Source organism: Alphaproteobacteria bacterium (assembly GCA_040905865.1).
Lineage (GTDB): Bacteria > Pseudomonadota > Alphaproteobacteria > UBA8366.
Map to the genome: position 1 here is coordinate 17,592 of JBBDQU010000006.1, position 41,710 is coordinate 59,301.

41 protein-coding genes and 1 pseudogene are annotated in these 41,710 nt (G+C 63.7%); 15 read left to right on the forward strand and 27 right to left on the reverse strand.

Annotated elements, in window-relative coordinates:
- Positions 1–377: Zn-dependent hydrolase (locus WD767_02035; GenBank protein MEX2614852.1), on the reverse strand; the 377-nt coding region annotated here is incomplete at its 3' end.
- Between the two features lie 193 nt (positions 378–570).
- Here WD767_02035 and speB point away from each other — a divergent pair.
- Together speB and WD767_02045 are read left to right on the forward strand one after the other, a co-directional pair.
- Complete coding sequence (gene speB, locus WD767_02040; GenBank protein ID MEX2614853.1) at positions 571–1,548, forward strand: agmatinase; 978 nt, start codon at positions 571–573, stop codon at positions 1,546–1,548.
- A gap of 27 nt (positions 1,549–1,575) precedes the next feature.
- On the forward strand, positions 1,576–2,319 hold the full coding sequence (locus WD767_02045; protein MEX2614854.1) for an SDR family oxidoreductase: 744 nt from the start codon (positions 1,576–1,578) through the stop codon (positions 2,317–2,319).
- On the opposite strand, the gene WD767_02050 is transcribed toward WD767_02045, so the two are convergent.
- Together WD767_02050 and WD767_02055 are read right to left on the reverse strand one after the other, a co-directional pair.
- Positions 2,316–2,783, reverse strand: coding sequence for a DUF6306 domain-containing protein (locus tag WD767_02050; GenBank protein MEX2614855.1), 468 nt, complete (start codon positions 2,781–2,783; stop codon positions 2,316–2,318). The two genes, WD767_02045 and WD767_02050, sit on opposite strands and share 4 nt — an antisense overlap.
- Before the next feature lie 3 nt (positions 2,784–2,786).
- Positions 2,787–3,410, reverse strand: a complete 624-nt coding sequence (locus tag WD767_02055) for a 5-formyltetrahydrofolate cyclo-ligase (protein MEX2614856.1) — start codon at positions 3,408–3,410, stop codon at positions 2,787–2,789.
- Between the two features lie 130 nt (positions 3,411–3,540).
- Between WD767_02055 and WD767_02060 the strand changes: the two genes are divergently transcribed.
- The 3 genes from WD767_02060 to WD767_02070 are packed head-to-tail and all read left to right on the forward strand — an operon-like array spanning position 3,541 to position 4,832.
- Positions 3,541–4,428 (forward strand): LysR family transcriptional regulator, encoded by an 888-nt coding sequence (locus WD767_02060; GenBank protein MEX2614857.1) that lies wholly within the window; start codon positions 3,541–3,543, stop codon positions 4,426–4,428.
- Between the two features lie 50 nt (positions 4,429–4,478).
- Positions 4,479–4,676 (forward strand): (2Fe-2S)-binding protein, encoded by a 198-nt coding sequence (locus WD767_02065; GenBank protein MEX2614858.1) that lies wholly within the window; start codon positions 4,479–4,481, stop codon positions 4,674–4,676.
- A gap of 6 nt (positions 4,677–4,682) precedes the next feature.
- Positions 4,683–4,832: a hypothetical protein gene (locus WD767_02070; protein ID MEX2614859.1), complete on the forward strand. Its 150-nt coding sequence runs from the start codon at positions 4,683–4,685 to the stop codon at positions 4,830–4,832.
- Between the two features lie 15 nt (positions 4,833–4,847).
- Here WD767_02070 and bfr read toward each other — a convergent pair whose 3' ends face one another.
- A complete protein-coding gene (bfr, locus tag WD767_02075; GenBank protein MEX2614860.1) occupies positions 4,848–5,327 on the reverse strand; it encodes a bacterioferritin in 480 nt (159 codons plus the stop codon).
- 169 nt (positions 5,328–5,496) lie between these two features.
- Between bfr and WD767_02080 the strand changes: the two genes are divergently transcribed.
- Complete coding sequence (locus WD767_02080; GenBank protein ID MEX2614861.1) at positions 5,497–6,288, forward strand: fumarylacetoacetate hydrolase family protein; 792 nt, start codon at positions 5,497–5,499, stop codon at positions 6,286–6,288.
- Here WD767_02080 and WD767_02085 read toward each other — a convergent pair.
- From WD767_02085 to WD767_02100, 4 genes are all read right to left on the reverse strand, one after another.
- Positions 6,285–7,505 carry a CaiB/BaiF CoA-transferase family protein gene (locus WD767_02085; protein ID MEX2614862.1) on the reverse strand — a complete coding sequence of 407 codons (1,221 nt, stop codon included), beginning with the start codon at positions 7,503–7,505 and terminating at the stop codon, positions 6,285–6,287. The genes WD767_02080 and WD767_02085 overlap by 4 nt on opposite strands.
- Positions 7,506–7,707: 202 nt before the next feature.
- Positions 7,708–8,496, reverse strand: a complete 789-nt coding sequence (locus tag WD767_02090; protein ID MEX2614863.1) for an endonuclease — start codon at positions 8,494–8,496, stop codon at positions 7,708–7,710.
- Entirely contained in the window at positions 8,489–9,856 is a 1,368-nt protein-coding gene (locus WD767_02095; protein ID MEX2614864.1) for a DNA cytosine methyltransferase, read from the reverse strand. Before WD767_02095 ends, WD767_02090 begins: the two co-directional genes overlap by 8 nt.
- 42 nt (positions 9,857–9,898) lie before the next feature.
- The gene (locus tag WD767_02100; GenBank protein MEX2614865.1) at positions 9,899–10,360 is read right to left on the reverse strand and encodes a very short patch repair endonuclease; all 462 of its coding nucleotides are present in this window, start codon (positions 10,358–10,360) and stop codon (positions 9,899–9,901) included.
- A gap of 627 nt (positions 10,361–10,987) precedes the next feature.
- Between WD767_02100 and WD767_02105 the strand changes: the two genes are divergently transcribed.
- On the forward strand, positions 10,988–12,160 hold the full coding sequence (locus WD767_02105; protein MEX2614866.1) for a GNAT family N-acetyltransferase: 1,173 nt from the start codon (positions 10,988–10,990) through the stop codon (positions 12,158–12,160).
- Between the two features lie 250 nt (positions 12,161–12,410).
- The gene (locus WD767_02110; protein MEX2614867.1) at positions 12,411–12,545 is read left to right on the forward strand and encodes a hypothetical protein; all 135 of its coding nucleotides are present in this window, start codon (positions 12,411–12,413) and stop codon (positions 12,543–12,545) included.
- Between the two features lie 18 nt (positions 12,546–12,563).
- Here the strand turns inward: WD767_02110 and WD767_02115 are convergent, their stop codons facing one another.
- The 4 genes from WD767_02115 to WD767_02130 form a co-directional block, all read right to left on the reverse strand.
- Positions 12,564–13,670, reverse strand: a complete 1,107-nt coding sequence (locus WD767_02115) for a GNAT family N-acetyltransferase (GenBank protein ID MEX2614868.1) — start codon at positions 13,668–13,670, stop codon at positions 12,564–12,566.
- 31 nt (positions 13,671–13,701) lie between these two features.
- Positions 13,702–16,050, reverse strand: a complete 2,349-nt coding sequence (gene clpA / locus WD767_02120) for an ATP-dependent Clp protease ATP-binding subunit ClpA (protein MEX2614869.1) — start codon at positions 16,048–16,050, stop codon at positions 13,702–13,704.
- A 7-nt stretch (positions 16,051–16,057) separates the two neighbouring features.
- Complete coding sequence (gene clpS / locus WD767_02125) at positions 16,058–16,384, reverse strand: ATP-dependent Clp protease adapter ClpS (GenBank protein MEX2614870.1); 327 nt, start codon at positions 16,382–16,384, stop codon at positions 16,058–16,060.
- A gap of 203 nt (positions 16,385–16,587) precedes the next feature.
- Positions 16,588–17,109, reverse strand: coding sequence for a phasin family protein (locus WD767_02130; GenBank protein MEX2614871.1), 522 nt, complete (start codon positions 17,107–17,109; stop codon positions 16,588–16,590).
- A gap of 395 nt (positions 17,110–17,504) precedes the next feature.
- Between WD767_02130 and WD767_02135 the strand changes: the two genes are divergently transcribed.
- On the forward strand, positions 17,505–18,776 hold the full coding sequence (locus WD767_02135; protein MEX2614872.1) for a D-alanyl-D-alanine carboxypeptidase family protein: 1,272 nt from the start codon (positions 17,505–17,507) through the stop codon (positions 18,774–18,776).
- A 12-nt stretch (positions 18,777–18,788) separates the two neighbouring features.
- On the opposite strand, the gene WD767_02140 is transcribed toward WD767_02135, so the two are convergent.
- The 7 genes from WD767_02140 to WD767_02170 form a co-directional block, all read right to left on the reverse strand.
- The gene (locus tag WD767_02140; GenBank protein ID MEX2614873.1) at positions 18,789–20,168 is read right to left on the reverse strand and encodes a phosphomannomutase/phosphoglucomutase; all 1,380 of its coding nucleotides are present in this window, start codon (positions 20,166–20,168) and stop codon (positions 18,789–18,791) included.
- Positions 20,165–21,514 carry a UDP-glucose/GDP-mannose dehydrogenase family protein gene (locus WD767_02145; protein ID MEX2614874.1) on the reverse strand — a complete coding sequence of 450 codons (1,350 nt, stop codon included), beginning with the start codon at positions 21,512–21,514 and terminating at the stop codon, positions 20,165–20,167. Before WD767_02145 ends, WD767_02140 begins: the two co-directional genes overlap by 4 nt.
- Positions 21,515–21,559: 45 nt before the next feature.
- Positions 21,560–22,435, reverse strand: coding sequence for a UTP--glucose-1-phosphate uridylyltransferase GalU (gene galU / locus WD767_02150; protein MEX2614875.1), 876 nt, complete (start codon positions 22,433–22,435; stop codon positions 21,560–21,562).
- 87 nt (positions 22,436–22,522) lie between these two features.
- Positions 22,523–23,251, reverse strand: a complete 729-nt coding sequence (locus WD767_02155; protein MEX2614876.1) for a DnaJ domain-containing protein — start codon at positions 23,249–23,251, stop codon at positions 22,523–22,525.
- A 5-nt stretch (positions 23,252–23,256) separates the two neighbouring features.
- Positions 23,257–23,862: a VWA domain-containing protein gene (locus WD767_02160; protein MEX2614877.1), complete on the reverse strand. Its 606-nt coding sequence runs from the start codon at positions 23,860–23,862 to the stop codon at positions 23,257–23,259.
- A gap of 161 nt (positions 23,863–24,023) precedes the next feature.
- Complete coding sequence (locus WD767_02165; protein MEX2614878.1) at positions 24,024–24,863, reverse strand: division plane positioning ATPase MipZ; 840 nt, start codon at positions 24,861–24,863, stop codon at positions 24,024–24,026.
- On the reverse strand, positions 24,845–26,905 hold the full coding sequence (locus tag WD767_02170) for a molybdopterin oxidoreductase family protein (GenBank protein MEX2614879.1): 2,061 nt from the start codon (positions 26,903–26,905) through the stop codon (positions 24,845–24,847). The genes WD767_02165 and WD767_02170 overlap by 19 nt, the downstream gene beginning before the upstream one ends.
- A 76-nt stretch (positions 26,906–26,981) precedes the next feature.
- Between WD767_02170 and WD767_02175 the strand changes: the two genes are divergently transcribed.
- Together WD767_02175 and WD767_02180 are read left to right on the forward strand one after the other, a co-directional pair.
- Positions 26,982–27,545, forward strand: a complete 564-nt coding sequence (locus tag WD767_02175) for a hypothetical protein (GenBank protein MEX2614880.1) — start codon at positions 26,982–26,984, stop codon at positions 27,543–27,545.
- A gap of 29 nt (positions 27,546–27,574) precedes the next feature.
- The gene (locus WD767_02180; GenBank protein MEX2614881.1) at positions 27,575–28,357 is read left to right on the forward strand and encodes an SDR family oxidoreductase; all 783 of its coding nucleotides are present in this window, start codon (positions 27,575–27,577) and stop codon (positions 28,355–28,357) included.
- Between the two features lie 43 nt (positions 28,358–28,400).
- Here the strand turns inward: WD767_02180 and WD767_02185 are convergent, their stop codons facing one another.
- A complete protein-coding gene (locus WD767_02185; GenBank protein MEX2614882.1) occupies positions 28,401–29,390 on the reverse strand; it encodes a hypothetical protein in 990 nt (329 codons plus the stop codon).
- 142 nt (positions 29,391–29,532) lie between these two features.
- On the opposite strand from WD767_02185, the gene WD767_02190 reads away from it, so the two are divergent.
- Entirely contained in the window at positions 29,533–29,748 is a 216-nt protein-coding gene (locus tag WD767_02190) for an SDR family oxidoreductase (protein ID MEX2614883.1), read from the forward strand.
- Between the two features lie 43 nt (positions 29,749–29,791).
- On the opposite strand, the gene WD767_02195 is transcribed toward WD767_02190, so the two are convergent.
- From WD767_02195 to WD767_02220, 6 genes are all read right to left on the reverse strand, one after another.
- Positions 29,792–30,469 carry a CatB-related O-acetyltransferase gene (locus WD767_02195; protein MEX2614884.1) on the reverse strand — a complete coding sequence of 226 codons (678 nt, stop codon included), beginning with the start codon at positions 30,467–30,469 and terminating at the stop codon, positions 29,792–29,794.
- A gap of 86 nt (positions 30,470–30,555) precedes the next feature.
- The gene (locus WD767_02200) at positions 30,556–31,659 is read right to left on the reverse strand and encodes an FAD-dependent oxidoreductase (GenBank protein ID MEX2614885.1); all 1,104 of its coding nucleotides are present in this window, start codon (positions 31,657–31,659) and stop codon (positions 30,556–30,558) included.
- A 278-nt stretch (positions 31,660–31,937) separates the two neighbouring features.
- Positions 31,938–32,933 (reverse strand): MDR family oxidoreductase, encoded by a 996-nt coding sequence (locus tag WD767_02205; protein MEX2614886.1) that lies wholly within the window; start codon positions 32,931–32,933, stop codon positions 31,938–31,940.
- 14 nt (positions 32,934–32,947) lie between these two features.
- Positions 32,948–34,114 (reverse strand): acetyl-CoA acetyltransferase, encoded by a 1,167-nt coding sequence (locus tag WD767_02210; protein MEX2614887.1) that lies wholly within the window; start codon positions 34,112–34,114, stop codon positions 32,948–32,950.
- Between the two features lie 85 nt (positions 34,115–34,199).
- Entirely contained in the window at positions 34,200–36,008 is a 1,809-nt protein-coding gene (locus tag WD767_02215) for an adenylate/guanylate cyclase domain-containing protein (protein ID MEX2614888.1), read from the reverse strand.
- Positions 36,009–36,291: 283 nt separating this feature from the next.
- Positions 36,292–37,185, reverse strand: a complete 894-nt coding sequence (locus WD767_02220) for a folate-binding protein (GenBank protein MEX2614889.1) — start codon at positions 37,183–37,185, stop codon at positions 36,292–36,294.
- Between the two features lie 125 nt (positions 37,186–37,310).
- Here WD767_02220 and WD767_02225 point away from each other — a divergent pair.
- From WD767_02225 to asnB, 3 genes and pseudogenes are all read left to right on the forward strand, one after another.
- Positions 37,311–37,436: pseudogene (locus WD767_02225) on the forward strand (glycosyltransferase family 9 protein).
- Complete coding sequence (locus WD767_02230) at positions 37,436–38,476, forward strand: glycosyltransferase (protein MEX2614890.1); 1,041 nt, start codon at positions 37,436–37,438, stop codon at positions 38,474–38,476. Before WD767_02225 ends, WD767_02230 begins: the two are co-directional and overlap by 1 nt.
- Positions 38,476–40,239: an asparagine synthase (glutamine-hydrolyzing) gene (gene asnB / locus WD767_02235; protein ID MEX2614891.1), complete on the forward strand. Its 1,764-nt coding sequence runs from the start codon at positions 38,476–38,478 to the stop codon at positions 40,237–40,239. Before WD767_02230 ends, asnB begins: the two co-directional genes overlap by 1 nt.
- A 648-nt stretch (positions 40,240–40,887) precedes the next feature.
- Here the strand turns inward: asnB and WD767_02240 are convergent.
- Positions 40,888–41,532, reverse strand: a complete 645-nt coding sequence (locus WD767_02240) for a terminase small subunit (GenBank protein MEX2614892.1) — start codon at positions 41,530–41,532, stop codon at positions 40,888–40,890.
- Positions 41,533–41,710: the final 178 nt, after the last annotated feature.

Below are 41,710 nucleotides of genomic sequence, written 5' to 3' on the forward strand. Positions count from 1 at the left end.
CGCGGCGCGCCGGCGTCGCGCGCCGCGATCAGCGCCAGCAGCCCGGCGACCACGCCGGCCGCCCCGTCGAAATTGCCGCCCACGGGCACCGAGTCGAGATGGGAACCGGTCGCCACGACCGGCGCGTCGTGTTCCCGCCCCTCCAGCCGGACGACCAGGTTGCGGGCGGCGTCCCAGGAAACCGTGAAACCGTTCTCTGTCGCGGTCCGGGCCAGCAGTTCCATCGCGCCGGTTTCGCCGGGGCCGTATGTCTCGCGGCTGACGCCGACGCCATCGAACGACATGTCGCGCAAGGCATCGAATATCCCGCGCGCCAGTGCCTGCGCCGCCGGGCCGGGCATTGCCCCGCCGGCGGCAGCCGCTTCCGAATCGGGCATCAGCTCCTCCATAATGCCGCCGCCACACGCGAACCACTTGCTTGCGGTTCAGCAGAAGCGATTGATACTACGATCAAAACAGGTCCCGGCCAAGCGGGGGTTTTCGTCCCTGCGGAGACCGGTTGATGCATGCCGCGCTTTCGCGGACAATGCGGCGGCAGACACTCCACGCCCGCACGGACGGAACAAATCGATGTCACACGACGAACAGGGCGACCAGGCCTTCCTGAAGCCGGAAAACCGGGGTCGATGGCCGGAAATGACCTATGGCGGCGCGCTGAGTTTCATGCGGCGGCGCTATACGCGCGACCTGTCCGGCGTCGATGTCGCGGTGAGCGGCATTCCCTATGACGGCGCGGTCACCTATCGGCCGGGCGCGCGGCTGGGACCGCGGGCGATCCGCGCCGCCGCCGTCCAAATGGCGGAACTGAAAGCCTTTCCCTATGGCTTCGACCCGTTCGACACGCTGTCGGTGGTGGATTACGGCGACTGCTTCCTCGACCCGCATCATCCTGAAACGATCGTCGCGACCATTGAATTCCATATTGCCTCGATCCTCGCCGCCGGCGCGATCCCGCTCAGCCTCGGCGGCGACCATTTCGTGACCTATCCCATCCTGCGCGCCATAGCGAAGGCCCATGGCGCGGTCTCGCTGCTGCATTTCGACGCCCATTGCGACACCTGGGACGATGACGGGAAGCGCTTCGACCACGGCTCGATGTTCCTGCGCGCCGCCAATGAAGGGCTGATCGACCCGGCGCGCTCCTGCCAGATCGGCATCCGCACCCATAACGACACGGACCACGGCTTCGAAATCCTCACCGCGCCCTGGATCCACCGGCACGGTATCGACGCCACGGTGGCGGCGATCCGCGAACGGATCGGCGATGGCAGGGTCTACCTGACTTTCGATATCGACTGTCTGGACCCGGCCTTCGCGCCGGGCACGGGCACGCCGGTCGCCGGCGGGCTCAGTTCGGCGCAGGCGCTGGGCATCCTGCACGGGCTGCAGGGCCTCGAAATCGTCGGGGCGGATGTGGTGGAGGTCGCGCCCGCCTATGACCACGCGGAAATCACGGCCATCGCGGGGGCCACCATCGCGCATGACATCATCTGCCTGCTCGCCGCGAACAGGGGCGCCACGGAGAACCCGGTGGGCAGGCTGCGCTAGCCACTATCAGAGACAAGGGGGAGCATCATGAATCTCAAGGGCAAGGTCGCGCTGGTTTCCGGCGGGCATCGGGGGATCGGCGAAGCCACGGTCCGGCGGCTGGCCGCCGAAGGCGCGCATGTGGGGCTGGGCGATATCGCCATCGACGCGGGCGAAAAGCTGGCCGCCGAACTGACGGCGCAGGGACAGTCCGTGACCTTCCTGAAGCTCGACGTCACCAGCGCCGCCGACTGGGACGCGGCGGTAAAGGCGCTGACCGACGCGCATGGCCGGCTGGATATCCTGGTCAACAATGCGGGGGTCTACCAGCGCAAGCCGATGCATGAGATCAGCGAGGACGAATGGGACCTGATCATGGATGTGAACGGCAAGGGCGTCTTCCTGGGCTGCAAGGCGGTGCTGTCGGCGATGCGCGCCGGCGGCGGCGGCTCCATCGTCAATATTTCCTCCACCGCCGGCATCCGCGCCTCGCTATCGTCGCATTACGGCGCGTCGAAGGGCGCGGTGCGGCTGATGAGCAAATCCGTGGCGGTGACCTATGCGAAGGACGGCATCCGTTGCAATTCGGTCCATCCCGGCCCGGTGGAAACCCTGATGGGCTACGAGGCGGTGCCCGAAACCCTCCGCGCCGCACGCTTCGCCGGCATCCCGCTCGGCCGCTTCGCCCAGCCGGAGGAAGTCGCCAGCGCCATCGTGTTCCTGGCGTCGGACGAATCCTCCTTCATCACGGGCACGGAACTGATCGTCGACGGCGGCGCGACCGCCGGCTAATCACCCCCTTTTTTTCCGCCGGCATCCGGCGCGATTGCATTGCAGGATGCGATATTGCGCTGATGCACCTCGATCATTTCCCGCAGGTCCGCGCGGAGCGCCGCGTCGTCGATCCGGGGCAGCGAGTCCTCCAGCTTGCGGACGACCCAGCCCTGCCCCCGGTCCAGCAGCCCGATCCGCGCGGCGAACCCGTCCGTCCCCATCAGCTTGCCGTAAAAGGCGCCGGTCCTGCGGGTCGCCCGCCCGCCCAGGCGCCGGATATGGCCGGTCAGCATGGCGCAGTAGCGCGCCTCGTCGCGGGCGACCGCCGACAGCAGCGGCCGGTGTTCCGGATTCGCGGACCGGCTGAGTTCGCCCACCCCGCGCGCCCCGGCGCGTTCGCATTCCAGCAGCAGGTTCAGCAGGTCCAGCAACGCCTCGCGGCTTTCCACGGCGCGGTCATGCTTCCGGCCATATGTCGTCATCGGTCAGTCTCCCGTTGCAACCGCCGGCGCGGCGCGCGCCGGGATGGATTTCTCCGAAAAACGCCTGATACCGGACTCGGTGACGATGGCGTCCATGGGAATGTCATGCGGTTGCGGATGGATCGTCGGCAGACGCGCGAAATCGAACCCGAGGCCGATGGCGAGCGGCCGTGGCGACATGGCGGCGAGCGTCCGGTCGTAATAGCCGCCGCCATAGCCGAGCCGGTAACCGGCATCGTCGAAACCAAGCAGCGGCGCCAGCAACAGGGTCGGCGTCACGACCTTCCGATCCACCGGTATCGGGATATCCCACACGCCGCGCCGCAGCGCCATGTCCGGCCGCCAGGACCAGAATTCCAGCGGCTGGCCGCGCCGGACCACGACGGGCAGCGCCACCGGGATGCCTTCATTGGCGATGTGGCGGATATCGATTTCCGCCTTGAACGGCCAGTACACGCCGACACAGCCATCGCCGCGCGCCGCGAGGAATTCCGCGATCCCCGCGCAGACGGCCGCGCGCGCCCCGGCCCGCTCGCGCTGCGCCAGCGAAAGCCGCCGCGCCCGCAGCCTCGCCCGCTGCATCCGCCGCCATCGCTTGATGGTCTTCCACCGCGCGTCCGCTACCATCCTGTCACCCCGCTGCCTGCCACATTATCCAATCTGGCTACCGGCAACAGTTTTTCAAAACGATAAATATTCGCTGTTTATATCGATTATTTCGATATAATAATCCCCTTTCAGTTCCGGAGCGGCATCCATGGAAACCGAACTGGCCCGCACGTTTCTGACCGTGATCGCGGCGGGAAACTTCATCAGGGCGTCGGAGCGCCTGCACCTGACCCAGTCGACGGTCAGCGCCCGCATCCGGCTGCTGGAAGACCAGCTCGGATGCCGGCTGTTCGTCCGCAACAAGGCCGGCGCCGCGCTGACCCCGGCGGGCCGCGAATTCCGGAAGCACGCCTCGACCCTGGTGCGCACGGTGGAACAGGCGCGGCAGGATGTGGGCATCCCGCACGGTTTCCGCGCCGCGCTGACCATCGGCGCCCGGATCGGGCTGTGGGAGGACCTGCTGCTGGACTGGCTGCCGGTCATGCGCGCGGACGCGCCGGATGTTTCGATCCGCGCCGAGATCGGTTTCGAGCCGGACCTGATGCAGGGGCTGGTCGAGGGGCGGCTCGATATCGGCGTCATGTACACCCCGGAAAGCCGGCCGGGCCTGCGCGTCGAACCGCTGCTGGAGGAACGGCTGGTCATGGTGACGACCGCGGCGGCGGATCCGCTGGTATCCGCGCCGCCGGGCGGCCCTGGGCCGGACTACGTTCTGATCGACTGGGGACCTGAATTTCTCGCCCGGCACAATACCAGCTTTCCCGATTTCGCCGCACCCGCCATCACCTCGAATATCGGCTGGATCGGCCTGCGGCATATCCTCGCCGCCGGCGGCACGGGATATTTCCCCGAACGGCTGGTCCGGCCGCACCTGGCTTCCGGGCGCCTGACGCGGCGCGCCGATGCGCCCGATTTCACCCTGCCGGCCTATGTCGTCTGGTCGCCGGAAGGCGACGCCGCGCTGACGGGGTTTGCGCTGGAACGGTTACGGGCGATTGTCGAGGACGGCGCGCCCATCCTGAAAATTCGCGATTGACAATCATTATCGGTTGCAGCAGAGTGTCGCTCCCCAACAGGAGCAGCATCTTGTACGTATGTATCTGCAACAGGTACCGCGATGCGGAAATCCGGGCGCTGGCGAAACAGGGCGTCCGCTGTGCGCGGCAGGCCTACAGCCAGCTCGGCAACGGGCCGGAATGCGGTCAATGCCTTGATTTTGCCCAGGAAATGATCGACACGGAGCTTCTGTCCCCGGTCGACAACCGCCAGCCCGAGACGGTATAGGCCGCCATGAACCAGTGGTCGCAAATGAAACCGGGCACCCTGCTCAAGGCTCTCACCAATCTCGCGGAACGTTCCGGGCGCCTGCGCCAGGAAAAAAAATCCGGCGCGAAACCCGAATTCGCCGCCGCGCCCGAAGCGGACCGCACCGCGGGCTGAAAACCGCCGCGCGGTCTAGTCTTCCGCCGCCTCGCTGTTGAGCTGGGCGTAATTCTGCAGGCCCATGCGCGCGATCATGTCGAACTGGGTTTCCAGGAAATCGACATGCTCCTCCTCCGAATCGAGAATGCCTTTGAGCAGGTCGCGGGTCACGTAATCGGCGGCGGCTTCGCAGTCGGCGATCGCCGCGCGCAGGTCCGGGATCGCGTCCATTTCCAGCGACAGGTCGCAGCGCAGGATTTCCTCGATATCCTCGCCGATCCGCAGCTTTCCGAGGTCCTGCAAATTCGGCAGCCCGTCCAGGAACAGGATGCGGTCGATCAGCCTGTCCGCATGCTTCATCTCGTCGATGGATTCGTGCCGCACCGCCTCGGCGAGTTCCGAGATGCCCCAGTCCTTCAGCATCTTGGCATGCAGGAAATACTGGTTGATCGCCGTCAGCTCATTCTTGAGAATGGTGTTCAGATGCGCGATGACCTTGGGGTCGCCCTTCATGTCGCCTCTCCTGCTGCTTGTCCGGCCGGCTCGCCGTTCCGGCCCCCTGCTTATAGCATCACAGGCCGCCGCCCGCCAGAAATACCGCCCGCCGACAGCCGGATGGACGACCCATGAGCGCGCGGGTTACGCTTTGGCAATGCGCCCATGATCCACGGGAACCCCCGCCATGAACATCCCCGCGCCTTCCCTCGCCGCGCGCCTTGCCGCCGCCCGGCTGGACGGAACCGTGGTCACGGCCGGCGGCGCGGAGCATCCCGCGACTCTTGCCGCCGCCTATGCGGTGCAGCGGGATGTTGCCGCCCGGCTCGGCCCGGCATCCGGCGTCTGGAAGGTCGGTTCCACCTCCGCGGAGGCGCAGGCCAGGCTGGGCACGACGGAACCGGGCGCGGCGCGCGTTCCCGCGCGATTCCGTTTCCGCACAGGCGATTCCGTGCCGGTCCATGCGGCGCATGACCTGTGGGTCGAGGCGGAATTCGCCCTGCGGCTCGGCGCGGACCTGCCGCCGCGCGCCGCGCCCTATACGAAGCCGGAGGTCGCGGCGGCCATCGACGGCGTCGCCCCGGCGCTCGAAATCGTCGGATCCCGCCTGTCCGGCGGGCTGACCGGCGCGGGCCGGCTGCTGGTGACGGCGGATGGCGGCGCCAATGTGGCGCTGGTCACGGGCGCGGTGGCGGCGCGCTGGCGGGAATTCGACCTGCCCGGCCACGCCGTGCGGCTGCGGCGCAACGGCGTTGAGGCAGCCGCGGGAACGGGCGCACGGGCGCTTGGCGACCCGGTCAACGTCCTGCTGTGGATCGCCAATTTCCAGCGGCTCCGGGACGGGCTTCGCGCGGGGGAACTGGTGTCGACGGGAACCTGCACGGGGCTGGTGCGGGTCGGTCCGGACGATGCGCTTGCCGGGGATTTCGGCGATATCGGCACGGTGGACGCGCGGCTGGCGGCGGGGGCAACGGGTTAGATAACCCCGCGCGCCGCGAAGCCCGCGATCTCGTCGGCGCTGTAGCCCAGCCCCTCCAGGACCTCTGTGTTGTGCTGGCCCAGTTTCGGCGCGCGGCCCAGCACCGGCGGCGTTTCGGAGAACTGCCAGGGCGAGCCGTGCACCTTCAGTTTCCGGCCCAGCTCGGGGTATTCGACCTCGTCCACATAGCCGTTGGCCAGCACGTTGGGGTCGTTCGAGGCCTCCAGCAGCGTGTTGACCGGGGCCGAGACGATATCCGCCCCGCGCAAGATCTCCACCCAGCGGTCGCGCTGGCCCGTGGCGAACAGCGCCGCCAGCGTGCCGAGGATCAGGTCCTTCATCTCCGTGCTTTCCAGCGCGAGGCCGAGGTCGCTGGCCCCGCGTTCCTCCAGCCGGTCCCAGAAGCCCAGCGCGTCCATCGCCGTTTTCCAGTCCCGGTCGTTAAGCTGGAAGACCAGCGGCTTGCCCTCGGAATCGTTGAAGCAGGCGGCGATGCCCGGCCGTTCGCGGGTGCCGTTGATCCGCGCGCCGGTGATCGGGTTGCGGTTGCGCCACATGGTCGTCGTCAGGGTCCAGCCCATCAGCCGCACAGCACTACCGACCAGCGAGGTTTCCACCTTCTGCCCGACCCCGGTGGTGCGCGCATGGATCAGCGCCGCCAGCAGCCCGCCGAAGGTCAGCAGGGCGCAGGATTCGTCGGCGACGGAGACCACGCCGGTGCGCATCGGCTGGCCCGGCGCGGCATAGGCCTCGGCGATGCCGCTCAGCGCCTGGCCGACCGCGTCGGTCCCCGGCAGGTCCGCCTGCGGCCCCTTCTGCCCGTAGCCGGACACCGAGGCATAGACGAGGCGCGGGTTGACCTTCTTCAGGGTTTCGTAGTCGAAGCCGTTGCGCGCCGCCGCGCTCGGCCGGAAGTTCTGGCCGAACACCTCGGCGGTTTCCACCAGCTTGTACAGGATCGCCCGCCCCTCCGCGCTCTTCAGGTTCAGGGTGACGCTCTTGACGCCGCGGTTGTTGGTTTCGAAGAACGAGGAAATTTCCCCGTCATCGCCCAGCAGCACCCCGGCCTTGCGCGAATTGTCGCCGGCGCCGGGCGGCTCGATCTTGATCACCTCGGCGCCGAGATCGGCCATCAGCATATAGGGCACGGTGCCCGCCTGCGCGGTGGAACAGGCCACCGCGCGAATCCCCGCCAGCGGCCCCGACCGATCGACCATCCCTGTCCTCCCCGATTGCAAGACTCACACGATGCGGCCCCGATGGGGGCGTCGCGGGAAGCTTAGCGGTACGGGGGCGGGGGGATCAACCGGGGGCAAGTTCAAAACCCGTGGGGAGAACGGCGCAGTCAGGCAACGCGTCTACAATACAACCGAATGGCTTTCGGTGTTAAATCTAAAAAGGAAGGGCCTCGAAAGATGACTACAACCGATAGTTACGTATAGCGTCCTGATCCAGATTAGATGCCGGGACAAGGCAGTAATGCCGCTCGTCCACTACTTTGATATCGTCGTCCTGTAGCGTCAGTTCGAATAAAGCGACGACATTATCTTCCATGAATTGAGCGGCAATTGCCCGGCATCTCATTTTCGGAAATTTCTGCTCGACGAAACGGATATCCTGTGTTGTCTGCACTATCCCGATCTGGTCCTTGCCCCCCTTCGCCTGCACGGGAATGACGTAGTGGCACCCATATTTATCGAGGCCGATATAAAGCTCGTCGATCTCGATTTGTCCGATGCCTTCGACGGTCGTACGAAGGTGATTCTGCAAGCTGTAGGTCGTCAGGCCGAGAAACGTATCGATTAAGCGGTTATAACGGACTATCGCAAGAAGGGCCTGCTCGTCGTCTAGCGCATAGGCACGTATCAATTCCGGCGTTGAATCCGGAATATCTACTATCACGAGATCCTCACGCGGTACGATGCGCGTTTTCTTCACGAGCTTAAAACGATATACGCCCCTTCCCGCCCCTTCGATAATCCATTCTCGATCTTCCGATTGGGTGTTTAGAATATTGTTGGGCAACCGATTCCGATAACGGAAGGAATAAGGCACATCGCCGATATTTTTGACGCGGGCGAAACCAAGTGCAGCAGCACCGTCTTCAAGTTCTGTGCGAAGAAACTCGAACTCAGTCGCCCCTTCCGTATAGTGATCGAAAAAAATCCTCTCTATCAGTGCCTGATATCGATTAAGTTTTTCAGCCATGGGCAGCCTGCAACGAGAGACGTTCTCTCTCGATTTCAATCTGCTTACGTTTCTTAGTCCCACTTTTGCGATCTCGCCTGCTAAGCGGAGGCTCGACGCCGAATCGCGCCGCCGCTTTGGACATATCGACCGCAAGCAACGTTGGATCGTCGAGCGTAATCGTACCCTCGGGACGACCGGCTTCGATATCGAGCGCTTTACGCACGGCGCCTGCAATTGCTCGGGCAAGCGGCGGCGGCACCGCATTGCCGATCTGACGCGCTCCATGCCACTTCGTGACATGGAACCGGAACCAGTCCGGAAAACCGTGAAGCCGCGCCATCTCACGCACGGTAATACACCGTAGATACGTATAGTGGATCGGTCTAGGACTGGTGAATGCGCCGCGCGCTCCGTCGGTACCCGCACGGAGTGTATTCGACACGCCGTCGCCCGGCAGTTTGAAAAATCGACTGATCGGTTCTACGGCACCTGGCGCCGTTTCGCAGAAACGGCGCTGGGATATCTCCGTGTGCTTGGTTCTAGCGCTAGACGTTAGAATCGCCGGATTCCATTCACGCACATAACCAAAGTGCCAGGCATCGTTCGTCATGCACCGTAATGCGGCAGCATAGGAAGAAGGGCTCCCGAAATCGCTCGTTTTCACAGAGTCTGACGCGAGAAGTGTTTCGAACCGATCGGCATCGGGAAGGTCCCCTATCGCCTCGGCGCAAGTGGGTCCGATCGGCAACTCGTCGATTTTCTGTCGCCGGCCGGCAACGTTGGTCGAAGGTGAAGGATAATCTGGAAGCGCTTCTCCCTTGCGCGCTCCGAGAAGAATCAAACGCTCGCGGAACTGCGGCGTGCCGAAATGAGCCGCATTTAATACCTTCCAAGGCAAACGCACCGCGTAACCGGCCCTATCGAACGCTTCGACGAGCTCTTTCAGGAAAGATTTGTGCCTGCCGACGGTGAGCCCCTTTACATTCTCGAAGACAAATGTGCGGGCATTGAGCTCGGCGACAAGCCGAACGAATTCCAATACAAGCTTATTTCGCGGATCTTCCAGAGCGCGATGCCCAATAAGCGAAAAGCCCTGACACGGCGCTCCCCCGAACACACAGTCGATTGGACGATCGCCTATGCCGGCTACTTTCCGAATATGAGTGGCGCTTAAACCTTCCACCGAATGCGGAATGATCGGTGTATTCGGAAAATTGTACTTGTGAACGGCACAGTGGACCGGATCGATTTCGACGGCTGCGACAATATCGAAACCCGCTTGCTCGAAGCCGAGGCTTAAACCGCCGGCTCCAGCGAACAAATCAATTCCAATGGGGCGCTTGACAGGCTGACGTTCGGATTGCTTTTTTTCCTTCATCCCTCGAAGATACCGAACTTCGTCAGTCGTGTCGGTTGAATTTTACGGTTCGTCCAAAAAATTTCTCAACACCTTTGCCAAATCGTCAATATCTGTCGTTTGGCATTGCCAAACGACAAAAACCCGCCATGCTAGTAATGCGAGTTGCTCTGCTCTATTTTTATCGCGCTCGACGTTCTTAGCGATTTTCGGTTTCCAGTAGTCAAGGCGAGATTTAGGGAGTTGCCCCTTCTTGCATCCATGCCCGTGCCAGAAGCACCCGTTTACGAAAATCACTTTCTTGCGACTTGGGAATACGATATCGGGCGTGCCGGGCAACTCCTTGCGATGTAGCCTGTAACGATATCCCAGTGAATGAAGTAGCCGACGGACGGTCAATTCGGGCTTCGTATTCTCACGTTTTACCGCCTGCATAATACGTCGGCGTTGAATCGGGTCTCGAGTATCCATAAGACAAAAACTACTCGCTCGATTGCACAAATACAGGCTAGATGACCATCGCATTATCGAATGAATATCAGAATTTATTGACTTTTAACTTATTTTAGCCTATTATTCCTTTTTTTAATTTTCGGGACAATCCGCTTCAAACCGCGACTCCCCGCCCCCGCCGCATTGCAAACCGGAAATGTTAAGCCATGTTAATCGGTGTTAAGGATTTTCATACTTTCCCCCGCTGCCACACCCGCCCGCCCCGCGAAATGCCAACAAAAGCCAATAAAAGCCAATCTTTTCGCATTTTATCCCCCGGCCGGTCCGCCCGCCATGCTGCGCTGCACACCGGAAAAGCCGACAAATGCCAATAAAAGCCAATCATTTCCCCTGTTTTTTCGGCGCGCGGGCAACGGGCGGCGGATGCCAGGCGGTGCCGTTCGGTGTTAGGCTTGGCCCATGGCGGTTGCAGGGCCCGGCGGCGCGGCGCGGTGCGGCGGAATGTTAAGCGATGTTAATCGATGTTAAGCGAAAACAGTTTTTTCACCCCCGCGCGTGATGCGGGCGGGCCGGGCGGGATGCGGGCGAATGTCAGGGAATGTTAAGCGATGTTAACCGATGTTAAGCGAAAACCGTTTTTTCACCCCCGTCCCCGCCTGATTCGGGCCGGGCGGGCGGTGCGGAGGGTGCGGGGCTGATATGCCGGACGGGCGCGAGGCGATAACCATCGACCTGCTGGACCGGATCGACCGGGTCGATGCGGCGCAGTGGGATGCCTGCGCCGGCGGCGCGAATCCGTTTGTCAGCCATACCTTCCTGCACGCGCTGGAGGAAAGCGGCTCGGTCGGCCGGAAAAGCGGCTGGGCGCCGCAGCACCTGGCGGTGCGCGACGGGGCCGGGCTGCTGCTGGGGGCGGTGCCGATGTACCTGAAGAACCATTCGCAGGGCGAATATGTCTTCGACTGGGGCTGGGCCGATGCCTATGAGCGCGCGGGCGGGCGCTATTACCCCAAGCTGCAGGCGGCGGTGCCGTTCTCGCCGGTCACCGGGCCCCGGCTGCTGGTGCGGCCGGGGCCGCAGGCGGATGCGGTGCGCCGGGCGATGATCGGCGGGCTGGTGGAGGTCGCCACGCGCTATGGCGTGTCCTCGCTGCATGTCACCTTCGCGCAGCCAGGCGATGTGGCGGCGCTGGCGGCGGCGGGGTTCCTGGTGCGGCACGGCCACCAGTTCCACTGGCACAACCGGGGCTATGGCTGCTTCGACGATTTCCTGGCCGACCTGTCCAGCCGCAAGCGCAAGAATATCCGCAAGGAGCGCCAGAAGGTCGCCGACAGGGGGATTTCCGTGGCGATGCTGAACGGGCCGGATATCCGCCCCGAACACTGGGACGAGTTCCACCATTTCTATGTCAGCACCTATGACCGCAAATGGGGCTATCCCTACCTGACGCGGGATTTCTTCGCCATGCTGGGGGACCGCATGGCCGACCGGGTGGGCCTCGTGCGGGCGGAACATGACGGGCGCGCCATCGCCGGCGCGCTGAACCTGGTGGGGGAGGACGCGCTGTACGGGCGCAACTGGGGCTGCGACGGGCGCTACCCCTTCCTGCATTTCGAATGCTGCTATTACCAGGCGATCGATTTCGCCATCGAGCGCGGGCTGGCTACGGTGGAGGCCGGGACCCAGGGGCCGCACAAGATCCAGCGCGGCTACCTGCCGGTGCGGACGCAGAGCGCGCACTGGATCCGCGACGCGGGCTTCCGCGCGGCGGTGGCCGATTTCCTGGAACGCGAACGCCGGGCCGAGGCGGGGGAATCGGAACACCTCGCCGAGATGTCGCCCTTCCGCCGGACGGAGAACGATCCGGCCTGACGTGGGCCAGGATGGTGGGGCGCGGCGGTGGGGGCGCGGTTGCATCGCCGGGCCGGGATTTCGCGGTTCCCGTGATGCGCGTCACATCCCCGTGGCGCCGGGCCGTTCATAAAGCCCTTGCCGTGTCCGCCGCCATGCGCGGCGGAAAATCGCGGTGTTAACGCAGTTTCTTCACGGTTCGGTCACAATCGCCGGCCATTCTGTGAGGTATGGAACGGATGGGGCATCAGGGATTTACGCGAGGCACGCCATGACAACAGACGCATTGAAATTCAACCTCGGACGGCGCCGGATTGCCCTCAACCCCTATGTCGTCTACGCGGCGGTGGTCGGCGTGTCGCTCGGCATCATGACCGCGCTGATCGTGCTCTCGCTCACCGTCTGAGGCAGGACCCGCGCGACCCTAACCGCGCAGCCGCTGGCGGGCGCCGTACAGCGCGTTGCCCAGGCGGGCCCGCAGCCCCGGCCGCTGCAGGGTGACGGTGCGGATGCCCGGCGCCGGCCGGCCCAGGCTCTCCTTGTAGCGCCCGCCGCCGGCCATGAAGTCATACCGCGCCGCGCCGCCGGCCAGGTGGTGTTCGATGGCCAGCGCATGGCAGACCAGCCCCGGCCGCGCCTTGTTGTCCGCCTCGTAGGCGAAGCCGCTGGCGTAGTAATGCACCGTGCCGCGATGGCGGAAGTTGTACAGGTAGCCGACCACCGAATCGCCGGCGGCGACGCGCAGCAGCTCCACCGCGCCGCGCGGCAGGCCGGTTTCGATCAGCCGGCGGTGGAATCGCCGGAAGAAGGCGGGGCCGAAGGCGCCCGGGCGGCCGCGCGCCGTCCAGGTCGCCTGGTGCAGGCCGCAGAGCCCCTCGAACCAGGCCAGCGCCGCCGCGACATCGGATGCGGCCTCCAGGGTCAGCTTCCCCCGCGCCGCGTACAGCCGCGTCGCCCGGCGGATCTGGTAGCGGGTATTGGGGCTGAGCCCGCCCGGATAGTCGCCGCCGGCGGCGCGGATCGCCGCCAGGTCGACCGCGCTGGCGGGCAGCGCCGGGCCGGTCCGCCGGAGGATGCCGGGCAGCGCCGCCAGCGCTTCGGCGGTCGATTGCGACGCCGCGCCGATGACGATGCGGTCCCAGCCCGCCACCGCGCCGCGCCGCGCCCCCTCGTCCAGCAGCGCCGCGGCGCACCGCCCCTGCCCCGCGCCCGCAAAGCGCCGGTCCAGCAGGAAGCCGTTATATTCGAGATACAGGGAATCGAGGTCCGGCCGGCCGGTCTGGTGCAGGTGCAGGGCGCCGCCCGACCGGGGGCCCCCGGCGACCCGGCACGCCAGGCCCAGCGCGACGGCCCGGCCTTCCGACCGCCCTTCCAGCAGGACGGGTTCGTCGTCGATTTCGGCAAGCCAGGCGCCGATCCAGTCCCATGACAGGAAGAACCCGCCATCCGCGCGGGCTTCGAGATCCCGCCAGACCGGTTCCAGCGCGGCGGGGCTGTCCGCCGGCCTGAATGAAAATGCGATGGGCTCCATCAGACGGAGCGGATGCCGCCGCGGTTTCCGCTCAGCCTTCCAGCAGTTCGGGAACCTTCGAATCCGGCTTGTCGCCGTCCTTGCCGCTGCCGCTGTCGCCGCCGCCATCGGGCCGCCGGCGGCCCGGCGGGGCGCTGAATTCGAACGCCAGCTTGTCGCCGGCGAGCACCACCCTGACCATGCCGCCCTTGGCCAGCGCACCGAACAGCAGTTCTTCCGCCAGCGGCTTCTTGATGTTCTCCTGGATGACCCGCGACAGGGGCCGGGCGCCGAATTTCGGATCATAGCCCTTGCGCGCCAGCCAGTCGCGCGATTCGTCGTTCAGTTCGATGCTCACATTGCGGTCGGCCAGTTGTCCTTCGAGCTCCATGATGAACTTGTCGACAACCCGGTGCACAACCTCCTGCGACAGCGAGGCGAAACCGATCACCGCGTCCAGGCGGTTGCGGAATTCCGGCGTGAACATGCGGTTGACCGCCTCCTCATCCTCGCCGACCCGCGCCTCGCGGGCAAAGCCCATGGCGGGTTTCGCCATATCGGCGGCGCCGGCATTGGTGGTCATGATCAGGATCACGTTGCGGAAATCGACCGCCTTGCCGTTGTGGTCGGTCAGCTTGCCGTGATCCATGACCTGCAGCAGCACGTTGAACAGGTCCGGATGCGCCTTCTCGATCTCGTCGAGCAGCAGCACGCAATGCGGATGCTGGTCGATGGCGTCCGTCAGCAGCCCGCCCTGGTCGAAACCGACATATCCCGGCGGCGCGCCCAGCAGGCGCGACACGCTGTGGCGCTCCATGTATTCGGACATGTCGAACCGGGTGATCTCGATCCCCATCGTCTTGGCCAGTTGCCGCGCGACCTCGGTCTTGCCGACGCCGGTCGGGCCGGAGAAGAGGTAACTGCCGATCGGCTTTTCCGCTTCGCGCAGCCCGGCGCGGGACATCTTGATCGCGGTGGCCAGCGCCTCAATCGCCGCATCCTGACCGAACACGACAGTCTTCAGGTCGCGGTCGAGATTCTTCAGCGAGTCCCGGTCGTTGCTGGAAACCTGCTTCGGCGGGATCCGCGCCATCATGGCGACGACCGCCTCGACATCGCGCACGCCGATGGTCTTCTTGCGGCGCGATTCCGGCAGCAGCATCTGGGACGCGCCGACCTCGTCTATGACGTCGATCGCCTTGTCCGGCAGCTTGCGGTCATTGATGTATTTCGCCGCAAGATCCACCGCCGTTTTCAGCGCTTCATTGGTGTAACGGACATGGTGGTGTTCTTCGTAATAGGGCTTCAGTCCCTGCAGTATCTTGATCGTGTCGGCAATAGAGGGTTCGCTGACGTCGATTTTCTGGAACCGGCGCACCAGCGCGCGGTCCTTCTCGAAATGGTTCCGGAATTCCTTGTAGGTCGTCGAACCGATACAGCACAGCGTGCCGCCCTGAAGCGCCGGCTTCAGCAGATTGGACGCGTCCATCGCCCCGCCGCTGGTGGCGCCGGCGCCGATCACCGTGTGAATCTCATCGATGAACAGGATCGCGCCGTCTTCTTCCTCCAGTTCCTTCATAACGGCCTTGAGCCGTTCCTCGAAGTCGCCGCGATAGCGCGTTCCCGCGAGCAGCGCGCCCATGTCGAGCGCATAGATCGTCGATTTTGCGAGTACGCCGGGAACATCGCCTTCGACAATGCGCTTGGCCAGCCCTTCCGCGATCGCGGTCTTCCCGACGCCCGGGTCGCCGACATACAACGGATTGTTTTTCGTGCGGCGACACAGGATCTGTATCGTCCGGTCGACTTCGTTCTTGCGGCCGATCAGCGGATCGATCTTGCCGGCCTTCGCCTTCTGATTCAGGTTCACGCAATAGGCCTCGAGCGCCTCGTTGCCCTTTTTATTGACCTTCTCCGCAGCCGCGTCCTCATCATTGCCGCTGACGCTTCGGGTGGTCGATTCGCTCGGCACCTTGGCGATACCGTGATTTATATAGTTGACCGCATCGAATCGGGTCATATCCTGCGCCTGCAGGTAGTAGACTGCATGGCTTTCGCGTTCGGAGAACATGGCGACCAGAACATTGGCGCCCGTCACTTCTTCCCGGCCCGACGACTGGACATGGATCGCGGCGCGTTGCAACACACGCTGGAAGCCCGCCGTCGGCTTCGGGTCCTCGACGAAATCGGCAACCAGCATTTCCAGTTCGCCATCGAGATATTCGCCAAGATCCTTTCGTAACCGGTCGATATCCACGCCACAGGCGCGCAAGACGGCGACGGCGTCCCGATCGTCACTCAAAGCAAACAACAAATGCTCCAGTGTAGCGTATTCATGACGCCGTTCGCTCGCTAACGCGATTGCACGGTGCAGGCTTTCTTCCAAATTGCGCGATAACACGGGAATATCAGTCCTTTTCCAGAGTACACTGCAAGGGATGATGATTCTTGCGGGCGAATTCCATCACCTGATTTACCTTGGTCTCCGCTACCTCATATGTAAACACGCCACAGATACCGACCCCCTTCTGGTGTACATGCAGCATAATCTGCGTCGCGGCTTCCGGTCCCTTGTTGAAGAAGCGCTCCAGAACATGCACGACAAATTCCATGGGCGTATAATCGTCATTCAACATCAGCACTTTGTACATCGACGGCTTCTTCGTCTTCGGCTTGGCCTTTACAACCACCCCGGTTCGAATATCGCCATCTGTTCCGTTATTCTGATCGCTCATTGCGTCCCGTACCAGCGTCTATTTACATCACCATGTATATTGGTTCCCTGACCAGCGGGGAAAAGGGATAGACGGAAGAGAATATACCCGCAGCGCGTATCCCGGAAGTGTTTCCGTCGCAATAGAAAAACGGCCCGGGAGCAAGACGCTCCCGGGCCGTTGTTCTACGCCGTGCCTTGCGGCATGCATGGATCACGCGCGGTTCAGCCCGCCGCGACTTTCATGAACTTGGAGATACCGTCGTCGAATCGCTTCTGGATCGGCGCAACCGTTTCGTTGACCGTCTTCATGGACAGGTCCGAAATCCTGGTGCCTTCGCTGGCCAGAATGTCGAAACGCTGTTTCGCGAAATCCGTCTGTACGTCGATCATGTCCTGGACAGTCTTTGCCGCCATGACCGCCTTTGCCGTTTCGGCGGCGTGTTCGGCGGTTCCCTGCGCATAGGCAAGGCAGGCCTTGCTGATCTCTTCGTATCCCTTGAACCAGATATCGCCGGCCGCAACCAGGACGTCCATGTTGTCCTTGCTGGCCGTCGCCAGTTCGTCATAACTGCCGAGCAGCGCCTTGCTCGCCTTTTCACACTGCGCACGGCTCGCGGAAGCGACCTGTTCGTAGCCCTCCGTCGACGCCTTGAACGCCTGTTCAACCGTGTCCTTGCCGACCGCGAGCGCATCCTCGATCGCTTTGGTTGCGTCCTTTGCGGTACCCTGTGCCTTCGTCGCCATGATATAACTCCCAAACAAGTGAATTGTGCCGCGAATGAGTTTCAGTCTGCTTCCGTAGCAGCGCGGACGTCTTGCTGCGGTGCAACATTTCTACAGCAAGGAATATGGGAACGACCCCCTCCGTGTCAACAAATAATTTTGTGCATCGCAGCATTTTACTGGTGCGATGCCCCGCCAGCCGGTATTTCCCGTATGCGCCGGGCCGGATCGGTGCGGAATTTTGTGTCCCGGATCCGACGCCGTATAAAAGACAATTCTTGCTGCAGTGCGGTAATTACGAAAAATCCTTCGGCGCCTTACCAAACGGATGGACAATAAACCGATTCTTAACTAACCTGTGTAAACTTATGGATTCATGATGAAATTTGGCCTGATCTGGTATATCCCAAAAAAGCATGAAACAGAACCGTCTCTTAAGCCCCGGCGCAATCGTGTTCGCCGTCACAATGGTCGCCCTGTTTTGGCTACAGGCATCGCCCGCGCAGGCACGCTATGCCGCCATTGTTATCGATGCGGATAACGGTCGCGTTCTGCATGCGGTAAACCCGGACACAAAAAAATATCCAGCATCCCTGACAAAAATGATGACACTGTATCTGGTGTTCGAGGCGCTGGAAGCAGGGCGTCTGAAACTTGACACGCCATTGCCTGTGTCGCGTCGCGCGGAAGGCATGACGCCATCGAAGCTGGGCCTGAAACACGGCGAAACGATCTCCGTCGAATCGGTCATATTGGCCCTGGTGACCAAGTCTGCGAATGATGCTGCCGTTGTCGCTGCCGAAAAACTGGGCGGCACGGAAATCAATTTCGCCAAGCTCATGACCGAAAAGGCGCGTGAACTGGGCATGCGGCATACCACATTCCGCAATGCGTCCGGACTGCCGAACCAGGGACAGCTATCCACCGCACGCGACATGGCGAAGCTTGCCAGCAGCCTGATCAAGGATTTCCCGAAATATTACGCGTATTTTTCGCGCGACCAGTACAGCTTCCGGGGACAAAAATACAAGAATCACAACAGTCTGTTGCGTTCTGTCGATGGGACTGACGGGATCAAGACCGGTTATATCCGCGCTTCAGGCTTTAATCTCGCCGCATCGGTTTCCAGGGACAACCATCGCCTTATCGGCATCGTATTCGGCGGAAAAACGGCAAAGTCGCGCGACAAGCATATGGCGGACCTGCTTGAGCGTGAATTTAAGAAACTCGCCCTTCGCGACAAACAGCAGTCGGCTGCCAATCAGTTCGCGGAACTGAGCGAGAAGAAACTCACTCCGGCTGTAGCGCAGAAAACCGTCTCCGCGGCGCCGGCTGCGGCCCAACATCATACGCTCCCCGCACATTCCACCGCATGGGCGCAGGAAGGCACCGAATGGGCGATCCAGGTCGGCGCGTACGGCGATGTCGCCCCGGCAAGGGCTGCCGCCAATCAGGCGGTGTCGAACATACCGGAACTGACCGACCGCACGCATATCAGCATCGCGCCCTATCGCACCGGCGACCATATCATGTATCGGGCGCGGCTTATCGGTATGAGCGGCGACAGCGCGAAGCAGGCCTGCAAGCGCCTTGAACAACGGCAAATACCGTGTATCGCCATTGCGCCGGACAAGGTGCGACAGGTACAGGCATCCGATAGCGATCAAACGGCAACGCGGCAACCGTAGATCTCGCCGGCGTCAGAAAGCCGGCGCATCGACGCCGCACCCCCTGAGATGATCGATAACCGTGGTTTTCAGTCTGGCAAGGCCTGCGTCGTTTGCCGATTCACAGCGCACGACGAGCACGGCCTGGGTGTTCGATGCCCGAAGCAGCCACCAACCGTCCTCGTTAAGCACACGCACGCCATCCGTATCGTTCACCTGCGCCGCCGTGCCCGCCAACCGGCTCTTGACCTCATCGATAACGGCGAATTTGCGTTCTTCGGCGATATCGAAGCGAATTTCGGGCGTATTCACGACCTGCGGCAGGGCATCGCGCATATCCGCCAGCGACCGGTCGCCATGGGCCACGATATCCAGCAGCCGGACCGCCGCATAAAGCGCGTCGTCGAAACCGTAGTAGCGGTCCGCAAAAAAGATATGGCCGCTCATTTCACCCGCCAGCGGCGCGGACAGTTCCGCCATTCGTGTCTTGATGATCGAATGTCCGGTCGCCGCCATGACAGGATTGCCGCCACAGCGGGAAATTTCATCGAACAGCACCTGGCTCGCCTTGACATCCGCGATGACCGTCGCGCCCGGCCGCCGCGCCAGCAGGTCACGCGCATAGATCGACAGCAACTGGTCGCCCCAGAGAATCCGGCCCTTGCCGTCGACAACGCCGATACGGTCGCCATCGCCGTCAAAGGCAATCCCGAGGTCACAGTTCTCCCTTGCCACGGCGTCCTGAAGCTGCCGGAGGTTTTCAGGCACGGTCGGATCCGGGTGATGGTTCGGAAATGTGCCGTCGATTTCCGCATTCAGGAGAACATGCGTACCGGGCAATTGCCGGGTCAGCGCGGCCATTGCCTCGCCCGCCGCACCGTTGCCAGCATCCCAGGCAACCTTGAGACCCCTTGATGCCGTATAGTCGATACGCAGTCGCGAGACATATGCCGCCATCAGGGCGATATCGCTGGCGATTCCCGCACCGTCGACCCAATCGCCCGCGGCGGCCAGCACGCCCAGCTTGTTGATATCGCCGCCCCAGAACGAGGCGCCGCCGAGCATCATCTTGAACCCGTTATGGTTCGGCGGGTTATGCGAACCGGTGACCATGACGCCGCCATCCGCCTGCATCGCCTTCGTCGCGAAATACAGCGACGGCGTCGGCCCCAGGCCGATCCGCAAGACCTGCATGCCGCTGTCGCATAATCCGTCGACCAGGCTTGCCGCCAGTTCCGGCGAACTCGTCCGGCCATCGAAACCGACGCAGACCAATCGGCCGTCGCGGCGCGCAACGATTGTCCCGAAGGACCTGCCCAGCGCGTAGGCGTCTGCCGGGAACAGGGTCTCCCCCACGGTCCCCCGGATATCGTATTCACGCAGAATCTGCGGCGAAAAATCATGCTTTTTCATTGTGCATCCGCCAGTATCCTGGGTTCCGCCACGACCGGCCGATCCGGCCGCCCGATGCTGTGATACACGAACCCCGCCGCCGCCATCTCGCCCGGATTATAGATGTTTCTGAAGTCGAGCATCAGGGGCTGCCGCAACAGCGAACGCACGCGGGACAGATCCAGCATGCGGAATTCATCCCATTCGGTAATGATGATCACCGCCGACGCGCCCTCCATGGTTTCATAGGCCCCGGGACACCATTCGACACCGGGCAGAAGCGGCGCGGCCTCTTTCATGCCTTCGGGGTCATATGCCCGTATCTGGGCGCCCGCCTGAATAAGAACCGGAACGATATCGAGGCTTGGCGCTTCGCGCATGTCATCCGTATTCGGCTTGAACGTGACGCCCAGTACCGCCAGCGTCAGCCCGTCCACCGAACCGCCGCAGGCGGCGATCACCCGGGCGGCCATGGCCTTCTTGCGGTTGTCGTTGGCTTCGATGACCGATTCCACGATCGTCATTGGCGCGCCGTATTCCCGCGCCGTCTTCACCAGCGCCAGCGTATCCTTCGGAAAACAGGATCCTCCGTATCCGGGGCCGGCATGCAGGAACTTGCGCCCGATCCGGCCATCCAGCCCGATGCCCCGCGCCACATCCTGAACGTTGGCGCCGACCTTGTCGCAGACATCGGCAATTTCATTGATAAATGTGATCTTCGTTGCCAGGAATGCGTTGGTCGCATACTTGATCAGTTCGGCCGTTTCCCGCTGCGTAAACAGCATCGGTGTTTCCAGCAGGTAAAGCGGCCGGTACAGCATGCGCATGACATCCTGAGCCGTGCTGCTGTCCGTCCCGATAACGATCCGGTCGGGTCTCATGAAATCTTCGATGGCTGAACCTTCGCGCAGGAATTCCGGGTTGGAAACGACGTCGTAATCGGCATCGGGGCGCGTCTCCCGGATGATCCGGTCCACCTCGGCGCCAGTCCCTACCGGAACCGTCGATTTCGTCACGACGACCGTATACCCCTCCAGGCACTCGGCAATCTCCTTCGCCGCCGCGTAGACATAGCTGAGGTCGGCATGACCGTCGCCGCGCCGACTGGGCGTCCCGACCGCGATAAAGACCGCGTCGGCCATCCGCACCGCCGCCGGCAGCTCAGTCGTCACGGTCAGGCGGCCATTTTCGAACCCGGTCCGGACCAGGGCATCGAGTCCCGGTTCGAAAATCGGCATTTCGCCACGCATCAGGCGCTCGATCTTGGATTCATCCTTGTCGACGCATGTCACCTCGACACCGAATTTGGCAAAGCAGGCGCCAGACACCAGACCGACATAGCCAGTCCCGATCATCGCGATCCGCATGAATTTGGCTCCCTAAATTCAGGTCAGAATATGCCGGCGGGCGAATTAAGCACCGGCATGGCTTCTCAATATGTCCCGCATGGCCGGCGCGAGATCGTCGCGGGCGAGTGCAAAGGCGATCGAGGCATCCAGGAAACCTGCCTTGTCGCCGCAATCGAACCGCCGTCCCTCGAACCGCAGCCCGTGGAACGGGCTCGATCCCAAAATTGCCGCCATGGCGTCGGTCAGCTGGATTTCGCCGCCAGCCCCCTTCTCCTGGCGGCCCAGATATTCGAAAACCTGCGGCTGCAGGATATAGCGCCCGATTATCGACAGGGTCGACGGCGCATCGGCCGGGTCCGGCTTTTCCACCAGACCGCGGATCGAGACAAGGTTACCGGATTCGTTTTCGATATCCAGTATCCCGTAACGGCTGGTATGTTCGCGCGGCACGTCCATCACTGCCACCACGCTGCCGCCGGTTTCCGCCTGGACATCGACCATCTGCTTCAGGCAGGGCGTTTGCGCCTGCACCAGGTCATCGGCCAGCAACACGGCAAAGGGTTCGTCGCCAACCAGATTCCGCGCGCACCATACCGCGTGCCCCAGTCCCAGGGGCTGCATCTGCCGCGTATAACTGATCTGCCCGGGCTTTGGCATCCAGCTGCGGATCGCGTCGAGAATATCGTTGCGTCCACGATCCACCAGCATATTTTCGAGCTCCGGCGAATAATCGAAATGATCCTCGATGGCGTGCTTGCCGCGGCCGGTGACGAAAATGAAATCCTCGATCCCGGCGGCCTGCGCCTCTTCGACCGCGTACTGGATCAGGGGCTTGTCGACAATGGGCAGCATTTCCTTTGGCATGGCCTTGGTGGCGGGTAAAAACCGGGTGCCCATCCCGCCCACGGGAAACACCGCTTTGCGTATTTTCCTGTTCATGCTGCCTGATTCAATCCAATCCGATGAAATGTTCGCTTTCTTGCCATAACTGCCTTGTACTCGCAACCGTAGTGGCTGCGACAATTTTTACATTCCGTCCTCGGACGCCAGCCGCATGAGACATTCCCTAGCTTCATTTATCTTGGCGGCAAGATAGTCCGATCCGCCGTGATCAGGATGCATCTTTTTCATGAGTTCCCGGTGCTGCCGGTTGATTTCCTCCCGGGAAGCATTCGGTTCGAGGTCCAGAATCCGATACGCCTCCTCCACCGTCATCCGGCCATCGGCCGACCGGGGTGTTTCAGACTCCCTGTTGCCGCTTCCGGCGCGTTCCCGCCAGGCATCGCCGTATTGCCGATCGAGATAGGCGCCCAGAATGTTTGCCGACTGTTCGTCCGCCCGGCTGGCGTCTGTAAACAGCTTCAGCACTTCGTCCATTGTCATCCGCGACAATTGCCGGCCCGCGAAAGCCCCTTCCAGTACTTCGCCGTCCATATCGCCGGTATCGTGATCGAGCGTCATGGCGACGAAGCGGGTATTGACGCTGGACTGCCCGCCGCTGCTGGGGCCCCGGGCCGAGCGCGCCATCCGGCCCAGCATTCGAAGCCGCATGATCCAGGGCAGCAGCCCCATGAAGGCGATCCACAGCAGCGAGAACCGGCCGGTCAGAACAAGCACCAGCGCGAGGACGACCGCCAGGATCGCGCCGGCCCAGCGCAGCGCCTTCAGGATTTGCTTCGTATCGGCGCCGACGAACCAGCGGCCAACCAGAAGGGCGCCGACCAGAAGGGCCACGCCGAGCAGCAGCCAGGACATCGGCGCTAGTTCCCGCCGCGGGTCATCTGGTCGGTCAGCCGCAGGGTTTCGCCGCCCTTTCGCCTGCCGTATTCCAGCATGGCCCGACGGCCGCCCGCCGCGTAGACGGCGACCGCGGAAAGCAGTTCGCGAAGCTGTTGCGCACTGTTGGAGTCGAAACGGCAATAGGCCCCGTTTGTAAGCCGGGCAATCTGGCGAAAGGCGCGTTCGGCGATGGGGTTGCCGCCTTCCTGGAACACGAAGGCCGGCACGTTCAGCAGGCCGAGTTCGCCGGCATGCCGGCACAGAACGTCGACATCTTCCTCCATGGCGTCGCCGATGAACACCAGCGCGTTCACCTGCCGGATCCCGGTTTCCCGGATCGCGTGCTTCAGGACCTTTTCAATCTGGGTCGCGCCGCCAAGGCAGCGCACGCTTTCCATGAAGCGCAGCAGGCGTGTGGAATCGGGCGTCCATTTGCTCGCCCGGCACTGGCCATAGCCGCGGTAGTACAGCAGTTGCACCTCCAGCCCGCCCAGCATGCTGGTTTCGACGAACATGTCACCCTGGATCCTGCAGGCGTGATCCCAGCTGTGTTCCCGGCTGGCGGTCGCGTCCATGGCGAAGATCAAACGTCCCCGGTCTCCCGCGCGGGTCGCAGGCGCGGGGGTTTCCGCGACTTTCCTGAGGAATCGCGCAACATCGTCGCCACTGGAAGCGGGCAGTTTGGCCATAGGCTCAATATGGGGTCTTTTGACCCGAAAATTCCAGTTTTTTGGACGATACCGGCGATCTATTCCGTCGTCGGCAGCCCGATGGCCTGCAGCAACTGGCGCACTTCCTGCCGCGCCGCGATATGCGACATGTTCATTTTCAGGCCCGATGCCGGATTGCGCAGATCCAGCAGGGTCAGCCCCTTCAGGAACAGTTCGCGAAAGACCACCCGCTCGCTGAACCCCGGCGCCAGCCGGAACCCGATCCGGCGCGACAGTTCCTTTATGGTGCGGTCAATCGACCGCTTGTTGCGGGATTCCAGCGTCCCCATGCGGTTGCGCATGACGATCCAGTCGATCGATCCGCCGTCGCGCAGGGCGCGGGCCTTTTTCTGCTCCCAGACCATTTCGGCGTAGCGGCTGGGATGGCGGACCCGGCCCGTATCCGGATCGACATCCGCCAGCAGGTCGAGGTCGATATAGCTGTCGTTCAGCGGCGTGATCAGCGTATCCGCGCGGCTGTGGGCATGGCGCGACAGCGCCGTGTCGCTGCCCGGCGTATCGATCACGATAAACGCGTTTTCCCGGCCCAGTTCCGCCAGGCCGGCTTCCAACCGTCCGCGGTCCACCATGCGGGCCTCCAGCCCGCTGTCCAGGTCGCTGGGTTCGATCCGTCGATGGTCCGGGACGACGAGGCGCTGGCCGTTCGATGCGTTGTACTGGTTCCGGTTCCCCACGTAGCGGGTCAGGGTGCCCTGCCCCGCGTCCAGGTCGATGGACCCGACGCGAAAACCGCCCTGCAACAGCCCCGCGATCAGGTGCATGGCCGTGGTCGATTTGCCCGAACCGCCCTTTTCGTTGCCAATGACGACGATATGCGGTTTTCCCTCCGGCGCCGCCGTCACGCGGCGCGCAGCCATATGGCTGTGTCATGGAAGGCCGCGCCCCCGTTCGGCCGCACCGCCTCCGCCCCGATCAGGACGTTGATCCCCATACCCTCCACGAAGGCCGCGTTCGGCCACAGGCTTTCCACGACGACGACGCCGCGCTGGACGCCGTCGAACACCCGCGTGTGGACCAGCACCGAACCCCGCGCGTTGCCCAGCCGCACCGGATCGCCATCGGCGAGCCCGAGCGCTTCGCAGTCGTCGGGATGGATCATCGCCGTCGGCCGCCCTTCGCGCTGCCGGCTGGTCGGCGTTTCGGTGAAGCTGGAATTGAGGAAATTGCGCGCCGGCGCCGCGACGAGCCGGAACGGATGCGCATCGTCGGCCTGTTCGATGACCTCGTAATAGCCGGGCATTTCCGGCATGCCCGCATGGCCGGCGCCGATTTCCGACCATTTCGGGCGGAACCGGAACCGGCCGTCGGGATGGCCGAATCCCTTCGCGAAATGGGTCCGCTCGAACCCCGGCGCGACATCCGTCCAGCGGTCGCGATGCAGTGTTTCCGCATCCGGCAGGCCCGACTTCTTCAGGGTCTGCTCGATGATCTCCCAGCATGACATGTCGAAACCGGGATGATCCGACCCCAGCCGCTTCGCCAGCCCGCACAGCACATCGTGATTGGGGCGGGATTCGCCCAGCGGCTCGATCACCCGCTTGGTGACATAGAAATGCGTGTGGCCGCCCGACTGGTAGATGTCCTCGTGTTCCAGGAAGGTCGTCGCCGGCAGCACGATATCGGCCATCGCCGCCGTCTCGGTCATGAACTGTTCATGCACGCAGACGAACAGGTCGTCGCGGCGGAACCCCGCATGCACCCTGGCGGATTCGGGGCAGACCACCATCGGGTTGGTGTTCTGGATGAGCATCGCGCCGACCGGCGGCCCGCCTTCCAGCGCATCGGGCTCGCCGCAGAGGATCGGCCCCAGCCGCGACTGGTCCAGTTGCCGGATCGAGGTGTCGCGCACGTCCAGCCCCATGATCAGCGTCATGTCGAACCCGTACAGCCCGCCATTGGCGTACAGCGCGCCGCCGCCCCGGTGCTTCCACTTGCCGGTCACGCCGGGCAGACAGGTCACCGCATGCATGTTGGCGGCGCCGTTGCGCGAGCGGGTGAAGCCGTACCCGACGCGGATATAGGCCCGCTCCGTCTGCCCGTACAGCTTCGCGAAGGCTTCGATTTCCGCGACCGTCAGCCCGGTGATTTCCGCCGCCCATTCCGGAGTCTTCTGCGCCACATGCGCCGCCAGGTCGTCCGGCGCATCGGTGAATTCGCGCATGTAGTCCCAGTCCGCGTAACCGTCGCGGAAGAACACGTTGATCAGCGCGGCGACCAGCGCGCCGTCGGTGCCGGGCCGGGGCATGACATGGACATCGGCGGCTTCCGCCGTCGGCGTGCGGTAGGGGTCGACGACGACCAGCTTCGCGCCGCGATTCTTGCGCGCCTTGGCCACATGGGTCATCACGTTGACCTGGGTCGAGACCGGATTGCCGCCCCAGATCACGATCAGGTCGCTGTCCGCCATCTCGCGCGAATCGACGCCGTATTTGACGCCCACGCCGGCGATCCACCCGGCATCGGCGATGGTGTTGCAGATCGTGTTTTTCTGCCGCGAATAGCCCAGCGCGTGGCGGAACCGGTCCAGCCCGTCGCGGCTCACCAGCCCCATCGTGCCCGCGTAGTGATAGGGGAACACCGCCTCGCGCCCGTCGCGCGCCGATACCCGCTCGAACGCCGCCGCCGTGATATCCAGCGCGTCGTCCCAGGAGACCGGCTCGAACGCCGCCCGGCCGACGCCCTTTTCCCCGACCCGGCGCAGCGGTTGCGTCAGCCGGTCGGGGTGATGCACCCGTTCGGCATAGCGCGCCACCTTGGCGCAGATCACGCCGTCCGTGTAGCTGTTGTCCTTCGCGCCGCGCACCCGCCCGATCCGGTTGCCGTCCAGGCGCTCGACCTCCAGCGCGCAGGTCGAGGGGCAGTCGTGCGGGCAGGCCGTGGCGATAATATCGAGGGTCATAAAATTCACTCCATCGGGATGAAGGGCAGTTTACGCTTTGGCGACGCCGGGGGAAATATGCTTTGATCCTCCCGCCATGACGATACGCAAATTCCTGACGCTCTGTTTCGCCGCCGCCCTGCTCGGCGCCTGCGGCTCGCTGGACAGCGGCGCGCCTTCATACAACACGGTGGCCGATACGCAAGCCCGGCTTTTCTTCGACGCGCCCGCGCTGTCCGCCGCGCAGGCCCGCCATCGCCGGGCGGAGCGGGCCGAATCCGGCTACCGGGTGGAACGGGCGCGGTGGGACGCACCGTCCGGCGTCACGGCGGAACTGATGCTGATCGAAGCGCTGACGCCGAAGGGGCTGGACGTGCCGGACGACCCGAAGATGGAAGCCGCCAATTTCCCGGACCTGGTCCGGCTGAAGGCGGCTTTCGGCGAGTTGTACCAGTCGGAAACCGCGATGGGCCCCTCGATCTGGCGGCGCTTCGTCGCCGGGGACCGCAGCTGCGTCATCTTCAGCCAGCGCTGGGACGGCGGGCCGGGCACGCCGGCGACCCGCACCCTGTTCGGCTATTACTGCGCGGGGCCGGGCGACACCTTCACCCTGCAGGATGCGCAGGCAGTGCTGCTGACAGCCGGCATCCGCGCCGCATAACCCTCCGCCGGAACAGACAGGAAATCCGCATGACCCTCTTCGACCTCACCGGAAAGACCGCCATCGTCACCGGCGCCACCAAGGGCATCGGCCGGGCCATCGCCAGCCGCATGGCGGAACACGGCGCCAATGTGGCGATCTCCTCGCGCAAGGCCGATATGTGCGACGCGGTCGCGCAGGACATCAACGACAACTGGGCGAAACACGGCGCGGAGGCAGCCGCCATCCCCTGCCATATCTCGCACAAGGACCAGCTCCAGGCGCTGGTGGATCAAACAGTGAAGCGGTTCGGCGGGATCGATATCCTGGTCTGCAACGCGGCGGTGAACCCCTATTTCGGCCCGTTGAAGGACATTCCGGATTCGGCCTTCGACAGGATCATGGAAACCAATATCCGCTCCAACCACTGGCTGTGCCAGATGGTCCGCCCGCATATCGCCCGGCGCGGCGGCGGCTCGATCACCATCATCTCCTCGGTGGGCGGGTTGCGCGCCGGCGGCGTGCTCGGCGCCTACGGCATTTCCAAGGCCGCCGACATGCAACTCACCAGGGCGCTGGCCGTGGAATTCGGCCCGGACAACATCCGCGTCACCTGCATCGCCCCCGGCCTGATCCGCACCGACTTCGCAAGGGAACTGTGGGAAGACCCGGAAAAACTGAAGCGCCGCTCCGAAATGACCCCGCTGGGCCGCATCGGCGACCCGGACGAAATCGCCGGCTGCGCCGTGATGCTGGCGGCGAAGGCGGGATCGTTCATTTCGGGGGAAACGGTTGTGATCGATGGCGGGGTGACAATTCAGAGTTTTAAGTAGATTAAATTCTATCTGCGCTTAATGAGACAAACTAACTATTCGCTTATTTTTTTTTGGCCTTTCTTATGTAAAGTCTCTGCAAAATTTCATCTTGCGTGATCCGTTCGATATTCTCCTCACTAATGACAGTGTCCATCGACGCCGAGATGATTCCTAGGCTTTCATTCCAAGGCTCCCAGAATGATGCAATATCATTTGGACGGAACACCTTTACATCCTCTGGCGCATCTCCATTCTTTACTCTGAGAAACCCTTTGATATTCGCTATCGACATTGAAATTAACGCAAGTTTTTTAGCTAAAGATTCAGGATTCCAGTTCGTGTTATGCCGCTTTATTCGAAAATGCGTTTTTGAGTTATCGGATGCGTTCATAACCGCCTCAGCCTGAAAGAATTTCGAGCCAAAATTACTTCCGCCAATCAGTTTCATTTCCTCAGAAGGTGGAGGAACACAATATTCTTGTTCAATACCCGCCTTCAAATAAAATCCTCCTTGGCTCACTCGTAGTCCATGTTTAATGCTGTTATATTCGTCAACACTCGCTTGCTCTAACCAATCGCGGGAAACTCTTCCCCAAAGATCAGCAAATTCTTTCCGCAAATCGTTTAACTCTTCCCCGGTTGTATCGGAAAAATTTAAAGACAATTCAGCCAACGTTAACCAAGACACGGGTTGAAGGCGAAAGGGGTTATATGCTGTCCAATGGCCGCTGGATATTGCGTCAACAATTGTTCGTAGTTGCTCTGTCCGACAACGCTGTATCCAAGCTGGAATGCAGTAAGGCGCTTGAATTGCGGCGCAAGCAAGAGTTAACAAGGTCTCAAGTCCGTGGAAGTATGCCGTTCGAATCGCAAGTGCTGCCAAATTCCGATCAGCGCCTTCCAAATTTTCCAGATGGGATAGCGCTACATATTCAAAATAATTATGCTCTATACCTCTAATGAATTCGATATTTCTATCATGTAAATCCCATTCCCATACAGCGTAAGGAATATCGTTTACTACGAAACAAATTCCTGGAGCTTTAGTCATCACGATTTCCGTAAAACAAAAATGTAATATTTCACCCTGTACATATAATAACAGTGCGTCGTCTGAAGAAAAGACCATATCTAGTTCGGTGACAGTTTATTGAATCCCCAATTTCGGAAATAGCCGTACAAATAAGGATCACATGCATCGCCCCCGACCTGATCCGCGCCGACTTCGGCTGCAAACTGTGGAAAGCTCGGAAAAACTGAAACACCGCTCCGTAATGACCCCGCTCAGCCGAATCGGCGGCCCGGACGAAATCGCCGGCTGCATCGTGATGCTGGCCGCGAAGGCGGGCTCGTTCATTTCGGGCGAGACGATTGTGATCGATGGGGGCGTGACGATCCAGAGCTTTTAGCAGCCACTGGTCAGGACCGCGGAAACCAAGGAAGGGTAGTGCCTCAGTATTGCCACTCTGCGTGAACCGCTCCGAGTCTTTGAATATCCGCATTCGCTATAGCCTCAATATTCGCTTCAATTCGCTCAACCGGCCAGTCCCACCACCGAACCTTGCGCAAGATGCGGACTGTTTCGTCGTCGAACCGCTGCCTGATCGTGTTTGCCGGATTGCCGCACACAACGGTATACGGCTCGACATCCCGCGAGACGACCGCACGGGCGCCGATGATTGCGCCATCGCCAATTCTGACTCCCGGCAGAATCATGGCTTCCGCGCCAATCCACACATCATTTCCCACTACCGTATCTCCCTTTGCCCCGGGACTGTCGAACATGGCCAGAACATCGTCGGTGGTGGTTTGCGGTGTCATCATGAAGTTATTGAACGGATATGTGGAAAACCCGGTCATATCATGGTTGGCGGAACTCGTGACGAAGCGCGCGCCGTGGGCAATCTGGCAAAATTTTCCGATGATGAGTTTTTCATGGCTAAGGGGAAACAGATACGGCGCAAGATACGCGGCATAATCCTCCAGCTCCTCCAGATGTCCGAAATAGCTGAAGTCCCCGATTTCCATTCTCGGATGGTCAATAACCTGATTGAGATGCACGACCGTCTTTATAACCGTACCGTCGGGCATCACCATGGGGTATTTCCTGGTCGGGTCAAGCATGCTCATGTGAATCTAAATCCAATGAATTCATTTGAAGGATATGGGAATAGCATACCGATTGCGGAATTGCCTTAAGTGCACGCTTCCCGGATTCACGCGCCGAAGATAGCCCCCGGCTCCATCGCCGCCATCCGCCCCGGATCGAACGGGCGCAGATCCACCGTCGTCGCCCCGCCCCCCGCGATCAGTTCCGCCATCGCCTCGCCCGTCGCCGGGGCGTTCAGCATGCCCCAGACGTTGTGGCCGGTCGCGACATAGGCCCCCGCGATGCCCGGCGCCGGGCCGATCAGCGGCAGGCCGTCCTGCGTGAGGGGGCGGTAGCAGGCCTGTTCGGCAAGGATTTCCGCCGCGCCCAGTGCGGGCGATATTTGCGCGGTCATCCGGCGCAGGGTCTCGCACGCGCCCGGTTCGGGCAGCACCTGGGCGGGATCGACCGGCAGCGGGTCGTCGCCCGGCAACCCGCAGACATAGGTCGTGCCGTCCGGGCGCGGATTGATTTCCGGCGAGCGCATCTGCCCTGCCCGCCATTCCAGTTCGACGAACAGGGATTCCGGCGTCGGTTCGTAGCGGAACACCAGGCTGTGCCCCTTCGAGCCGTAAACCGCCGGCAGGGGCAGCCAGCGGCAGGCGAGGATCGACCACGGCCCCATGGCGATGACCACCGCATCGGCGCGGATTTCCGCGCCGTCGACGATGGCGCCGGTGACGCGCGCGCCGTCCGGGGTGAAACACAACCCGTCGACGCAGCCTTCGACCAGCGCCGCGCCGTTATCTTCGGCGGCGGCCATCATCGCCTTCGTAAACAATGCGGGGTGAATCTGGGCGGTGGTTTCCGGCGTGCCGAGTTGCCCGTGCACGACGCTGTCGCCGCCCAGCCATGCGGGCGATTCCCGGCGGCGGTAGGGGCGCATGTCACGATACGCGCTGGCCACGACGCCCAGGGTTTCGACCCGGCGGTAGCCCCACTCCCGGCCCAGGGTCGCCGCCAGTTCGGCGTGCAGGTCGAAACTGCGGCGGGCCAGCGGCGCCAGCGGCGAGCCGTCGGACCAGTCCCGCGCCAGGAAGCCGCCGGACTTGCCGGAGGCCGCATTGGCGATACCGGTGCGTTCGACCACGGTGGTTTCGACGCCGCGCCGGCTAAGGAAATACGCGATCGAGGCGCCGATAACCCCGCCGCCGCAGATCAGGACCTTCATGGCGTTCCCTCCTTCGTGCCGGGTTGCTGACAGGCCGGAGTATAACCGGTGAAGCGGGCGGCGTCCCTTTTGGGACGGGAAGTGCGGTTGCGGCATGGATCCCGGATCAAGTCCGGGATGACTGGAAGGGTCCGGGATGACTGGAAGAGGCCGGGTGACTGGCGATGCAAGTGGCCACGACATCGCAACCGGCACCAACTGTCATCCCCGACTTGATCGGGGATCCAGGCTCAGCCTCCCGGATGAGCCCGGCCGCAGGGCGGCCGCCCTGCAGTCGCTTACCCGCCCAGCGTGACGACCAGCCGTCCCCGCACCTGCCCCTTCAGGATATCGCCCGCCGCCTTCGGCACTTCGGCCAGCGGGATTTCGGCGGTCAGGGCGTCCAGTTTTTCCATCGGCAGGTCTTCGACCAGCCGCCGCCAGATCCTGACCCGGTTGTCATAGGGCTGCATCACCGAATCGATGCCGAGCAGGTTCACGCCGCGCAGCAGGAAGGGCAGCACCGTGGTTTCGAGGTTCGCGCCCCCCGCCAGCCCGCAGGCCGCGACCGACCCGCCATAGGATATCTGCGCCAGCAGCCGCGCCAGCACCGTGCCACCGACCGTATCGACCGCCCCGCACCAGCGCTCGCCTTCCAGCGGCCGTTTCGATGGTTCCGACAGTTCCGCCCGGTCGACGATGGCCGAGGCGCCGAGGCCGCGCAGGAAGCCGTGCTGTGCCGCCCGGCCGGTCGACGCCGCCACCGCATGGCCGCGCTGCGCCAGGATCGCCACGGCGACCGAGCCGACGCCGCCCGCCGCACCGGTCACCAGCACTTCGCCGTCACCGGGTTTCAGGCCGTGGTTTTCCAGCGCGTCGACGCAGAGCATCGAGGTAAACCCGGCGGTGCCGATGGCCATCGCCCGCTTCGCCGTCAGCCCCTCCGGCAGCGGCACGAGCCAGTCCGATTTCACCCGCGCCATCCCGGCATAGCCGCCCCAGTGGACCTCGCCGACGCGCCAGCCGGTGAGGACGACGGCGTCGCCCGGCCTGTAGCGGTCGCTGTCGGAGGCTTCCACGACCCCGGCGAAATCGATCCCCGGCACATGCGGGTATTCGCGCACCAGGCGGCCGATGCCGTTGACGATCATGCCGTCCTTGTAGTTGAGGCCCGAATGGGTCATCCGGACGGTGACGTCGCCTTCCGGCAGGTCGTCGAGGGCAAGTTCCTGGAGCGCCGCCGATACCTTGCCATCGGCCTCGGTCAGCACGAGGGCCGGAAAGTTCTGAGACATAGTGCGGCCTCGCCCTACCGTAATGCTTCGAGGATCGACACGTAGTTCGCCACCCCGGCGCCGCCCATGTTGAACAGGCCCGCCAGCTTCGCGTCGCGCACCTGCATGTCGCCGGCTTCGCCGCGCACCTGCATGGCCGAGAGCACATGCATGGACACGCCGGTCGCGCCGATGGGGTGGCCCTTGGATTTCAGCCCGCCGGACGGATTGACCGGCAGGCGGCCGTCCTTTTCGGTGACGCCGTCGAGCAGCAGGCGGAACCCCTGCCCCGGTTCGGCGAGGCCCATGGCTTCGTATTCCAGCAGTTCGGCGGTCGTGAAACAGTCATGGGTCTCGACCAGGCTGAGGTCGTCCAGGGTCAGCCCGGCCTGGCCCAGCGCGCCCGCCCAGGCCTTCGCCGTGCCTTCCAGGAAGGTCATGTCGCGGCGGCTCATCGGCAGGTAGTCGTTCACATGCTGCGCGGCGCGGAACACCACCGCCTTCGGCATGGTCAGCGCCGTGTCGAGATCGGCCAGCACCACCGCCGCCGCGCCATCGGACACCAGCGAGCAGTCGGTGCGCTTCAGCGGCCCGGCCACCAGCGGGTTCCTGTCGGAAATCGCGCGGCAGAAATCATAGCCGAGGTCCTTGCGCAGCTGGGCATAGGGATTGCCGCAGCCGTTCTTGTGGTTCTTGGCCGCGATGCGGGCCAGCGCGTCGCTCTGGTCGCCGTATTTCTGGAAATACTGCTGGGTGATCCGCCCGAAGACCCCGGCGAAACCGCCCTCGATTGCGGCGTCTTCCTTCAGGTAGCTGGCCTTCATCAGGATGCCGCCGATTTCCGAGCCGGCCGTGTCGGTCATCTTCTCGACGCCGACAACCAGCACCATCCGCCCCTTCTTCGCCTCCAGGAAGTTCAGCCCCTGATGGATGGCGGCGGACCCGGTCGCGCAGGCGTTTTCCACCCGCGTCGCCGGCTTGAAGCGCAGCGCGTCATCGGCCTGCAGCACCAGCGAGGCGCCGAAATCCTGGGCCGAAAACCCGCCATTGTAGAAGCCGAGCCAGATCGCATCGATATCGGCGGGGGACACCCCGGCATCGGCGATGGCGTCGCCCGCCACGCGCACGATCAGGGATTCGACGTCCTCGCCTTCCAGCTTGCCGAATTTCGAATGCGTCCAGCCCACCATGCATGCGGTCATGTTCCGGCCTCCTCAACAAGTTGAACCTGACCGGAACAATAGCAGCCGGCAAATCGGCTGGCCATGGCCGGAACGGAATGCCGGTTCAGGCGGCCTCGCCGCCGGCGACGGCGCCGGGCGCGTGCATGCCGCCCTTCCACTGCATCAGGAAGATGGGGACCGGCTCATCGAAGCCCTTGAGGTCGTAATCGCCCTTCTTCGCGAAGGCGAAGCCCTTGCCCGAACACAAATCCCGGACAATGGCCGATACGGCGATTTCCTCGCCTTCGGCCTTGCTCAGCACGCGCGCCGCCATCTGGACCGGCGTGCCGAAGATATCGCCGTCTTCGTGTATCGGCTCGCCGGCGTTGATGCCGATGCAGATACCCAGCCCCAGTTCCGGATTGGCGCTGTTGGCGCGCTGGCAGCCCTGCTGGATGGCGACCGCCCCCTCGACGGCGGCGGCGACCTGCGGGAAGGTCGCCATGATCCCGTCGCCGGTATGCTTGATCTCACGGCCGCCATGCAGGGCCAGGGCGTCGCGCACGATCGAATTATGCTCGCGCACGACAAGCTGCGCCAGGTCGTCGCCGCGCTCCTGGGTCATGGCGGTCGATCCGACGATATCGGTGAACAGCACCGCGACGAATTCCTTGTCGTTCTTCCGCGTCACGGCTTCCGGCCTGTTCCACTTGTCGACCGCCTCGATCACGCCGAGATCGTTGCCCGGCTCCTGGGCCTGCCGGGCGATGGCGCTGCGGCCCGCCTCGTACATCTGGAAATATTTCGGGTTGATCAGGTACTCGCCGATATTGGCGCAGAAGCCGCGCGCCATATCCGGCGTCTGGCCGAGCATCTGCATATGCGTGCACAGGATATCCTGCATCTCCGCTTCAGGGACGCGTTGCTTCGACGCGAGGTATTCGCCCGCGCCGGAAAAGAACAGGGTCAGGCCGAACCGGTTGAACGCGTTCAGCGGGTGCCCGGCCTTCGCAAGCGGTTCCAGCGAATCGCCAATGAACATCAGCATATCCGCGCTGGCGGCCGCGGCAGCGGAAGCGCCGGCGGGTTTCGGCGGATTTTCCGTCTCAACCGGCACATCGTACGGCGCATCATCCCCGGCGTCCTCCGGTGCGGCGGACGCTTCCGCGTCATCGTCATATCCGTCGGCATCGTCGGACATACGGCCTTCCGCCGCGAACCTGTCCGGTTTCGGCATCGGCGGCGAGGCGGCGCACAGCGCGCGGGCAGCGGATCCGGTCTGAATCGCCGGGACGAACCGGCGCATCAGGGGCACGAAAAAGAACAGGAAGCTGACGATGAAAATCGAAATCAGGACTGTCTGGGAAATACCGAGGCTCACCTCGATCCCGAATGTCGGCATGAATTTGATCAGCATCGAACAGAGATAGGATACGATCGACGCGCCGCCCAGGGCTACGATGCAGACCATCGCCAGTTTGGGCAGGACTTCCGCCAGATTGGAGGCATCGCCCGAGGCAGCCCTGGCGGGGGGACTTTTCGTCGCCGGCTCGCCGTTCGCATTCGACTTGGCCGGCGCGGCCGGTTTTCCGGTTTCCTTTTCCTTTTTCCAGGACCCTTCGGGAGCGCCGCCCTTTTGGGCCGGGGCGGGTTTCCGTTCCGGCTTGACGGGAGCGCCTTCGGTCACGAGCGCCACCGGCGGCGGCGATTTCATCGTCGGGCTGTGGTAAATAACCGCTTCAAGGGCCGCATTCTTTTCGGAATTGTAGGTTTCCCGGACGACGCATACTCCTTCGAAGCGTCTTGAAACGTCCAGTTCCCTGGCGTCTTCCAGACACTGGTCGCGACTCATCGCGTCATAATTGGCGTGAATCTGCCAGCGTCCGCCTTTCAGGACGTAGACTTCCAGCGATATGGAACGCCCGCCGTTCACGACTTTGAATGCCCCTGCTTCTCGCCATCGCCCACCGGGGGTCGAACGGCGCCAGTATAAAGAAACGTTCCACGTCGCCAGACTTTAGCGCTAGGGAGTTGTCATTGTTATAAAAAAAAAATTAACGAATGTTTACCAAACCGGACTTTAATCGGCCGGTCCAAATCGTTCGGCATACTGCCGTCCACGAGGATCCGCAGCCCCGAATTAGCGGCCCAAGTGCATGCGTATATTGGAATTTTCCGGGTACGGCCGTTCCGCCGTTTCGACGGCAGCAACGGGTTCAGGGCCGCATCCAGTCCGGTATTTCCGGGATGACTGCCGCTTCGCCGCATATCAGCGCCCCCTCGGCCGCCGGGGCCCCGGAAAGAACCTCCAGGCGAAGCTGGGCCAGCCCCCTTCCGTCGCGGCTCGACCGCATTTCGCCGACATCGCGGGCGCCGGCGCGTATCGGCGTTCCGGACGCCGGCGCCGGGCCGTCCAGGCGAACCGGCACCAGCCGCCGTTTCACCAGCCCCCGGTATTTCGTCCGGGCCGTCAGTTCCTGCCCCATGTAGCAGCCCTTTTCCCAGTCGACCCCGTGCAATTCATCGAAATTGCATTCGAGCAGGATCGACTTCTCGACGACCATGTCGCGGCTGCCGTCGCTCAACCCCAGTTCAAGGCGCATCAGATCGTATTCTTCCGGCAACGCCGCGGCGAACCCCAGCGATTCCAGGGCTGCGGCGGCGGTCGCCGCGGGCAGCACCGCCCGCGCGCCGGCCTGCGCCAGGCGCGGATCGACATAGACGACGCCGCCGTCCCGGTTCCGGGCCGCGCCCGCCGTCGACGGCAGGTCCAGCGCCGCCAGCGCGCCGTCGCCGAACAGCGCCGCCACGGCATATTCCGACCCGATACCGAGATCGACCTTCGCCCGCAGCTTGTGCCGGCTCAGCCGCTGGCCAAGGTCCATCAGCCGCGCCGATTCGCAATCCAGCCCGTACCCGCCATCCAGCGCGACAACAAAGAAATCATGCAGGTACTTGCCCTGCGCGGTCAGGTAGGCGGCCCAGATTGCGGCGCCATCGGAGACCCGGGCGATGTCGTTGGAGATCAGCCCCTGGAGGAACTCGGCGCGATCCGCCCCGCCGACGGTGAGGATGCCGCGATCCTCCAGCAATACGTAACGACCCGTCATTTCAGTTACTTCCCCTGGTTTGGGCTATACAACTGGTCCGCCATTCCCCATCCGGCAAGGCGCCGGCGAAAAAACACTGTATTTCCGATAACCATATCCTCCAGCATTTTGTATCCTGTGCGCAAATGCGCATCCTATTTGTCACGGCGACCCGTATTGGCGACGCAGTCCTGACCACAGGGCTGCTGTCATACCTGACCGACCGCCATCCCGACGCGCGGTTCACCATCGCGGCCGGTCCGGCGGCGGCATGCGGGGGCGACCGCTGATGCGGGTCATGCAGGTCATGGCGGGGGCGGCCCATGGCGGCGCCGAGGCGTTCTTCGACCGGCTGACCCTGGCGCTGGACCGCGCCGGGGTCGACCAGCAGATCGTCATCCGACGCAATGCGGAGCGCGCCGCCCTGCTGCAACCGGCGAAGCGCCCGCCGCTGGAGTTCGCCTTCGGCGGCGCGCTGGACCTCGTCACCGGCCACCGGTTGCGCCGGGCGGTGCGTCGGTTCGAACCGGATATCCTGCTGAGCTGGATGAGCCGCGCCACCCGGTTCGCTCCCATCGGCCGGCACGTCCTCGCCGCCCGGCTGGGCGGGTACTACCGGCTGGCGAATTTCGAGCGCTGCGACCATCTGGTCGGCAACACGCGGCATATCTGCGACTACCTGATCGAGGCGGGATGGCCGCGCGCGCGGACCAGCTACCTGCCGAACTTCGTCGATGCGGTCGCCATGCCGCCGGTCGCGCGGCGCTCGCTCGACACGCCCGACGACGCGCCGCTGCTGTTCGCGCTGGGCCGGCTGCATGCGAACAAGGGCTTCGATGTCCTGCTGCAGGCCGTGGCGCAGATCCCCGGCGCGTATCTGTGGCTGGCGGGCGAAGGGCCGAAGCAGGCCGAACTGGCGCAGCAGGCGGCGCGGCTGGGCATCGCCGACCGGGTCCGCTTCCTCGGCTGGCGCACCGACGCCCCGGCCCTGTTCGCCGCCTGCGACGTCTTCATCTGCCCGTCGCGGCACGAACCGCTGGGCAATGTGGTCATCGAGGCCTGGGCCCAGCACCGCCCGGTCGTCGCCGCCGAATCGTCGGGGCCGGGCGCCCTGATCACCGACGGCGTGAGCGGGCTGCTGGCCCCGGTGGAGGATGCGGATGCGCTGGCGGCGGCGGTGCGGCGCGTACTCGCCTCCCCGGACCTCGCCGCAACGCTTGTCACCGGCGGCCGGACCGCCTATGAGGCGGAGTTCACCGAGGCGAAGGTCGTTGCCCGCTACATGGAATTTTTCGAAAGCATAATGGTCTGATGTGCGGCATTGCCGGAATCATGATGCGGGACGGCAGCACGCCGGACACGGCCATCCTGGACCCGCTGGCGCGGGCGCTGGGCCATCGCGGGCCGGATGGCGAGGGCAAATACCTGGCCGGCGCCGTCGCCATGCTGCAGACGCGCCTGGCGGTCATCGACCTGAAGACCGGCGACCAGCCGATCTATGAGCCCGGCGGCGCGGCGCTGGTCGCCAATGCGGAAATCTACAACTACATCGAGCTGCGCGCCGGCCTGGACAACGCCGCCTTCTCGACCGGTTCGGACTGCGAACCGCCGCTGCACCTGTACCGGCGCGACGGGGTCGATTTCGCGAACGCGCTGCGCGGCATGTACGCCATCGCCATCCACGACCCGGGCGAGGGGCGGCTGGTGCTGGCCCGCGACCCGTTCGGCATCAAGCCGCTCTACTATATCGAGTCCCCGGAATTCTTCGCCTTCGCCTCCGAACCGCAGGCGCTGCTGGCGGTCGGGCTGGCGCGGCCGGAGGTCGCGCCGGAACGGCGCGGCGAGCTGATGCAGCTGCAGTTCACCTGCGGCCGCGACACGATCTTCCGGGACATCAAGCGCGTCCTGCCCGGCGAAACCCTGATCGTGCGCGGCGGGCGTATCGTCGAACGGCGCCGCCGGGCGGCGCTGCCCCCGGGCGGGCCGCAACCGGCGAGCGTCGAGGAGGCGCTGGCGATCCTCGACGAGGCGCTGGAGGAAAGCGTCATGATGCACCAGCGCTCGGATGTGCCCTACGGGCTGTTCCTGTCCGGCGGCGTCGATTCCTCGGTGCTGCTGGCGCAGATGACCCGGCTGAACGAGCGGCCGGTCGTCGCCATGACGGCCGGGTTTTCCGGCACGGGCGTCGCGGATGAGCGCGCGCATGCCCGCATGCTGGCCGGAACCGTCGGCGCCGAATATCACGAGGTCGATTTTTCCAGCGGGGATTTCTGGTCGATGCTACCGGAAATCGCCGCCGCCATGGACGACCCGGCCGCCGACTACGCGATCCTGCCGACCTGGAAACTGGCGCGGGAGGCGGCGAAGGACCTGAAGGTGGTGCTGTCCGGCGAGGGCGGCGACGAGATGTTCGCCGGCTACGGGCGCTACCGCAGCGCCCTGCGCCCCTGGTGGCAGGGCGGGCGGACGATCCGCGCCCGGGGCATCTTCGACGGGCTGGGCATCCTGCGCGACGGCAATGCGGGCTGGCGCGACAGCGTCGCCGCCGCCGAGACCACCGCCGGCCATTCCGACCGTTCCAGGCTGCAGGTCATGCAGGCGGTCGACATGACCGACTGGCTGCCCAACGACCTGCTGACCAAGCTGGACCGCTGCCTGATGGCGCACGGGCTGGAAGGGCGCACGCCCTTCCTCGACGTGAAGGTCGCCGAGGCGGTGTTCCGCCTGCCCGACAGCCTGAAGATCCACCGGCGGCGCGGCAAATGGATCCTGCGCCGCTGGCTCGACCGGGTGCTGCCCAAGGCCCGGGCCTTCGACCGCAAGCGCGGCTTCACCGTGCCGGTCGGCGACTGGATGGCGGAACGGGGCGCGCAGCTGGGCCCGCTGGTCGCGGCCAGCCCCGGCGTCGCCGAATTCTGCCACACCGGCCATATCGCCGCGTTGTTCGAATCGCACGGCAAGCACCCCAGGATGGCGGCCTGGGTGCTGCTGTTCTATGCGCTGTGGCACCGCCGCCATATCGAGGGAAAGATGCCCCAGGGCGACGTCTTCGAAACGCTGGCGGCGCGGGGATAAGGTTCGATTCCATAGGCTTGTATCGGCATGTCGCGACTTTCGGGAACAAGGTAACCGGCTGCGCCGCCCCACCTCACCCCGGCCCTCTCCGCCCCCAAGGGGCAGAGAGGGAGCCGCAAGCGTCGCCGTCCCGCCCCACCAATATCTTCCTCGCCCCCTCTGGGGGAGAGGATCGAGGTGAGGGGGGACGCGCAGGTCTTGCCGCATCGGAACCGTCACCGGATCGGCCGCCCCTCCCGAAAAAATCCTGCGGCGATATACATCGATTGACATATCATGGAGCGCCCCGGACGTTTACCGCCCGCCGCGCCCCGGCGGCCGCGCATGGATCCCGGATCGGGGTCCGGGATGACGGTATGGCGGGTTTGCGCGGCCTTCCCGACGACAAGGCCGCCCGCGCCACGCCAGTACGTGCCCCCCGCACACCCACCTGTCACGCCGCACACTCCCAACAGTCGCCCGCACATTCCCGACTGTCGCCCCGCAACACTCCCAACTGTCACCCCGCACCTGATGCGGGGCCCATGCCGCAACCGCGCGACATTGCCGGGACAGACGCCAGCGCGACCCCTCCCGAAAATTTTTGCGGCGATATACATCGATTAACATCGCTTAACATTTGCCGCCATCGCGCCCATTTTCGCCGCGCTACCCGCCGGGCAACCCACCGGATAATGCGACGCGCGCGGTCATTGTGTCCGGCGGGAACGGCAACGGGTTCCGCGCCGCAAGAAAAGTATCGGATGGTTGGCTTTTATGGGCATTTATCGGCAATCCGGGGGGCGGAACCGGCGGCGTTTCCCGCGCGCGGGCGGCATCCGGCGCGGGCGGACGGGCCGGGGATGGCGCGGCGGGCGCGGCCGGGGCTTCGCCGGACGCCGTGACCTCCGGCGGCAGGCTCGCCTCCAGCGCCGCCAGCATCGCGTCGAGGTCCGGTGTTGCGACGGATTGCGCCGGACGGGCCCCCTTCCGCCACGCGGGGGTCGCCTCGGATACCTTCAGCTGCATCGCCACGGCGCGCAGGGCGGTATTCAGCTGGTTCTGCTCCAGCGCCAACTCGTAGATCGACTGCAGCCGGGCCAGCACCGCATTGGTATCCGCCACCTGCCGGACCGCGACCTCGTCGCGCAGCGCCGCGATCCGCGCCTGAATTTCCGGCCGCGCCAGCAGCCGGCACGCCTGCGCCGCCGCGTTGTCCGCCCCGTACCCCGCCGCGATGGCGGCGGCGCTGCCCACTGGCCGGCGGACATATTCCCGGCAGAACAATTCATGCCGCTCGTTCGGTCTGTTCATATCCCTGACCTCCGTGAAAGGGAGAAAACAGGAATATTATACTATAACGGGTTAAAAGTCAAATACCTGCCTTGCCGGTATCGGAAATACGGTGAAATACATAATTTTAACTGGGAAAATAAAAATGCACTGACAATCATCTAGGCGGCCTCCCCGACGGATGCGACAGTTTCGTTTG

What these genes read in the sequence shown, in the direction of transcription:
- WD767_02190 (MEX2614883.1), top strand. Translation starts at nt 29,533, where the DNA reads ATGCATCGCCCCCGACCTGATCCGCGCCGACTTCGGCTGCAAACTGTG.
- WD767_02140 (MEX2614873.1), bottom strand. Translation starts at nt 20,168, where the DNA reads ATGAAAAAGCATGATTTTTCGCCGCAGATTCTGCGTGAATACGATATC.
- WD767_02165 (MEX2614878.1), bottom strand. Translation starts at nt 24,863, where the DNA reads ATGGCTGCGCGCCGCGTGACGGCGGCGCCGGAGGGAAAACCGCATATC.
- WD767_02070 (MEX2614859.1), top strand. Translation starts at nt 4,683, where the DNA reads ATGAACCAGTGGTCGCAAATGAAACCGGGCACCCTGCTCAAGGCTCTC.
- asnB (MEX2614891.1), top strand. Translation starts at nt 38,476, where the DNA reads ATGTGCGGCATTGCCGGAATCATGATGCGGGACGGCAGCACGCCGGAC.
- WD767_02145 (MEX2614874.1), bottom strand. Translation starts at nt 21,514, where the DNA reads ATGCGGATCGCGATGATCGGGACTGGCTATGTCGGTCTGGTGTCTGGC.
- clpS (MEX2614870.1), bottom strand. Translation starts at nt 16,384, where the DNA reads ATGAGCGATCAGAATAACGGAACAGATGGCGATATTCGAACCGGGGTG.
- WD767_02100 (MEX2614865.1), bottom strand. Translation starts at nt 10,360, where the DNA reads ATGCGATGGTCATCTAGCCTGTATTTGTGCAATCGAGCGAGTAGTTTT.
- WD767_02210 (MEX2614887.1), bottom strand. Translation starts at nt 34,114, where the DNA reads ATGACCGCATGCATGGTGGGCTGGACGCATTCGAAATTCGGCAAGCTG.
- WD767_02130 (MEX2614871.1), bottom strand. Translation starts at nt 17,109, where the DNA reads ATGGCGACGAAGGCACAGGGTACCGCAAAGGACGCAACCAAAGCGATC.
- WD767_02195 (MEX2614884.1), bottom strand. Translation starts at nt 30,469, where the DNA reads ATGAGCATGCTTGACCCGACCAGGAAATACCCCATGGTGATGCCCGAC.
- WD767_02045 (MEX2614854.1), top strand. Translation starts at nt 1,576, where the DNA reads ATGAATCTCAAGGGCAAGGTCGCGCTGGTTTCCGGCGGGCATCGGGGG.
- WD767_02220 (MEX2614889.1), bottom strand. Translation starts at nt 37,185, where the DNA reads ATGACGGGTCGTTACGTATTGCTGGAGGATCGCGGCATCCTCACCGTC.
- WD767_02090 (MEX2614863.1), bottom strand. Translation starts at nt 8,496, where the DNA reads ATGGCTGAAAAACTTAATCGATATCAGGCACTGATAGAGAGGATTTTT.
- WD767_02085 (MEX2614862.1), bottom strand. Translation starts at nt 7,505, where the DNA reads ATGGTCGATCGGTCGGGGCCGCTGGCGGGGATTCGCGCGGTGGCCTGT.
- WD767_02205 (MEX2614886.1), bottom strand. Translation starts at nt 32,933, where the DNA reads ATGTCTCAGAACTTTCCGGCCCTCGTGCTGACCGAGGCCGATGGCAAG.
- WD767_02050 (MEX2614855.1), bottom strand. Translation starts at nt 2,783, where the DNA reads ATGACGACATATGGCCGGAAGCATGACCGCGCCGTGGAAAGCCGCGAG.
- WD767_02060 (MEX2614857.1), top strand. Translation starts at nt 3,541, where the DNA reads ATGGAAACCGAACTGGCCCGCACGTTTCTGACCGTGATCGCGGCGGGA.
- WD767_02155 (MEX2614876.1), bottom strand. Translation starts at nt 23,251, where the DNA reads ATGTCCTGGCTGCTGCTCGGCGTGGCCCTTCTGGTCGGCGCCCTTCTG.
- WD767_02180 (MEX2614881.1), top strand. Translation starts at nt 27,575, where the DNA reads ATGACCCTCTTCGACCTCACCGGAAAGACCGCCATCGTCACCGGCGCC.
- WD767_02240 (MEX2614892.1), bottom strand. Translation starts at nt 41,532, where the DNA reads ATGAACAGACCGAACGAGCGGCATGAATTGTTCTGCCGGGAATATGTC.
- WD767_02115 (MEX2614868.1), bottom strand. Translation starts at nt 13,670, where the DNA reads ATGGAGCCCATCGCATTTTCATTCAGGCCGGCGGACAGCCCCGCCGCG.
- WD767_02230 (MEX2614890.1), top strand. Translation starts at nt 37,436, where the DNA reads ATGCGGGGGCGACCGCTGATGCGGGTCATGCAGGTCATGGCGGGGGCG.
- WD767_02200 (MEX2614885.1), bottom strand. Translation starts at nt 31,659, where the DNA reads ATGAAGGTCCTGATCTGCGGCGGCGGGGTTATCGGCGCCTCGATCGCG.
- WD767_02105 (MEX2614866.1), top strand. Translation starts at nt 10,988, where the DNA reads ATGCCGGACGGGCGCGAGGCGATAACCATCGACCTGCTGGACCGGATC.
- WD767_02055 (MEX2614856.1), bottom strand. Translation starts at nt 3,410, where the DNA reads ATGGTAGCGGACGCGCGGTGGAAGACCATCAAGCGATGGCGGCGGATG.
- WD767_02170 (MEX2614879.1), bottom strand. Translation starts at nt 26,905, where the DNA reads ATGACCCTCGATATTATCGCCACGGCCTGCCCGCACGACTGCCCCTCG.
- WD767_02095 (MEX2614864.1), bottom strand. Translation starts at nt 9,856, where the DNA reads ATGAAGGAAAAAAAGCAATCCGAACGTCAGCCTGTCAAGCGCCCCATT.
- WD767_02135 (MEX2614872.1), top strand. Translation starts at nt 17,505, where the DNA reads ATGAAACAGAACCGTCTCTTAAGCCCCGGCGCAATCGTGTTCGCCGTC.
- WD767_02185 (MEX2614882.1), bottom strand. Translation starts at nt 29,390, where the DNA reads ATGACTAAAGCTCCAGGAATTTGTTTCGTAGTAAACGATATTCCTTAC.
- WD767_02175 (MEX2614880.1), top strand. Translation starts at nt 26,982, where the DNA reads ATGACGATACGCAAATTCCTGACGCTCTGTTTCGCCGCCGCCCTGCTC.
- WD767_02110 (MEX2614867.1), top strand. Translation starts at nt 12,411, where the DNA reads ATGACAACAGACGCATTGAAATTCAACCTCGGACGGCGCCGGATTGCC.
- WD767_02080 (MEX2614861.1), top strand. Translation starts at nt 5,497, where the DNA reads ATGAACATCCCCGCGCCTTCCCTCGCCGCGCGCCTTGCCGCCGCCCGG.
- speB (MEX2614853.1), top strand. Translation starts at nt 571, where the DNA reads ATGTCACACGACGAACAGGGCGACCAGGCCTTCCTGAAGCCGGAAAAC.
- galU (MEX2614875.1), bottom strand. Translation starts at nt 22,435, where the DNA reads ATGAACAGGAAAATACGCAAAGCGGTGTTTCCCGTGGGCGGGATGGGC.
- bfr (MEX2614860.1), bottom strand. Translation starts at nt 5,327, where the DNA reads ATGAAGGGCGACCCCAAGGTCATCGCGCATCTGAACACCATTCTCAAG.